Source organism: Variovorax sp. GW821-FHT09D04 (assembly GCF_059416405.1).
Genome location: NZ_JBWKPA010000004.1, coordinates 226,579 through 280,039, shown reverse-complemented (window position 1 = coordinate 280,039; position 53,461 = coordinate 226,579). Strand labels below are relative to the sequence as shown.

The 53,461-nt window shown below is 69.4% G+C and carries 56 protein-coding genes and 1 pseudogene (2 of these 57 running past the window's edge); 27 read left to right on the top strand and 30 right to left on the bottom strand.

Features of this window, described 5'->3' with window-relative positions; genetic code table 11:
- From AC07O4_RS15640 to AC07O4_RS15590, 11 genes are all read left to right on the top strand, one after another.
- Positions 1–643, top strand: the 3' portion of a protein-coding gene (locus AC07O4_RS15640; RefSeq protein ID WP_495305031.1) for a heavy metal translocating P-type ATPase. It extends 1,688 nt beyond the left edge of the window; only the last 643 of its 2,331 coding nucleotides appear in the window; its start codon lies beyond the left edge, outside the window; its stop codon occupies positions 641–643.
- Positions 643–780: a cbb3-type cytochrome oxidase assembly protein CcoS gene (ccoS, locus tag AC07O4_RS15635; RefSeq protein ID WP_095948759.1), complete on the top strand. Its 138-nt coding sequence runs from the start codon at positions 643–645 to the stop codon at positions 778–780. The genes AC07O4_RS15640 and ccoS overlap by 1 nt, the downstream gene beginning before the upstream one ends.
- 247 nt (positions 781–1,027) lie before the next feature.
- Positions 1,028–2,470 (top strand): cytochrome-c oxidase, cbb3-type subunit I, encoded by a 1,443-nt coding sequence (ccoN, locus tag AC07O4_RS15630; protein ID WP_095746592.1) that lies wholly within the window; start codon positions 1,028–1,030, stop codon positions 2,468–2,470.
- Positions 2,471–2,488: 18 nt separating this feature from the next.
- Positions 2,489–3,133 (top strand): cytochrome-c oxidase, cbb3-type subunit II, encoded by a 645-nt coding sequence (ccoO, locus tag AC07O4_RS15625; protein WP_062481700.1) that lies wholly within the window; start codon positions 2,489–2,491, stop codon positions 3,131–3,133.
- Positions 3,134–3,156: 23 nt separating this feature from the next.
- The gene (locus tag AC07O4_RS15620; RefSeq protein ID WP_062481697.1) at positions 3,157–3,297 is read left to right on the top strand and encodes a cbb3-type cytochrome oxidase subunit 3; all 141 of its coding nucleotides are present in this window, start codon (positions 3,157–3,159) and stop codon (positions 3,295–3,297) included.
- Between the two features lie 13 nt (positions 3,298–3,310).
- Positions 3,311–4,225 carry a cytochrome-c oxidase, cbb3-type subunit III gene (gene ccoP / locus AC07O4_RS15615; RefSeq protein WP_495305030.1) on the top strand — a complete coding sequence of 305 codons (915 nt, stop codon included), beginning with the start codon at positions 3,311–3,313 and terminating at the stop codon, positions 4,223–4,225.
- Complete coding sequence (ccoG, locus tag AC07O4_RS15610) at positions 4,222–5,649, top strand: cytochrome c oxidase accessory protein CcoG (protein WP_495305029.1); 1,428 nt, start codon at positions 4,222–4,224, stop codon at positions 5,647–5,649. The genes ccoP and ccoG overlap by 4 nt, the downstream gene beginning before the upstream one ends.
- A gap of 11 nt (positions 5,650–5,660) precedes the next feature.
- The gene (locus AC07O4_RS15605) at positions 5,661–5,951 is read left to right on the top strand and encodes a FixH family protein (protein ID WP_070062094.1); all 291 of its coding nucleotides are present in this window, start codon (positions 5,661–5,663) and stop codon (positions 5,949–5,951) included.
- Between the two features lie 5 nt (positions 5,952–5,956).
- Positions 5,957–6,190 carry a hypothetical protein gene (locus AC07O4_RS15600; protein ID WP_223301390.1) on the top strand — a complete coding sequence of 78 codons (234 nt, stop codon included), beginning with the start codon at positions 5,957–5,959 and terminating at the stop codon, positions 6,188–6,190.
- Positions 6,187–7,593, top strand: a complete 1,407-nt coding sequence (gene hemN, locus AC07O4_RS15595) for an oxygen-independent coproporphyrinogen III oxidase (protein ID WP_495305028.1) — start codon at positions 6,187–6,189, stop codon at positions 7,591–7,593. The genes AC07O4_RS15600 and hemN overlap by 4 nt, the downstream gene beginning before the upstream one ends.
- A 6-nt stretch (positions 7,594–7,599) precedes the next feature.
- A complete protein-coding gene (locus AC07O4_RS15590) occupies positions 7,600–8,301 on the top strand; it encodes a sulfite exporter TauE/SafE family protein (RefSeq protein WP_495305027.1) in 702 nt (233 codons plus the stop codon).
- 12 nt (positions 8,302–8,313) lie between these two features.
- On the opposite strand, the gene AC07O4_RS15585 is transcribed toward AC07O4_RS15590, so the two are convergent.
- Entirely contained in the window at positions 8,314–8,796 is a 483-nt protein-coding gene (locus AC07O4_RS15585; protein WP_495305026.1) for a Rossmann-fold NAD(P)-binding domain-containing protein, read from the bottom strand.
- Between the two features lie 226 nt (positions 8,797–9,022).
- Here AC07O4_RS15585 and AC07O4_RS15580 point away from each other — a divergent pair, with 226 nt between their 5' ends.
- Entirely contained in the window at positions 9,023–9,781 is a 759-nt protein-coding gene (locus AC07O4_RS15580) for a Crp/Fnr family transcriptional regulator (RefSeq protein WP_495305025.1), read from the top strand.
- 13 nt (positions 9,782–9,794) lie between these two features.
- Here AC07O4_RS15580 and AC07O4_RS15575 read toward each other — a convergent pair whose 3' ends face one another.
- Together AC07O4_RS15575 and AC07O4_RS15570 are read right to left on the bottom strand one after the other, a co-directional pair.
- Positions 9,795–11,906, bottom strand: coding sequence for a PAS domain S-box protein (locus AC07O4_RS15575; protein ID WP_095948752.1), 2,112 nt, complete (start codon positions 11,904–11,906; stop codon positions 9,795–9,797).
- Positions 11,899–12,624 (bottom strand): winged helix-turn-helix domain-containing protein, encoded by a 726-nt coding sequence (locus AC07O4_RS15570; RefSeq protein ID WP_487849096.1) that lies wholly within the window; start codon positions 12,622–12,624, stop codon positions 11,899–11,901. Before AC07O4_RS15570 ends, AC07O4_RS15575 begins: the two co-directional genes overlap by 8 nt.
- Before the next feature lie 181 nt (positions 12,625–12,805).
- Between AC07O4_RS15570 and AC07O4_RS15565 the strand changes: the two genes are divergently transcribed.
- Positions 12,806–13,990, top strand: a complete 1,185-nt coding sequence (locus tag AC07O4_RS15565; protein ID WP_495305024.1) for a DesA family fatty acid desaturase — start codon at positions 12,806–12,808, stop codon at positions 13,988–13,990.
- A gap of 21 nt (positions 13,991–14,011) precedes the next feature.
- On the opposite strand, the gene AC07O4_RS15560 is transcribed toward AC07O4_RS15565, so the two are convergent.
- Positions 14,012–14,536 carry an OsmC family protein gene (locus AC07O4_RS15560; protein ID WP_495305023.1) on the bottom strand — a complete coding sequence of 175 codons (525 nt, stop codon included), beginning with the start codon at positions 14,534–14,536 and terminating at the stop codon, positions 14,012–14,014.
- 119 nt (positions 14,537–14,655) lie between these two features.
- Positions 14,656–15,168 (bottom strand): universal stress protein, encoded by a 513-nt coding sequence (locus AC07O4_RS15555; RefSeq protein ID WP_492731211.1) that lies wholly within the window; start codon positions 15,166–15,168, stop codon positions 14,656–14,658.
- Between the two features lie 148 nt (positions 15,169–15,316).
- Here AC07O4_RS15555 and AC07O4_RS15550 point away from each other — a divergent pair, with 148 nt between their 5' ends.
- The 4 genes and pseudogenes from AC07O4_RS15550 (at position 15,317) to AC07O4_RS15535 (ending at position 17,530) form a co-directional block, all read left to right on the top strand.
- Complete coding sequence (locus tag AC07O4_RS15550; protein ID WP_159273080.1) at positions 15,317–15,904, top strand: hemerythrin domain-containing protein; 588 nt, start codon at positions 15,317–15,319, stop codon at positions 15,902–15,904.
- Between the two features lie 69 nt (positions 15,905–15,973).
- Positions 15,974–16,537: pseudogene (locus tag AC07O4_RS15545) on the top strand (HD domain-containing protein); the annotation flags it as partial.
- 24 nt (positions 16,538–16,561) lie between these two features.
- The gene (locus AC07O4_RS15540) at positions 16,562–17,059 is read left to right on the top strand and encodes a GNAT family N-acetyltransferase (protein ID WP_495305141.1); all 498 of its coding nucleotides are present in this window, start codon (positions 16,562–16,564) and stop codon (positions 17,057–17,059) included.
- 195 nt (positions 17,060–17,254) lie between these two features.
- Positions 17,255–17,530, top strand: coding sequence for a hypothetical protein (locus tag AC07O4_RS15535; RefSeq protein WP_495305022.1), 276 nt, complete (start codon positions 17,255–17,257; stop codon positions 17,528–17,530).
- A 38-nt stretch (positions 17,531–17,568) separates the two neighbouring features.
- Here the strand turns inward: AC07O4_RS15535 and AC07O4_RS15530 are convergent, their stop codons facing one another.
- From AC07O4_RS15530 to AC07O4_RS15515, 4 genes are all read right to left on the bottom strand, one after another.
- Positions 17,569–18,015 carry a universal stress protein gene (locus tag AC07O4_RS15530; protein WP_062479963.1) on the bottom strand — a complete coding sequence of 149 codons (447 nt, stop codon included), beginning with the start codon at positions 18,013–18,015 and terminating at the stop codon, positions 17,569–17,571.
- A 103-nt stretch (positions 18,016–18,118) separates the two neighbouring features.
- A complete protein-coding gene (locus tag AC07O4_RS15525; protein ID WP_062479961.1) occupies positions 18,119–18,664 on the bottom strand; it encodes an Rrf2 family transcriptional regulator in 546 nt (181 codons plus the stop codon).
- A 35-nt stretch (positions 18,665–18,699) separates the two neighbouring features.
- Positions 18,700–19,398 carry a Bax inhibitor-1 family protein gene (locus AC07O4_RS15520; protein ID WP_495305021.1) on the bottom strand — a complete coding sequence of 233 codons (699 nt, stop codon included), beginning with the start codon at positions 19,396–19,398 and terminating at the stop codon, positions 18,700–18,702.
- Between the two features lie 180 nt (positions 19,399–19,578).
- Entirely contained in the window at positions 19,579–19,914 is a 336-nt protein-coding gene (locus AC07O4_RS15515; protein ID WP_062479977.1) for a hypothetical protein, read from the bottom strand.
- A gap of 244 nt (positions 19,915–20,158) precedes the next feature.
- On the opposite strand from AC07O4_RS15515, the gene ycaC reads away from it, so the two are divergent.
- The 4 genes from ycaC (at position 20,159) to AC07O4_RS15495 (ending at position 23,487) form a co-directional block, all read left to right on the top strand.
- Positions 20,159–20,785, top strand: coding sequence for an isochorismate family cysteine hydrolase YcaC (gene ycaC / locus AC07O4_RS15510; protein ID WP_062479957.1), 627 nt, complete (start codon positions 20,159–20,161; stop codon positions 20,783–20,785).
- 7 nt (positions 20,786–20,792) lie between these two features.
- A complete protein-coding gene (locus tag AC07O4_RS15505) occupies positions 20,793–21,482 on the top strand; it encodes an isochorismatase family protein (protein WP_495305020.1) in 690 nt (229 codons plus the stop codon).
- Between the two features lie 93 nt (positions 21,483–21,575).
- On the top strand, positions 21,576–22,172 hold the full coding sequence (locus AC07O4_RS15500) for an NADPH-dependent FMN reductase (RefSeq protein WP_495305019.1): 597 nt from the start codon (positions 21,576–21,578) through the stop codon (positions 22,170–22,172).
- Between the two features lie 97 nt (positions 22,173–22,269).
- Positions 22,270–23,487, top strand: coding sequence for an acyl-CoA dehydrogenase family protein (locus AC07O4_RS15495; RefSeq protein ID WP_492744516.1), 1,218 nt, complete (start codon positions 22,270–22,272; stop codon positions 23,485–23,487).
- A 25-nt stretch (positions 23,488–23,512) separates the two neighbouring features.
- Here AC07O4_RS15495 and AC07O4_RS15490 read toward each other — a convergent pair whose 3' ends face one another.
- The 5 genes from AC07O4_RS15490 to AC07O4_RS15470 all read right to left on the bottom strand — a co-directional run bounded on the left by AC07O4_RS15490 (position 23,513) and on the right by AC07O4_RS15470 (position 30,635).
- The gene (locus AC07O4_RS15490; RefSeq protein WP_495305018.1) at positions 23,513–24,769 is read right to left on the bottom strand and encodes a Zn-dependent hydrolase; all 1,257 of its coding nucleotides are present in this window, start codon (positions 24,767–24,769) and stop codon (positions 23,513–23,515) included.
- A gap of 18 nt (positions 24,770–24,787) precedes the next feature.
- Positions 24,788–26,227, bottom strand: coding sequence for a dihydropyrimidinase (gene hydA / locus AC07O4_RS15485; protein WP_495305017.1), 1,440 nt, complete (start codon positions 26,225–26,227; stop codon positions 24,788–24,790).
- 26 nt (positions 26,228–26,253) lie between these two features.
- Positions 26,254–27,759 carry an NCS1 family nucleobase:cation symporter-1 gene (locus AC07O4_RS15480; RefSeq protein WP_495305016.1) on the bottom strand — a complete coding sequence of 502 codons (1,506 nt, stop codon included), beginning with the start codon at positions 27,757–27,759 and terminating at the stop codon, positions 26,254–26,256.
- A 124-nt stretch (positions 27,760–27,883) separates the two neighbouring features.
- A complete protein-coding gene (preA, locus tag AC07O4_RS15475; RefSeq protein WP_070062111.1) occupies positions 27,884–29,194 on the bottom strand; it encodes an NAD-dependent dihydropyrimidine dehydrogenase subunit PreA in 1,311 nt (436 codons plus the stop codon).
- Between the two features lie 70 nt (positions 29,195–29,264).
- Positions 29,265–30,635, bottom strand: a complete 1,371-nt coding sequence (locus AC07O4_RS15470; RefSeq protein WP_495305015.1) for an NAD(P)-dependent oxidoreductase — start codon at positions 30,633–30,635, stop codon at positions 29,265–29,267.
- A 253-nt stretch (positions 30,636–30,888) separates the two neighbouring features.
- Between AC07O4_RS15470 and AC07O4_RS15465 the strand changes: the two genes are divergently transcribed.
- Positions 30,889–32,340: an aminotransferase-like domain-containing protein gene (locus AC07O4_RS15465; protein WP_495305014.1), complete on the top strand. Its 1,452-nt coding sequence runs from the start codon at positions 30,889–30,891 to the stop codon at positions 32,338–32,340.
- Positions 32,337–33,074, top strand: coding sequence for a TetR family transcriptional regulator C-terminal domain-containing protein (locus AC07O4_RS15460; protein ID WP_487849085.1), 738 nt, complete (start codon positions 32,337–32,339; stop codon positions 33,072–33,074). The genes AC07O4_RS15465 and AC07O4_RS15460 overlap by 4 nt, the downstream gene beginning before the upstream one ends.
- Here AC07O4_RS15460 and AC07O4_RS15455 read toward each other — a convergent pair.
- Together AC07O4_RS15455 and AC07O4_RS15450 are read right to left on the bottom strand one after the other, a co-directional pair.
- Positions 33,071–34,396 (bottom strand): PhzF family phenazine biosynthesis isomerase, encoded by a 1,326-nt coding sequence (locus tag AC07O4_RS15455; RefSeq protein ID WP_495305013.1) that lies wholly within the window; start codon positions 34,394–34,396, stop codon positions 33,071–33,073. The two genes, AC07O4_RS15460 and AC07O4_RS15455, sit on opposite strands and share 4 nt — an antisense overlap.
- 2 nt (positions 34,397–34,398) lie before the next feature.
- On the bottom strand, positions 34,399–35,385 hold the full coding sequence (locus AC07O4_RS15450) for a Bug family tripartite tricarboxylate transporter substrate binding protein (protein ID WP_369629904.1): 987 nt from the start codon (positions 35,383–35,385) through the stop codon (positions 34,399–34,401).
- Between the two features lie 102 nt (positions 35,386–35,487).
- Here AC07O4_RS15450 and AC07O4_RS15445 point away from each other — a divergent pair, with 102 nt between their 5' ends.
- Positions 35,488–36,318: a helix-turn-helix domain-containing protein gene (locus tag AC07O4_RS15445; protein ID WP_495305012.1), complete on the top strand. Its 831-nt coding sequence runs from the start codon at positions 35,488–35,490 to the stop codon at positions 36,316–36,318.
- A gap of 9 nt (positions 36,319–36,327) precedes the next feature.
- Here the strand turns inward: AC07O4_RS15445 and AC07O4_RS15440 are convergent, their stop codons facing one another.
- Entirely contained in the window at positions 36,328–37,017 is a 690-nt protein-coding gene (locus AC07O4_RS15440) for a response regulator (protein ID WP_495305011.1), read from the bottom strand.
- The gene (locus AC07O4_RS15435) at positions 37,014–38,597 is read right to left on the bottom strand and encodes an ATP-binding protein (RefSeq protein ID WP_495305010.1); all 1,584 of its coding nucleotides are present in this window, start codon (positions 38,595–38,597) and stop codon (positions 37,014–37,016) included. Before AC07O4_RS15435 ends, AC07O4_RS15440 begins: the two co-directional genes overlap by 4 nt.
- Positions 38,598–38,754: 157 nt before the next feature.
- Between AC07O4_RS15435 and AC07O4_RS15430 the strand changes: the two genes are divergently transcribed.
- From AC07O4_RS15430 to AC07O4_RS15420, 3 genes are read left to right on the top strand one after another with little or no spacing between them, the layout of a single operon-like run.
- A complete protein-coding gene (locus AC07O4_RS15430) occupies positions 38,755–39,027 on the top strand; it encodes a hypothetical protein (protein WP_495305009.1) in 273 nt (90 codons plus the stop codon).
- On the top strand, positions 39,017–39,817 hold the full coding sequence (locus tag AC07O4_RS15425; RefSeq protein WP_495305008.1) for a dioxygenase family protein: 801 nt from the start codon (positions 39,017–39,019) through the stop codon (positions 39,815–39,817). The genes AC07O4_RS15430 and AC07O4_RS15425 overlap by 11 nt, the downstream gene beginning before the upstream one ends.
- Positions 39,818–39,829: 12 nt before the next feature.
- Positions 39,830–40,105 (top strand): hypothetical protein, encoded by a 276-nt coding sequence (locus tag AC07O4_RS15420; RefSeq protein WP_495305007.1) that lies wholly within the window; start codon positions 39,830–39,832, stop codon positions 40,103–40,105.
- Here AC07O4_RS15420 and AC07O4_RS15415 read toward each other — a convergent pair.
- The 12 genes from AC07O4_RS15415 to ileS form a co-directional block, all read right to left on the bottom strand.
- Positions 40,080–40,763, bottom strand: coding sequence for a response regulator (locus tag AC07O4_RS15415; protein ID WP_307694921.1), 684 nt, complete (start codon positions 40,761–40,763; stop codon positions 40,080–40,082). The two genes, AC07O4_RS15420 and AC07O4_RS15415, sit on opposite strands and share 26 nt — an antisense overlap.
- 17 nt (positions 40,764–40,780) lie before the next feature.
- Positions 40,781–43,186, bottom strand: coding sequence for an outer membrane protein assembly factor BamA (gene bamA / locus AC07O4_RS15410; protein WP_495305006.1), 2,406 nt, complete (start codon positions 43,184–43,186; stop codon positions 40,781–40,783).
- Positions 43,187–43,261: 75 nt separating this feature from the next.
- Positions 43,262–43,918: a nuclease-related domain-containing protein gene (locus AC07O4_RS15405; RefSeq protein ID WP_495305005.1), complete on the bottom strand. Its 657-nt coding sequence runs from the start codon at positions 43,916–43,918 to the stop codon at positions 43,262–43,264.
- Positions 43,919–44,263: 345 nt separating this feature from the next.
- The gene (locus AC07O4_RS15400) at positions 44,264–45,925 is read right to left on the bottom strand and encodes a Na/Pi cotransporter family protein (protein WP_062480901.1); all 1,662 of its coding nucleotides are present in this window, start codon (positions 45,923–45,925) and stop codon (positions 44,264–44,266) included.
- Positions 45,926–45,998: 73 nt separating this feature from the next.
- On the bottom strand, positions 45,999–46,859 hold the full coding sequence (locus AC07O4_RS15395) for a phosphodiesterase (RefSeq protein WP_495305004.1): 861 nt from the start codon (positions 46,857–46,859) through the stop codon (positions 45,999–46,001).
- Positions 46,856–47,929, bottom strand: coding sequence for an ABC transporter ATP-binding protein (locus AC07O4_RS15390; protein WP_139703304.1), 1,074 nt, complete (start codon positions 47,927–47,929; stop codon positions 46,856–46,858). The genes AC07O4_RS15395 and AC07O4_RS15390 overlap by 4 nt, the downstream gene beginning before the upstream one ends.
- The gene (locus AC07O4_RS15385; protein ID WP_495305140.1) at positions 47,919–48,719 is read right to left on the bottom strand and encodes an ABC transporter permease; all 801 of its coding nucleotides are present in this window, start codon (positions 48,717–48,719) and stop codon (positions 47,919–47,921) included. The genes AC07O4_RS15390 and AC07O4_RS15385 overlap by 11 nt, the downstream gene beginning before the upstream one ends.
- Entirely contained in the window at positions 48,719–49,555 is an 837-nt protein-coding gene (locus AC07O4_RS15380; protein ID WP_495305003.1) for an ABC transporter permease, read from the bottom strand. The genes AC07O4_RS15385 and AC07O4_RS15380 overlap by 1 nt, the downstream gene beginning before the upstream one ends.
- A 16-nt stretch (positions 49,556–49,571) precedes the next feature.
- Positions 49,572–50,585, bottom strand: coding sequence for an ABC transporter substrate-binding protein (locus tag AC07O4_RS15375; protein ID WP_062480910.1), 1,014 nt, complete (start codon positions 50,583–50,585; stop codon positions 49,572–49,574).
- Between the two features lie 28 nt (positions 50,586–50,613).
- On the bottom strand, positions 50,614–51,633 hold the full coding sequence (locus AC07O4_RS15370) for a LacI family DNA-binding transcriptional regulator (protein ID WP_495305002.1): 1,020 nt from the start codon (positions 51,631–51,633) through the stop codon (positions 50,614–50,616).
- Between the two features lie 164 nt (positions 51,634–51,797).
- Positions 51,798–52,313 (bottom strand): signal peptidase II, encoded by a 516-nt coding sequence (gene lspA, locus AC07O4_RS15365; RefSeq protein ID WP_062480914.1) that lies wholly within the window; start codon positions 52,311–52,313, stop codon positions 51,798–51,800.
- A protein-coding gene (gene ileS, locus AC07O4_RS15360; RefSeq protein WP_495305001.1) for an isoleucine--tRNA ligase crosses the window boundary here: on the bottom strand, positions 52,313–53,461 show its 3' portion. 1,701 nt of this gene lie beyond the right edge of the window; only the last 1,149 of its 2,850 coding nucleotides appear in the window; its start codon lies off the right edge, out of view; the stop codon is at positions 52,313–52,315. Before ileS ends, lspA begins: the two co-directional genes overlap by 1 nt.

Sequence of the window (53,461 nt, the reverse complement as noted above, 5' to 3'; positions counted from 1 at the left end):
CTCGGCGGTCTTCTGCGAAGTGCCGCCGCTGCAGGTCGATGCGGCGCAGATCCACCTGAGCGACGAAGACGGCTGGCTCGCCAGCTTCGTGCTCGCCGAGGAGCTGCGCCCCGACGCCACGCAGGCCGTGGCGGCGCTGCAGGCGCAGGGGCTGTCGGTGCGCCTGCTGTCGGGCGACCGCGAGAACGCGGCGCGTGCCATCGGCGCGCAGGCCGGCATCGCGGCGGTGCAGGGCGACTGCGCACCGGAAGACAAACTCGAGGTGCTGTGGCAATTGCAAGCAGCCGGGCGCGAGGTGGCGATGGTCGGCGACGGCCTGAACGACGGCCCCAGCCTGGCGCGCGCCAATGCCTCGTTCGCCTTCGGCCACGCCGTGCCGCTGTCGCGTGCACGCTCCGACTTCGTGGTGCTTGGCGATGCGCTGCAGGCCATTCCCGCGGCCGTGGCGCAGGCGCGCCGCACGCTGCGCGTGGTGCGCCAGAACCTGTTCTGGGCCGCGGCCTACAACGCCGTGTGCGTGCCGCTGGCCGTGGCCGGCTGGCTGCCGCCGTGGCTCGCGGGGCTGGGCATGGCGGCGAGCTCGCTGCTCGTGGTGCTCAACGCGGCGCGGCTCGCTGCACCAGGGAAAGCGGCGGTGGCCTGATGGACGTGCTGTTCCTGCTCGTGCCGCTGTCGGTGGTGCTTGTTCTGGCGATCCTCGGAGGCCTTTGGTGGGCCATCGAACGCGGCCAGTTCGAGGACATCGAGGTCGAAGGCGACCGCATCCTGAAGAATGACTAACCCCCAGGCTACGCGCACTTCGTGTCGCTTTGCCAACCCCCTTGCAGGGGGCACACCCTGCGGCCTGGCATAGCCAGTTCCGCGGGTGTTCTGGCACGGCCTGCTCCGCGGCCTTCGGCATCGTTCGAGCTCGTGTGCCGCCGTCGATACAAGCCGCAGTGGAGAACGGAGCGGGCTTGATCTGCATCAAGCCTGCCCGGGCGACGCGGGCAGACACTGCCCGCAAACCACATCTACGGGCACCACGATGCAGCAGACCACGCACCCTCCCGCGGCCATCTACGACGACACCGTCGTGCGGCAGTTCGCACTCATGTCGGTGGTCTGGGGGGTGGTCGGCATGCTGGTCGGCGTGATCATCGCCTCGCAGCTGACCTGGCCCGAACTCAACCTCGGCATTCCCTGGCTCAGCTACGGCCGCCTGCGTCCGCTGCACACCAACGCCGTGATCTTCGCCTTCGGCGGCTGCGCGCTCATGGCCACGAGCTTCCACGTGGTGCAGCGCACCTGCCAGGTGCGGCTGTTCGCGCCGGCGCTGGCCTCGTTCGTGTTCTGGGGCTGGCAGCTGGTGATCGTCGCCGCCGCCATCAGCCTGCCGCTGGGCTACACCAGCGGCAAGGAATACGCCGAGCTCGAGTGGCCCATCGACATCCTGATCGCCGTGGTCTGGGTCGCCTACGCCATCGTGTTCTTCGGCACCATCGGCCTGCGCAAGGTGCGCCACATCTACGTGGCCAACTGGTTCTACGGCGCCTTCATCATCGCGGTGGCGCTGCTGCACATCGTCAACAGCGCGGCCATTCCGGCCGGCTGGATGAAGAGCTACTCGGCCTACGCCGGCGTGCAGGACGCGATGGTGCAGTGGTGGTACGGCCACAACGCCGTGGGCTTCTTCCTCACGGCCGGCTTCCTGGGAATGATGTACTACTACATCCCCAAGCAGGCGGGGCGCCCGGTGTACTCGTACCGGCTGTCGATCGTGCACTTCTGGGCGCTGATCTTCACCTACATGTGGGCCGGCCCGCACCACCTGCACTACACCGCGCTGCCCGACTGGACCCAGTCGCTGGGCATGGTGTTCTCGCTCATCCTTCTCGCGCCCAGCTGGGGCGGCATGATCAACGGCGTGATGACGCTCTCGGGCGCCTGGCACAAGCTGCGCACCGACCCGATCCTGCGCTTCCTGATCGTCGCGCTGTCGTTCTACGGCATGTCGACCTTCGAGGGCCCGATGATGTCCATCAAGACCGTCAACGCCCTGAGCCACTACACCGACTGGACCGTCGGCCACGTGCACTCCGGCGCGCTGGGCTGGGTGGGCTTCATCACCATGGGGTCGCTGTACTACCTGATCCCGCGCATGTACGGCCGCCTCGCCATGTACAGCGTGCGCGCCATCGACGTGCACTTCTGGATGGCCACCATCGGCATCGTGCTGTACATCGCCGCGATGTGGATCGCCGGCGTGATGCAGGGCCTCATGTGGCGCGAGATCAACGCCGACGGCACGCTGACCTACACCTTCGTCGAAAGCGTGAAGGCCACCTTCCCCTACTACCTGGTGCGCGTGATCGGCGGCGTGCTCTACCTGGGCGGCATGCTGGTCATGGCCTGGAACGTCTGGATGACCGTGATCACCGGGCGCTCGGTGCGCGCCGAAATCCCGGCCGTTGCCGCCGCCCACGCCTGAAGCTCCCGAGGACGCACGATGAACGCACCTGACAACCAGAACTCCGCGCCCGCCGCCACCGGCTTCACGCACGAGAAGGTCGAGACCAACAACCTGCTGATGATCGTGCTGATCCTGCTGGTGGTGGCCATCGGCGGCCTCGTGGAGATCGTGCCGCTGTTCTTCCAGAAGTCGACCACCGAGGCCGTGGAGGGCGTGAAGCCGCTCACGCCGCTGCAGCTGGCCGGCCGCGACGTGTACCTGCGCGAGGGTTGCTACAACTGCCACTCGCAGATGATCCGCCCCTTCCGCTCGGAGACGCTGCGCTACGGCCACTACTCGGTGGCTGGCGAGTTCGTGTACGACCACCCCTTTCAATGGGGCAGCAAGCGCACCGGCCCCGACCTGCACCGCGTGGGCGGCAAGTACAGCGACGAGTGGCACCGCATCCACCTGAACAACCCGCGCGACCTCGTGCCCGAGTCGAACATGCCGGCCTACCCGTGGCTGGAGAAGGGGCTGGTCGACGCCGGCAGCATCGCCACCCGCATGCGCGCGCTGCGCACGGTGGGCGTGCCCTACACCGACGAAGAGATTGCCAAGGCCGCCGACGAGGTGGCCGGCAAGACCGACATGGACGCCACCGTGGCCTACCTGCAGTCGCTGGGCCTGGCGCTCAAGTAAGAAGAAAGAACAGGCAACGCCCCATGACCGACATCACCACCCTGCGCATCGCCGCCACCATCGCCTGCTTCGTCGTCTTCATCGGCATCGTGGCCTGGGCCTGCTCGCGCCGCAACACGCAGCGCTTCGCCGAAGCGGCCCGGTTGCCGTTCGAGCAGGACTGAAGGGACACACACGATGAGCGACTTCATCAATAACTTCTGGTCCAGCTACGTGGCCGTGGCCTCGCTGCTGAGCATCCTGGGCTGCGTGCTGCTCCTGTGGCTCACGGCGCGCAAGCGCGTGCCCTCCGACGCCGACAACACCACCGGCCACGTGTGGGACGAAGACCTGCGCGAAGCCAACAACCCGCTGCCGCTGTGGTGGGTGGGGCTGTTCGTGCTGACCATCGTCTTCTCGCTGGGTTACCTGGCCGTGTTCCCGGGCCTGGGCAGCTTTCGCGGCACGAACGACTGGAGCTCGCGCGCCGAGTACCAGCAGGATATGGCCAAGGCCACGCAGGCACTGGAACCGGTGTACGCGCGCTACGCGCCCATGCCCCTGGAGGAGGTCGCGCGCGACCCGCAGGCCCGCGCCATCGGCGAGCGCCTGTTCATGAACAACTGCGCGCAGTGCCACGGCTCCGACGCGCGCGGCAGCAAGGGCTTTCCCAACCTCACCGACGCCGACTGGCTGCACGGCGGCACGCCCGACAAGGTCGTCGAGTCGATCACCAAGGGCCGCATCGGCACCATGCCGCCGGCCGCCGCGATGGTCGGCACGCCCGACGACGTGAAGAACGTCGCCAACTACGTGCTGAGCCTGTCGGGCGAGCCGCACGATTCGCTGCGCGCGGGCCTGGGCAAGCCCAAGTTCGCCGCCTGCGCGGCCTGCCACGGCATCGGCGGCGTGGGCAACCCGGCGCTGGGCGCCCCGCGCCTGAACGACCGCATCTGGCTGCACGGCTACGGCGAGGCCGCCATCGTGCAGATCATCAACGAGGGCAAGCACAGCGCCATGCCCGCGCAGGAAGGCCGCCTGACCGAGGCGCAGATCAAGCTGCTCGCCTCCTACGTGTGGGGCATGTCCAACCCTGCGACCGGGACGCCATGACGCGAAAGACGGTCATCCCGATCGTCAGTGCGCCGCCCGCCGCCGCGCCGGAGGTCGGCCTGTACGAGGCGACGAAGAAGATCTACCCGCGCAGCGTGCAGGGCCTGTTCGCGCGCTGGCGCTGGGCCATGGTCTTTCTCACGCAGCTGGTGTTCTATGGCATGCCCTGGGTGGAATGGGGCGAGCGGCAGATGGTGCTGTTCGACCTGGCCGCGCGGCGCTTCTACATCTTCGGGCTGGTGCTGTACCCGCAGGACCTGATCTACCTGTCGGGCCTGCTGGTGATCAGCGCGCTCTCCCTCTTTCTCTTCACGGCCGTGGCCGGGCGCCTGTGGTGCGGTTATGCCTGCCCGCAGACCGTCTACACCGAGATGTTCCTGTGGGTGGAGCAGCGCATCGAAGGCAACCGCAGCGCGCGCATCCGGCTCGACGCCGGTTCGCTCTCGCTCGAGAAGCTGGTGAAGAAGGCCTTCAAGCATCTCGTCTGGATCGGCATCGCGCTGTGGACCGGCTTCACCTTCGTGGGCTACTTCACGCCCATCCGCGAGCTGGGCATGGCCTTCCTGCAGACGCAGATGGGTTCGTGGGAGGTGTTCTGGGTGTTCTTCTACGGCTTTGCCACCTACGGCAACGCCGGCTTCATGCGCGAGCAGGTGTGCAAGTACATGTGCCCCTATGCGCGCTTCCAGAGCGCGATGTTCGACCGCGACACGCTCATCGTCAGCTACGACCCGCGGCGCGGCGAGCCGCGCGCGCCGCGCCGCAAGAACGTCGACCCGCGCAGTGCCGCCTTGGGCGACTGCATCGACTGCAGCCTGTGCGTGCAGGTCTGCCCCACCGGCATCGACATCCGCCAGGGTCTGCAGTACGAGTGCATCGGCTGCGGCCTGTGCGTGGACGCCTGCGACAGCGTGATGGACAAGATGGGCTACGCGCCGCGCCTGATCCGCTACGACACGCAGAACGGCATGGAGGCCGGCTGGTCGCGCCGCCAGCTGTGGCGCCGCGTGCTGCGCCCGCGCGTGCTGGTCTACACCGCATTGCTCGCGCTGCTGGTGGCGGGCCTGCTCGCCAGCCTGGTCGCGCGCACGCCGCTGAAGGTCGACGTGGTGCGCGACCGCGCCTCGCTGGCGCGCATCGTCGAGGGCGGGCGGCTGGAGAACGTCTACCGGCTGCAGATCATGAATGCGACCGAGCGCACGCAGCACTACCGCATCGCCGCGCGCGGCATCGAGGGGTTGAGCGTGGCCTCGCCCGACGAGGCCATCGAGGTCGAGCCCGCGCAGGCGCGCTGGGTCGCGGTGCGGCTGCAGGTGCCTTATGGCGCCGCGCCGGCCGGTTCGCACACGGTGCACTTCGACATCCGGCAGGCGGATGGCGCGGCGCAGGTTTCCGAAAAAGCGGTCTTCCTGGTGCCGCGCTGAAAGGTCTTCCCATGAACGATGCCCTGCCGATGAACGCGCCCGCGACCTCCGGCCCCTGGTGGCGCTACCCGCTGGTCTGGCTGGTGATCGCGGGGCCCGCCGCCGTGGTGCTCGCGAGCATCGCGACCGTGTGGCTGGCGCTGCGCACGCCCGAGGTGCTGGTGTCGGAGGACTACTACCGCGAAGGCATCGAGATCAACCGCACGCTGGCCGACAAGAAGCGCATGCCGGCGCAGGCCGGGCGCAACCACGCGGCCACGCCCGAGGACGACGTGCCGGTGCCCAGGAGGGGCGCGCAGTGAGTGCCATGCGCCGGATCGCCGGCATCCTGTGGCCGTCGTTTCTCGTGGCCTGCGGCATGGAGGTGCTGGTGTTCGCGATGATCGATCCGATCCATTCGTACTGCGGCGCCGATGCGCTGCGCATGTCGCGCCAGGGCATCTACACCGTGTCCTTCTTCGTGTTCTGGCTGATGGCGGCGGCCTCGAGCGCGTGCACCACGCTGCTGGCGCTGCCGTCCGAGAAAGAGACTGCGTCATGAGCTTGCCCCTGGCCTGCGTTCCCGAGACCCCGTCCGTGCTGCCCGTCGAGCTGCTGCGCCGCTTCGACGTGCCCGGCCCGCGCTACACCTCGTACCCCACGGCCGACCGCTTCGTCGAGACCTTCGGTGCCGGCGACTACGCGCAGGCGCTGCAGCTGCGGCGCGATGCGGATGCGGCCGGCGAGCCGCTGTCGCTGTACGTGCACATCCCGTTCTGCGAATCGCTGTGCTACTACTGCGCCTGCAACAAGGTCGTGACGAAGCACCGCGAGCGCGGGCGACAGTACCTCGACTACCTCGCACGCGAAGTGGCGCTGCAGGTCGCGCAGCTCGGGCCCGGTGCGCCCGTCGGCCAGCTGCACCTGGGCGGCGGCACGCCGACCTTTCTCGACGATGAGGAACTGGGCGAACTGGTGGCCCTGCTGCGCCGCGCGTTCGCCTTCGTGCCGGGCGGCGAGCAGTCGATCGAGATCGATCCGCGCACCGTCGATGCCAAGCGCCTCGCGGCGCTGGCCGCGCTCGGCTTCAACCGCCTGAGCTTCGGCGTGCAGGACTTCGACCCCGCCGTGCAGCAGGCCGTGCACCGCATCCAGCCGGCGGCGCAGGTCTTCGCGCTGATGGATGCGGCGCGTGCATTGGGCTTCCGCTCGATCAACGTCGACCTGATCTACGGCCTGCCGCGTCAGAACGATGCCTCGTTCGAGCGCACGCTCGCGCAGATCCGCGACCTGCGGCCCGACCGCATCGCGCTGTATGCCTACGCGCACCTGCCGGAGCGCTTCAAGCCGCAGCGGCGCATCGCGGCCGACGAACTGCCCGACGCGCCCACGCGCGTGCGCATGCTCGGGCGCGCGATCGCGGCGCTCACCGAGGCCGGCTACGTGTACATCGGCATGGACCACTTCGCGCTGCCCGACGACCCGCTGGCCGTGGCCAAACGCGCGGGCCGGCTGCACCGCGACTTCCAGGGCTACAGCACGCAGCCCGACGGCGACCTCGTCGCGCTCGGCGTGTCGGCCATCGGCCGCGTGGGCGCGACCTACAGCCAGAACGCGAAGACGCTGGAGGACTATTACGCGCTGCTCGACCAGGGGCGCCTGCCCGTGGTCAAGGGGCTGGCGCTGTCGGACGACGACGTGCTGCGCCGCGAGGTCATCATGGCGCTGATGTGCCGGGGCCGCGTGGACTTCGACGCCGTCGAGGCGGCGCACGGCATCGCCTTTGCGGACTATTTCGCCCCTGAGCGTGCCGCGCTGGTGCCGATGGCCGAGCAGGGGCTGGTGCGCCTGTCGCCGCGTGCCATCGAGGTCACCGAGGCCGGCTGGTTCCTCGTGCGAGCGGTGGCGATGGTGTTCGATCGCTACTGCGCCGCGACGCGCACGCGCTTTTCGCGCGTGGTCTAGGAAGGTATGAGTTCCCCCGCACTCGCCGGCGCCGCATTGCTGATGGGGCTTGCGGGCGGGCCGCACTGCGTGGCGATGTGCGGCGCGGTGTCGTCCGCGGTGATCCGCATCGTGCCGGTGGGCGGGCCCTCGCAGGCCGTGCATCCCATTGCACCGGTCGCCTTTCATCTCGGCCGCATGGCGAGCTACGCAGCCGCCGGTGCCATCGCCGCCGCGAGCCTGCACGGTTTGGGCGCAGCCAGCGCACAGGTCGCGGCCTGGCGGCCGCTGTGGGTGATGCTGCATGTGTTCGTGCTCGCCTGGGGCGTGGTGCTCGCCGTCGCGGGCCACCAGCCGCTGTGGGCGCAGCGCGCCGGGCGCGCGCTCGAAGCGCGCCTGCGGCCCATGGCCGGCGGCTCGCTGCTGGGCGTGCTCGCCACCGGCACGCTGTGGGTCGCCATGCCCTGCGGCCTGCTCTATTCGGCGCTGATGCTGGCCGCGCTGGGCAACGGGCCGCTCCAAGGCGCATCGACGATGGCGCTGTTCGCGCTGGGCAGCAGCGTGTCGTTGCTCGCCGCGCCGTGGCTGTGGCAACGCCTGCGCGGGTGGGGCGACAGCGGTACGCGCCAGGCCTGGGGCGCGCGGCTGGCGGGGGTGTTGCTGGCGGCGGTGGCGCTGCAGGCGCTGTGGATGGACCTGAGCCACCGCATCGCCGACTGGTGCGGCTGACGCGCTATCTCGTCAGGCGATGCTCTCGATCAGCAACGCCTGCAGCACGAAGCGCCGGTTGTCCGCCGCCGCCGTGCGCTCGCCAAGCAGGCCTGCGAGCGCGGCCGTGGGGTGGCTGTCGGCCGCCGCGCCGTCGTGCACCGGAATGCCCGCGTGCTGGCCGATCTGGCGCACCAGCGCGGCATCGATGCCCTCGCAGGCGACAGCGTCATAGAGCCGGCCGAGCATGCGCGCCGTGTGCTGCAGCTCCTGCACCGGCGTGTCGGTCGACAGGCTGGAGCGCATGGTCGCGACCTGCGCGCCCAGTTCCTCGGCGGCATGGCGCAGCAGGGCGAGCGCGGCGCTGTCGCCGGTCTCGCTGAGCAGGCCGAGGTTCTTGCCGCGCAGCAGCCGTGGCGGCGCGGCGCCGTCGAGCGCGGCGCGCTGGAGCAGCCGGGCGCGGCCCAGCAGGCTGGCCTCTCTCTGGGGCGACAGCGCAGCGGTGGAAGGGTGCATGGCAAGGTTCGACATGTGTCTCGCGGAGGCTAGCCACCCAGGCCGCGCCGGCCTTGACGCACATCAAGGAGCGCGCCGCTGTTACACGCCGGACACAGAGCATTCACCCGACGTTACGCACCGATGCGGGCCGTTGTCACTGCGGGGCCTCGCGCTTCCTAGCATCGAGACATCGCCTGATCGCAGGCAACGCCACACAAGACAGACAGAACGCCGAGGAATCCCCATGCTCACGAGTGCCCGCCCCAACCCCATCCTCCCGCTTCGGCCCCTTCCGACGGTGCACAAGGAAGACGCGGGCCGCCGCACGGCCGAGCGCCTGCGCCTGCTGGCCGAGCAGCTGCAACCGCAGCGCCGCATGGTGCACACGGGCGACGTGATCTACCAGGCGGGCGAGCGCTTCGGCAACCTCTACATCCTGAACTCGGGCTTCTTCAAGATCGTCAACCTCTCGGCCGACGGCCGCGAGCAGGTGGTGGGCCTGAAGTTCCGCGGCGACTGGCTGGGCTTCGACGGCATCGCGGGCCAGCGCTACGTGTGCGACGCGGTGGCGATGGACACGGGCGAGGTCTGGGTCGTGCCCTACGAATCGCTGCTGGCCGCCTGCGCCACGCACCCCGCGCTGCTGCAGATGCTGCACGCCGCGATGAGCCGCGAGATCGCGCACGACCGCGATTCGCTGATGTCGGTGTGCACCTTGCCGGCCGACGCGCGCGTGGCCGACTTCCTGCGCTACTGGGCCGAGTCGCTGGCCGACCGCGGCATGCGCACCGACGAGATCACGCTGCGCATGACGCGCGCCGAGATCGGCAACTACCTGGGCATGACGCTCGAAAGCGTGAGCCGCGCACTCTCGCGGCTGGCGCGCGACAAGGTCATCGGCTTTGCCACCAAGGGCCGGCGCGAGGTGCAGATTCCCGACGTGGGCGCGCTCTCGGCCTTCGTGCAGCGCTGCCTGGCGCCGGCGCCCGCGATGCTTCAGTAAGAAGAGACTTCGTTCACTCGCGCGCAGCCAACAGCGCCCGCGCCATCGCGCGTGCCAGCTCGCTGCGCGAATACGGTTTGCGCAGCAGCTCCCAGCCCGGCGGCGCTTCGCGGTCGGCGTCGAGCAGCTCGGCCGAGAACCCCGACATCAGCAGCACCGCCAGCCGCGGTTGGCGTTGCACCGCCTCGGCGGCCAGCCGCGTGCCGCGCATGCCGGGGCCGAGCGCGATGTCGCTCAGCAGCAGGTCGAAGGGCGTGGCCTCTGCCGCCATGGCGGGCAACGCTTGTTCGGCATTGGCGGCGGTCGCGACCTCGCAGCCCAGCGTGGTCAGGAAGGTGTGGACCACCTGGCGCACCTCGGCGTCGTCTTCGACCAGCATCACGCGCAGGCCCGGGGCCAGCGTGGCTTCGGCTTCGATCTCCATGGCATCTTCATCGGCAGGTGCCGCAGCGCTCGCCGCGTCGGCTTCGACCTGCGGCAGGTAGAGCGTCACGGTGGTGCCGGCGTTGAGCTTGCTGTCGATGGCGATGGCGCCGCGCGACTGCTTCACGAAGCCGTACACCGTGCTCAGGCCCAGGCCGGTGCCGCGCCCGGCCTCCTTGGTGGTGAAGAAGGGCTCGAAGAGGTGTTCCATGACCGCGTCGGTCATGCCGGTGCCGCTGTCGGCGATGGAGAGCGCGACGAAGCGGCGGCCGGCGTCGGCGTCGCTCAGTTCCTGGCGCACGGTGGCGGGCAGGGCGTCGCAGGCCTCGGCGCGGAAGTGCAGGCGCCCGCCCTCGGGCATGGCGTCGCGCGCGTTGATGGCGATGTTCAGCAGCGCCGATTCGAGCTGGCCCGGGTCGGCGCGCACGGCGGGGCAAGGGTCGTCGGCGTCGATCTCGATCTGGATGCGCTGGTCGAGCGTGCGGCGCAGCATGTCGGTGAGCGAGTGCAGCATCTGCCGCACGTCGACCGCGTCGGGCTGCAGCATCTGGCGCCGCGAGAAGGCCAGCAGCTTGCCCGTGAGTTCGGCGCCGCGCCGGCTGGCGCGCGCGGCGGCGGCCACGAGCTGCTGCGCATAGCCGTCGGCCGCGAGCTGCGGGAGTTCTTCGAGCACCTGCAGGTTGCCCTGGATGATGGTCAGCAGGTTGTTGAAGTCGTGCGCGATGCCGCCGGTGAGCTGGCCCACGCTCTCCAGGCGCTGTGCGTGGTTCAGCGCCTCTTCGGTCTGCACGCGCTGCAGGCTGGTGGCAAGCAGGCTGGCCACCGATTCGAGAAAGCGGATCTCCTCGTCGCCGAAGCGCCGCGCGGCGGTGGCGCGCACCGACAGCATGCCGGTCACGCGGCCCCGGTCGGACAGCGGCACGGCCAGCGCGCTGACCAGCCCGGCCTCGAGGTAGGCGGGCGGCACGGTGAAGCGGCGCTCCTCGCGGTAGTCGGTCACGACGACGGGGCAGCCTTGCGAGAGCACGTAGCCGGGTTGCGTGTCGGGCCGGTTGGCGATGCGCAGGCCCACGCTCTCGTCGGCGACCAGGCCCACGCCGCTGGCCAGGCGGAACTCGCGCTGGCTGCCGTCGAGCAGCCACACCATCGCCACCTCGACCTGCAATGCGGTCGCGACGATATCGGGCACCTGCGCCAGCACCACCTGCAGGTCGCGCGTGTCGACGGCCAGGCGGCCCAGCTGCGCCAGGTGTTCGCTGTAGCGCGCACGCTGCAGCGCCTGCTTCACGCGCGGGTAGGCGCCGATGTCGCGGATCGCGGCCACCACGAAGGGCAGGCCCTGGTTCTGCAGCGGGCTCAGCGCGATCTCGACCATCACCTCGCTGCCGTCCTTGCGCTTGGCGACGAGCTCCATGTCGGTGCCCATCGGGCGCGGGCGCGGCGCGCGGCCGTAGGCTTCGCGGAACGCCGCGTGGCGCGGGCGGATGCTGTCGGGCACCAGCGCTTCCACGCTCAGGCCCACGAGCTCGTCGGCCGCGTAGCCGAGCATGGCGGCGGCCGAGGGGTTGGCCAGCACGATGCGGCCCGACTGGTCGACCACCAGCAGCGAATCGGGATACGCGGCGAACAGCGAGCGGAACACGCTGCCTTCCTCGACACCCGAGGGCAGGCCGGGAATCGAGGGGGCGTTGCCGTCAGCCATGGGTGACCGGCGGCACCAGGATGTAGCCCGCGCCGCGCACCGACTTGATGAGCTGCGGATCGTCGGCGTTGGCCTCGATCTTCTTGCGCAGCCGGCCGACCTGCACGTCGATCGTGCGGTCGAAGGGGGCGGCCTCGCGCCCGCGCGTCTGCTCGAGCAGGAAGTCGCGTGAGAGCACGCGGCCCGGGTGCCGCGCGAAGGCGCACAGCAGGTCGAACTCGCCGGTGGTCAGCGCCACGGCCTCGCCCTGCGCGTTGCTGAGGCTGCGCGCGGCGGTGTCCAGGCGCCAGCCCGCGAAGCGCAGGCGCTCGGGCGGCGTGGGCGCGGCGGCGGCCGCCGACGCGTCGGGCGTCAGGCGCCGCAGCACGGCCTTGACGCGCGCCGCCAGCTCGCGCAGGTCGAAGGGCTTGGTCACGTAGTCGTCGGCGCCCACTTCGAGGCCCACCACCTTGTCCACCGGGTCGCCGCGGCCGGTGACGATCACGAGGCCGCAGCGCCAGTTCTCGCGCATGTGGCGGGCGATGGAAAAGCCGTCTTCACCGGGCAGGCCGAGGTCCAGCAGCACGAGGTCGGCCGGATCGGCGGCCATGAGCGAGCGCAGCGCCGCGCCGTCGTGGAGTTGGGTGACGCGATAGCCGTGGCCCTGGAGGTAGTTGGCCAGCAGCAGCGTGATGTCGACCTCGTCGTCGAGCACCGCGATGTGGGGGGCAGAAGTCATGCGGGGGCTGGGAGAAAAAACGCCGGCGCCACGGGGAAGGGCGCAGGGAGCCGGGAAGCGTAGCACGCAAGGCGCGGCTGCGGCAGCCGCAGCGGCCGCTGTTGATCTGGCGCAAGGCATGCGGGCGGGGCGCTTCCGAGAATCGCGCCCGTTGTCCACAGTGTCCAGAAGGTACGAACGAATGGCATCTTTTCTTTTCTCGGGCGCGCTCGACCTCCCATGGTGGGGCGTGCTGCTGGCCGCGCTGGCGCTGACGCACGTCACCATCGTCTCGGTCACCATCTTCCTGCACCGCCACCAGGCGCACCGCGCGCTCGACCTGCATCCAATCGCGAGCCACTTCTTCCGCTTCTGGCTCTGGATGACGACAGGCATGGTCACCAAGCAGTGGGCCGCGGTGCACCGCAAGCACCACGCCAAATGCGACACGCCCGACGACCCGCACAGCCCGCAGGTGGTGGGCCTGAAGCGCGTGCTGTGGGGCGGCGTGCTGCTGTACGTGGCCGAGGCGCGCAACCTCGAGACGCTGAGCCGCTACGGCCACGGCACGCCCGACGACTGGCTCGAGCGCCGGCTGTACACGCGCTACCAGACGCTGGGCATCACCTGCATGGGCCTGATCGACATGGCGCTGTTCGGCGTGCTGCCGGGTGCGCTGGTGCTGCTCGTGCAGATCGCATGGATTCCGTTCTGGGCCGCCGGTGTGGTCAACGGCATCGGCCACTTCTGGGGCTACCGCAACTGGCCCGCGGCGGACGCGAGCACGAACATCTTTCCCATCGGCCTGCTGATCGGCGGCGAGGAGCTGCACAACAACCACCACGCGTTCCCGACCTCGGCGAAGCTCTCGAACAAGTGGTTCGAGTTCGACATCGGCTGGGCCTACATCCGCGCGCTGCAGGCGCTGGGGCTGGCGAAGGTGAAGCACCTGGCGCCGAAGCCGCGCCTCACCACGCCGCGCGCCACCGTCGACCTGCTCACGGTGCAGGCGGTGATCCGGCACCACTACGACGTGCTGTCGAACTACTCGCGCTCGCTGAAGCAGGCCTGCACCGAGGAGCTGGCGCGCGTGCATGCGCTCGCGCCGAACAAGGCCCGCGCACTGCGCGCCGCGCGGCCCTGGCTCGGCAAGGAAGAGAAGGCGCTCGACGCCACGCGCCATGCCCAACTCACGCAAGCGCTGGTGGCTTCGCAGGCGTTGGAAACGATGTACGCGATGCGGCGCGAGCTGACCGCGCTGTGGAGCCGCTCGGGCGCCACCGGCGAACAGCTCGTGAAGCGGCTGCAGGACTGGTGCGAGCGCGCCGAAGCCAGCGGCATCGCGCCGCTGGCGGCCTTTGCGGTGCGGCTGCGTTCCTACGCCTGAGGACGGTCTTCGCGGGTGCCGTCAGGCCGGCACGACCTGCACCGCCACATCGAGCGGCACGGCCCGGCGCAGCGCACTGCCCACCGGGGAGTGGGCCTTGGCCCAGTGCACGAGGTCGCGCAACGCCTGCTCCGGCACGCCGTCCGCGGCGATCCGCACCGCGACGTACATGCGGCTGGGGCCGGCGGGCACGGAGGCCGGCTCGCCGAGCAGGCCGCGGCTGTCCGACTGGCTGCCGACGACCACTTCGAGGGTCGTCAACGCGATGCCGAGCTGCGCGGCCCGCATGGCGATCACGGTCGTTTCGCAACTGGCCAGGGCGGCGCGCATGAACCAGCCGGGGGATGGCGCTTCAGCCTTGCCTCCGATGGCCTTCGGCATGTCGGTCGCGATGGATTCCCCCGTGGGCCCGGTCACGCGAAAGTGCAGGCCCGACACCAGCGTGGCCGTGGCCGGCTTGTCCTGTGTCAGGGCGTCCTGCGGATGCGTCGCGAAGTGGCTCGCGAGGGTGTCCATGGACTGCCGGATGTGCTGGGGTGAGCTCATGGCGCTGCTCCTTGAAACGGGGAACGGGCGGGCGGTTCTTGCGCGAAAGAAGCCGCGAGCGGAGCAGGCCATTCTGGGCGCGGTGCCGGGCCCCGTCAAACCGGCTGCGGGCGACCGGCCTACTGGTTCGCGACCTGCCCGTCCGGCAGGCTGAAGCGCTCGAACTCCACCTTGGCCGCGGCTTCGGGCGCGCGGATCAGCAGCACCGGCACGGGCGCCACCCGCAGGATGTGCTCCGCGCTGCTGCCCATGGCCCAGCGGCTCAGGCCGCGCCGCCCGTGCGTGCCGAGCACGATCAGGTCGGCCTTCGAGGCGATGGCTTCGGTCACCACCTGGTCGTGGACCGCGCCGGCCTTGAAGCCGTCGCGCAGCACGACCTCGGCCTCGACACCCGCGTCCTGCGCCTGGGCGCGGGCCTTCTCGAGCAGCGTCACGGCGTTGGCGCGCAGCGCCCCGAGCCAGTCGCCCGAATGGCCGGCGTAGACGTCCATGCCGAGCGCGAACGAGAGTTCATCGAGGATGTGGACGATGCGCAGGCGGCCACCGGTGAGCTTGGCCAGGCGGATGGCTTCGGCCAGGCCTTCGGCGGAGGTGGAACTGCCGTCGACGGGAACCAGGATGCGTTGGTACATGGTGTGGAACCTCCAGGGTGCGTTGATGAGAAAGAGGAGATGCCATGCCAGTCTGTGCCTGGCTGCGTGCACGGGCCTTGATCTGGAACAAGCCTGGGCCGCGTCGGACTTGCGACCCTTGGGGCCTTCGAAAGAAGGAGACCCCGCCATGACCCATGCCGCCGTCCGGATCATTCGCCAGGAGCACGCCGCGCTGGCGGCCATGCTGCGTTCCATCGTGATGCTGCTCGACCAGCACCGCCGCAAGGGCACGATGCCCGACTTCGCGACGCTGCGCGCGATGCTGTTCTACGTGGACGAGTTTCCCGAGAAGCGCCACCACCCGAAGGAGACCGAGTTGCTCTTTCCCCGGCTGCGCGCCTGCACGCCGATCTCGCGCGACCTGATGGACAAGCTGGACAACGACCATGCCTGGGGCGAGCGCAAGATCCGCCACGTCGAGCATGCGCTGCTCGCCTTCGAGATGCTCGGCGAGCCGCGCCGCCTGGCCTTCGAGCAGGCGATGAACGAGTACGTGAGCTTCTACCTGGAGCACATGGCGCACGAGGAACGCGAGATCCTGCCGCTGGCCGAGCGCGTGCTCAGTGCCGACGACTGGCGCGAGCTCGACGCGGCCTTCGGCGAGAACCGCGACCTGTTCTCCAACCACCCCGCGCCCGACGAGGTGTATGCGTCGCTCTTCACGCGCATCGTCAACGCGGTGCCTGCGCCGATCGGGCTGGGGCCGGCGCTGTAGGTAACGACGGCCCGCGTCCGGATCGCGTAGGCTCGGCCTGACACCCTTCAGGACGAACGAGACGGCGAGATGGACATCGATCAGATCAGGGGAAGGCTGGACTTCCTTCGCGAGGCCGAGCGCCTCAAGAGCGTGCTGCGCAGCGCGCACACGGCCTCGGGCCGCACCGAGAGCACGGCCGAGCACAGCTGGCGCCTGTGCCTCATGGCCATGGCCTTCGAGGACGAGCTGGCCGACCTGGACCTGCTCAAGGTGCTGAAGATGTGCGTGGTGCACGACTTGGGCGAGGCGATCCATGGCGACATTCCCGCCATCGTGCAAGGCGCGCACCCCGACAAGAGCGCGCAGGAGCGCGAAGACCTGCAGCTGCTCACGCGCACGCTCGACGCGCCGCTGCGCGCGGGCATCCTGGCGCTGTGGGACGAGTACGAAAAGGCCGAGACGCCCGAAGCGCAGGCGGTCAAGGCGCTCGACAAGCTCGAGACCCTGCTGCAGCACAACCAGGGCGCGAACCCGCCGGACTTCGACTACGAATTCAACCTCGGCTACGGCCAGAAGCACACCGGCAGCCGGCCGCTGTTCCGTGCCATGCGGGCGTTGGTGGATGCTGACACGCAGAAGAAGGTGGAGGCTGCGCGGCGGACGGAGGCGGGGCCGGTGGTTCGCCCCGAGCAACCGGGCGACGAGGCCGCCATCCGGCAACTGACGGTGGCGGCGTTTGCCGAGGCACCGCATGCCGACGGCACCGAACACCTCATCGTCGACGCCTTGCGCGCGGCCGGGCAGCTCACGCTGTCGCTCGTGGTCGAGGAAGGCGGCGAGATCGTCGGCCATGTCGCGCTGTCGCCCGTGGCGATCTCGGACGGCACGGCTGGCTGGCATGGCCTGGGCCCGATCTCGGTGGCGCCTGCGCGCCAGGGGCAGGGCATCGGCCGGCGGCTGATGGACGCGGCGCTGGCGGGCCTGCGCGACGCTGGCGCGCAAGGCTGCGTGCTGCTGGGCGACCCGGCCTTCTATGGCCGCTTCGGCTTCGTCGTGCGGCCCGGGCTGGTGCTGCCGGGCGTGCCGCCGGAATACTTTCAGGCCGTGTCGTTCCACGGCGCGTGGCCTGTCGGCGAGGTGCGGTACCACGCGGCGTTCGGCGTCGGTGCCTGACGCACGGACCGGGGGCGCAAGGCGTTCATAATCGCCCCCGTCATGCCTGCCCGCCACCTGCCTTCGGACACTGCCCATGCGCCGCGCGTGAAGCGCGCGCAGACCTCGGTGTCCGCGCGTTCCGCGACCCCCGAACCACCCCGCCGCCGCATCCATGACGGTGGTGCGTCCCGCAGCCTTGCGGGCTTCACCGCGATGGAGAGCAGCCCCCCGGCCCGCGCGCCGTCTGCGGCGCGACCGCGCAACTGGCGCACGACCCTGCTGGGTGTGGCGCTGGGGCTGCTGATCGCGATGGTGCTGCTGATGAAGTGGCTGCTCGACTACCAGGTCGGGGCCGCCGAAGCGCGCCACGCGCAGGAAGCCCAGGCGCGTACGCAGGCCGCGCGCTGCTTCGGCCGCGATGCCGGGCCGTCGTGCCCGCCGGCCGGTCGCACGGTCGTCGAGACCGTCGAGTCCGCAGCGACGAGATAACCCCGCGCACCGCGTGCGCGGGGCCTCGTTCGTTCAGTTCAGCGCAGCACCAGCACCGGAATGTGCGAGTGCGTCAGCACGTGCAGCGTCTCGCTGCCCAGCAGCAGCCGGGCGAGGCTGCGGCGCCCGTGCGAGGCCATCACGATCAGGTCGCAGTCCTGGTTCTTGGCGGCGTGGATGATGGCTTCGGCCACCTGGTTCGACTTCATGACCACCGCGTCGGCGCGGCGCACGCCCTTGGCCAGGGCGGTGTCGCGCACCGCATCGGCCACGCGCTGGGCCGCCTGCTCGACGTGTTTCTGGTTGGCCTCGAAATCCGTCTGGTTCAGCAGCATCGAGCCTTCGAAGTAGCCATAGGGCTGGATGTGCGCGACGTTGACGCTCACCAGCTCGGCGCCGGTCAGCAACGCGAGGTCGATGGCCGCGGCCACCGCCTTGTCCGACAGCGAAGAGCCGTCGGTTGCGACGAGAACACGCTTGTACATGGCAGGCTCCTTGGCCCCCGGCACCGCGGGTGCCCTCAGTGCCCAGTCTAGGTCGCGCGGCCCGGTCTTTCAAGGCGCGGCGCAGCGGCCGCGCCGATCGCCGTCAGCTGCTCGTGCTGTGGCGCCGGCCCAGTGCGAACACCGAGTTCGGCGCGTCGACCACGAAGGGCTTGCGCACCGGCGAGCCGACGACGGCCGTGGTGCGGCGCGCGGCCGCGCTGGTGGCGGGCTGCACGCCCTTGGCCTTCTGTTCGTCGACCAGGCTCTGCAGCGAGATCGAGCGCAGGAACTCGACGGCGCGCAGGTTCACGGAGGCCCAGAGGTCGTCGATCTCGCAGCGGCCGGGTTCGTCGGCCGAGCCGGCGGCGCGCGGGCGGATCTTGCTGGCGCCCAGGTCTTCGATGGTGAGCACGATGTCGGCCACCGTGATCTCCGCGGCCTTGCGGCTGAGCGAGTAGCCGCCGCCGGGGCCGCGGGTGGATTCGACCAGCCCGTTGCGGCGCAGCTTGGCGAACAGCAGTTCCAGGTACGACAGCGAGACCTGCTGGCGCAGGCTGATCGAGGCCAGCGTGACGGGGCCCGAGCGGCCGTGCAGGGCGATGTCGATCATCGCGGTGACCGCGAAGCGGCCCTTGGTGGTGAGGCGCATGGTGTTTCCTTCCTTGCTTGTCGTTCTGTGTGCGCTTACTCGTCGCGGCCGCCGGCGATGCCCAGCAGGGCCAGCAGCGACTGGAACACGTTGTAGAGGCTCAGGTACACGCCCAGCGTGGCCGAGATGTAGTTGGTTTCCAGGCCGTCCTTCACGCGCTTCAGGTCGTGCAGGATGAAGGCCGAGAAGATGCCGATGGCGGCGACCGACAGCGTCATCATCAGCGCGCTCGACTGGATGAAGACGTTGGCGATGCCCACCACCAGCAGGCCGATGGCGCCCACGAAGAGCCATTTGCCCATGGCCGAGATGTCGCGCTTGATGACCGTCGAGAGCATGGCCATGCCCAGGAAGATGCCGCCGGTGCCGGCGAAGGCGGTCATCACCAGGCTGGCGCCGTTGGACAGGCCGAGCACGCTGCCGACCAGGCGCGACAGCATCAGGCCCATGAAGAAGGTGAAGGCCAGCAGCACGGGCACGCCGGCGGCGGAGTTCTTGGTCTTCTCGATGGCGTACATGAAGCCGAAGGCGCCGCCGAGGAACACCATGATGCCGATGCCCGGCGACATGGCGCGCGTGAGGCCGGTGGCCACGCCGAGCCAGGCGCCCAGCACGGTGGGCACCATCGACAGCGCGAGCAGCCAGTAGGTGTTGCGCAGAATGCGGTTGCGTTCCTGGACCGAGGCCAACGGTGCGCCGAAGCTGGAGGGGTAGGCCGATTGGCTGGAGTTCATCGAAAAATCCTGAAAAAAGAGAGAGGGCCGGACGGGTCGCATGACACGTGCGGCGGGGCCGTCGAACGGCTGAAAAGAAGGGGCAGGGGCGTCGCGCTAAACAGGCGACGGGCCGGATCGGATGAGCGCAAACGCCCGGACTGCAACAGTCCTCAGGCGTTCGCTCGCCGCCGCGCGGCCTCAGGCGGCGAGGAGGGCGTGGGGCCGGGGTGGCCGCTTGGGCCGGTCGAGCAGCGGCGAGAGCACCGAGGTGGAGCCCAGCCGCGGCGGTTGCGCGGACAGCACCAGCAGGTTGCGTGCGTGGGGACGCGCATCGACCAGTTCGGCGTGCTCGGAGCCCGCTTCGTCCATGGCGGACGGGTCTTCGGACGATGTCTTGCCGATGTCCTTGTCGCCGCCATCGGCCAGCGAGGCGGCGAGCGTCGCGACGGTCTGGCGTTCGCCGGACGACGACGTCACATGGTGGCCGCCGACCAGCCCGTGCGCGAGCACGGCGAAGCCGTAGCAGGACAGCATGAAAGCGAGGACGGTAGCGGCAAACCAGCGGGACATGTAGGGGTATTTTACCCGCCGCGAGGGATCGGCTCCGGCGGGCACGAATTCATCCGACCTGCGCGCACGGGTGTTGCCATCGTCCATCGGGTGGAACGCTGCAGGCAAATTTCGCCGACTACCGGACTTTCGGGTGCGCTTTTACGCTGACGGACATGCATCGGGGGCCATTTTTCCCCGGCATTCAACCTCGCAAAGGAAGCCTCTCATGTCCAAGCCTTACACCCGTCTCGACAAGAACGATGTCGCCGTGCTGCTGGTCGACCACCAGACCGGCCTGCTCTCGCTGGTGCGCGACATCGACCCCGACAAGTTCAAGAACAACGTGCTGGCCCTGGCCGACATCGCCAGCTACTTCAAGCTGCCCACGGTGCTGACCACCAGCTTCGAGAACGGCCCCAACGGCCCGCTGGTGCCCGAGCTGAAGGCGCAATTTCCCGACGCGCCCTACATTCCCCGCCCCGGCCAGATCAACGCCTGGGACAACGAGGACTTCGTCAAGGCCGTGAAGGCCACGGGCAAGAAGCAGCTCCTGATCGCCGGCGTGGTCACCGAGGTCTGTGTGGCCTTCCCGGCGCTGTCGGCGCTGGCCGAAGGCTTCGACGTGTTCGTCGTCACCGATGCGTCGGGCACTTTCAACGACGTGACGCGCCAGGCCGCGTGGGACCGCATGTCGGCTGCCGGCGCGCAGCTGATGTCATGGTTCGGCGTGGCCTGCGAGCTGCACCGCGACTGGCGCAACGACATCGAGGGGCTGGGGACGCTGTTCTCCAACCACATCCCCGACTACCGCAACCTCATCACCAGCTACACCCAGCTGACCCAAGGAAAGTGAGCACGCCATGACCATTCCCAACACCGTCGCCAACTTCAACGGCGCCAAGCCCGTCATCGACCCCGACGACGCCGTGATGCTGCTCATCGACCACCAGAGCGGCCTGTTCCAGACCGTGAAGGACATGCCGATGACCGAGCTGCGTTCCAACGTCACCACGCTGGCCAAGGTCGCGACGCTGGCGAAGATCCCGGTCATCACCACCGCCTCGGTGCCGCAGGGTCCCAACGGGCCGCTGATTCCGGAAGTGCACAAGTACGCGCCGCATGCGCAGTACGTGGCGCGCAAGGGCGAGATCAACGCCTGGGACAACCCCGAGTTCGTGGCCGCCGTGAAGGCGACCGGGCGCGGCACGCTGATCATCGCCGGCACCATCACCAGCGTGTGCATGGCCTTCCCGAGCATCGCGGCGGTGCACGAGGGCTACCGCGTGTTCGCGGTGATCGACGCCTCGGGCACCTACTCGAAGATGGCGCAGGAGATCACGCTGGCGCGCGTCGTGCAGGCCGGCGTGGTGCCGATCGACACCGCGGGCGTGTGCTCCGAAGTGCAGAAGACCTGGCACCGCGACGATGCCGCGCAATGGGCCGAGGCCTACAGCGCCGTGTTCCCGCCCTACCAGCTGCTGATCGAGAGCTACATGAAGGCGCAGGAGGTCGTGACGAACAGCGAGCAGCTGGATTCGCAGCGCGCCTGATCTTCCGGGTGCGACACTGACGAACGCCGCGCCGCACGCGCAAAGTGCGGCGCGGCTTTCCTTCTTCTTTCAACGCACGGCAAGGAGCCCCGCATGGACAGTCCCCGCATCCTGATCATTCCCGGCAGCGCCCGCGACGGCTCGCTCAACCGCCGGCTGGCGGCCGTGGCCGCGGCCACCGCGCGCGCGGCGGGCCTGCAGGTGACGGAGATGGACCTGCGCGCGCTGGCGCTGCCCGTGTACGACGGCGACCTCGAGGCCGCCTCGGGCGTGCCGGCCGGCGCGCACGAACTGCGCAGCGCCATCGCGGCGAACGACGGCGTGCTGATCGTCACGCCCGAGTACAACGGCTTTCCCACGCCGCTGGTCATCAACGCCTTCAGCTGGCTCTCGCGCATTCCGCCTGGCGACGGCCACGCGGGCGGGCTGGCCGCCACGGCCAACAAGCCGGCCGCACTGCTGTCGGCCTCGCCCGGGCCGCTGGGCGCGCTGCGCTCGATGAACTTCCTGCGCCAGTACCTGCAGATGGCCTTCGCCATGCTGGTGGCGCCGCAGCAGTTCGCGCTCGGGCGCGCGAACGAGGCCTTCGAGGCCGACGGTACGCTGAAGGACGCGCGCGCCGCGCAGTCTGTGCAGAAGGTGGTGGCGGCGCTGGCCGCGCTCGCGACGGCATTGCCAACCCCGCGCTGATCCACACAGGGCGGCGTTCGTGCTGTCGCGCGAACGACCGTCCCGATCCGCATCGCGACGTATCTTCGACCGCACATTGGAAGAAGGACGAGACGACATGCAATTCGAATTCACGCCCCGGGTGCTCGCGCTGCGCGCCGAGCTGCTCAAGTTCATGGACGAGCACGTCTATCCGAACGAGAAGCGCCGCGAGGAAGAGCTGGCCGCCAACGCCCGCGCCGGCCGGCCCTACGCCGAGCTGCCGATGATGGCCGGCCTCAAGGCCAAGGCGCGTGAGCGCGGCCTGTGGAACCTGTTCCTGCCCGAGTCGGAACACGGCCCGGGCCTGAGCAACGTCGAGTACGCGCCGCTGTGCGAGATCATGGGCCGGCGCTACTGGTGCGCCGAGATCTTCAACTGCTCCGCACCCGACACCGGCAACATGGAAGTGCTGGCGCGCTACGGCACCAAGGCGCAGCAGGACCGCTGGCTCACGCCGCTGCTGGCCGGCGAGATCCGCTCGTCGTTCGCCATGACCGAGCCCGAGGTGGCCTCCAGCGACGCCACCAACATCCGTTGCAGCATCCGCCGCGAAGGCGACGAGTACGTCATCAACGGGCGCAAGTGGTACATCACCGGCGCCATGAACGAGCGCTGCGAGATCTTCGTGCTGATGGGCAAGACCGACCCCGACAACGCCGACCGCCACAAGCAGCAGTCGATGGTGCTCGTGCCCAAGAACACACCGGGCATCACCATCGTGCGCGACATGCAGCTGCTGGGCATGTACGACCCGCCCTTCGGCCACCCCGAGATCGTGTTCGACAACGTGCGCGTGCCGGTCGAGAACATCCTGCTGGGCGAGGGCCGCGGTTTCGAGATCGCGCAGGGCCGCCTCGGCCCCGGACGCATCCACCACTGCATGCGCGCCATCGGCATGGCCGAGGCCGCGCTGGAGATGATGTGCCAGCGCCTGGTATCGCGTGTCGCCTTCCACAAGCCGCTGTCGGAGCAGGGCGTCTGGCGCGAGCGCATTGCCGAGTCGCGCATGCTGATCGAGCAGTCGCGCTGGATGGTGCTGAATGCGGCCTACCGCATGGACACCGTGGGCAACAAGGTGGCGGCCAAGGAGATCGCGATGATCAAGGTGCTCACGCCCAACAACTGCGTGAAGGTGATCGACTGGGCCATGCAGGCCTTCGGCGCGATGGGCCTGAGCCAGGACACGCTGCTCACGCACTTCTACGCCTACGAGCGCCACCTGCGCGTGGCCGACGGCCCCGACGAGGTGCACCGCAACGCGATCGCCAAGCAGGAGCTGGCGGCGTACCAGTAACGGCAGCGCCGCCGCCGCGAAGGCGTCAGTCGACGCGCTTCGCGCGTTCGAGCATGGCGTGCAGCAAGACGTTGCAGCCGGCCGTCAGGTGGTCGGGCTGCGCGTCCTCGATCTCGTTGTGGCTGATGCCGTCCTTGCAGGGCACGAAGATCATGCCGGCCGGCGCCAGCCGCGCGGCATAGATCGCGTCGTGGCCCGCGCCCGAGACCACGTCCATGGTCGAGTAGCCGAGCCGTTCGGTCGCGCGGCGCACCGCGTCCACGCAATCGGGGTGAAACGGGCAGGGCGGAAAGTACGACACGCGCTCGATCGTCACGCCCAACCCGGTCTCGCGCCCCGTGCGTTCGACGAAGGCGAGGATCTCGCCGTGCATGCGGTCGAGCAGTTCCCCGCTCACGTTGCGCAGGTCGACCGAGAACTTCACCTCGCCCGGAATCACGTTGCGGCTGTTCGGGTGCACCTGCACCATGCCGACCGTGCCGCGCCCGTAGGGCGGGTAGCGCAGCCCGATGGCCACCACCTCCTGCATGATCCGCGTGGCCACCTGCAGCGCGTCGCGGCGCAGGTGCATCGGCGTGGGGCCCGCATGCGCCTCCATGCCGGTGACGACGCAGTCGTACCACGAGAGGCCGAGCACCGCCGGCACCACGCCGATGACCTTGTCCGCATCCTCCAGTACCGGCCCTTGCTCGATGTGCGCCTCGAAGTAGGCGCCGATGGGGTGGTCGCCCGGCGTCTGGTCGCCGATGTAGCCGATGCGTTCCAGCTCCTCTTGCACCGTCTTGCCTTCGGTGTCTTTCGCGGCGTAGGCGTGCTCGAGGCTGAAGGCGCCGCAGAACACACCAGAGCCCATCATCACCGGCACGAAGCGCGAGCCTTCCTCATTCGTCCAGAACGCGACCTCGATGGGCGCCTCGGTGCGAATGCCCTGGTCGTTCAGCGTGCGCACCACTTCCAGTGCCGACAGCACGCCGTAGTTGCCGTCGAACTTGCCGCCGGTGGGCTGCGTGTCGATGTGGCTTCCCGACACGATGGGCGGCAGCGCGGGGTTGCTGCCTTCGCGGCGCATGAAGACGTTGCCGATCTTGTCGACGGTGATGCTCAGCCCCGCTTCCTTGCCCCACGACACCACGAGGTCGCGGCCCTGTTTGTCGAGGTCGGTCAGCGCCAGCCGCTTGACGCCGCCCTTGGGGGTGGCGCCGATGCGTGCCAGTTCCATCAGCGAGTTCCACAGGCGCTCGCCGTTGATCGTCAGCACCTGCGTGTCCACTGCTGCATTCATGTATGACTCCTTGGGGGTTCAGCGCGCCACGGCCGTGGGCGCGTGCTGCTGCTTGAAGCGCTCGAGTGCGGTGAACATCGGCGCGAAGGGCGGGCGCTTGAGGTAGCGGCCGGTGCCCGGCTCGGCGCGCAGATCGCCGTCGCGCCAGACCCAGCGGCCGGCACTGACCGTGTGCCTGGGCACGCCCGTCACCTGGCGGCCTTCGAAGATGTTGAAGTCGCTCTTCGAATGCTGCGTCTTCACCGACAGCGTCTTGGTCGCCTTCGGGTCCCACACGACGATGTCGGCGTCGGCACCGGGCTGGATGACGCCCTTGCGCGGGTACAGGTTGAACAGCTGCGCCGCGTTGGTGGAGGTGACGCGCACGAACTCCGAGGGCGTGAGCCGGCCGGCGTTGACGCCCGCGTCCCACAGCACGGCCATGCGTTCTTCGACGCCGCCGCAGCCGTTGGGGATCTTCGTGAAGTCGTCGCGGCCGGCCGCCTTCTGCTCGGCGCAGAAGGTGCAGTGGTCGGTCGCCGTGGTGTGCAGGTTGCCGCCCTGCAGGCCGCGCCACAGCATGGCCTGGTTCTCGCGCGAGCGGAAGGGCGGGCTCATCACGTGGGCGGCGGCGCGCGCAAAGTCGGGGTCGCGGTAGGCGCTCTCGTCGACCACGAGGTGACCGGCCAGCACCTCGCCGTACACGCGCTGGCCGCGGGCGCGGGCGCGGGTGATGGCGTCGAGTGCTTCGCCGCATGACACGTGCACCACATAGATCGGCACGCCCAGCACCTCCGCGATGGCGATGGCGCGGTTGGCCGCCTCGGCCTCGACCATCGGCGGGCGCGACAGCGGATGGCCCTCGGGGCCGCGAATGCCCTGTGCCAGAAGTTGCTGCTGCAGCATCGCGACCAGCTCGCCGTTTTCCGCGTGCACCGTGGGCATGGCGCCGAGTTCCAGCGAGCGCTGGAAGCTCTTCACCAGAATTTCGTCGTCGGCCATGATCGCGTTCTTGTAGGCCATGAAGTGCTTGAAGCTGTTCACGCCGTGCTCGCGCACCAGCGTGCCCATGTCCTTGTGCACGCTGTCGTTCCACCAGGTCACGGCCACGTGAAAGCTGTAGTCGCCGGCGGATTTCTCGGCCCAGCCGCGCCACATGCGAAAGGCGTCCATCAGCGACTGCTGCGGGTCGGGAATCACGAAGTCGATGATGCTGGTGGTGCCACCGGCCAGGCCGGCCGCCGTGCCGCTGAAGAAGTCGTCGGCCGCCACGGTGCCCATGAAGGGCAGCTGCATGTGGGTGTGCGGGTCGATGCCGCCGGGCATCACGTAGGCGCCGCCGGCGTCGACGACTTCGGCGCCCGCCGGCACCTGCAGGTCGGTGCCGACCTGGAGGATCTTGTCCCCCTGGCAGAGCACGTCGGCACGGTGCTCGGCATCGGCGTTGACCACCGTGCCACCGCGAATGAGTACGGTCATGGCGTGGGTTCCTTTTCTGTTTTGTCTCAGCTGGGGTTCTTGAGGGGCGGGGTCATGCCCTGAAGCTGTGGCGCACGCGCCTTCATCAGCCCCATGTAGACCACGGCCGACAGCACCACGCCGACGAACCAGGCGTAGGTGTAGATCGTCTTGAAGAACTCGGGCATCGACGGAACGGCCGACGGAAAGGCGGCGTTGAGGAAGCCCGGGATGTTCGGCAGCACGCCGACGACGAAGGCGACGATGGCCGCCATGTTCCAGCCGTTGCCGTAGCTGTAGGCGCCGGTCTCGCGGTAGAGCGCCTCGACGTCCAGCTCCTTGCGGCGGATGAGGTAGTAGTCGGCAATCAGGATGCCGGCCACCGGCCCCAGCAGCGCCGAGTAGCCGATGAGCCAGGTGAAGATGTAGCCCTGCGTGGTCTCCAGCACCTTCCACGGCATCATCACGATGGCGATGCCGGCCGTGATGTAGCCGCCCGTGCGGTACGAGATCTTCTTCGGGTTGAGTGCAGAGAAGTCGTAGGCCGGGCCCACCAGGTTGGCCGCCAGGTTCACGCTCACCGTGTCGATCAGCAGGATGATGAGCGCGAGCAGCACCGCGGCGCCGGTCATGCGGCTGGCCAGGTCCACCGGGTCCCACAGCGCCTTGCCGTAGATGACCACGGTGGCCGAGGTGACCATCACGGCCATCATCGCGAGCAGGCCCATGGGCGCAGGCAGGCCGATGACCTGGCCCACCACCTGGTCGCGCTGCGAACGCGAGAAGCGCGTGAAGTCGGGAATGTTCAATGCCAGCGTGGCCCAGAAGCCCACCATGGCCGTGAGCGATGGCCAGAACACGGCCCAGAACATGCCGGCCTTCTTGCCGCCGGCCTCGAACTGCGAAGGCTGGTCGAAGATCGGGCCCAGGCCGCCCGCACGCTGCACGGCCCAGTAGAGCAGGGCGATGCACACGATGATCTTCAGCGGCGCGGTGTAGGTCTCGAGCCGGCGGATCGACTCGATGCCGTGCACCACGAAGTACAGCTGGATGGCCCAGAAGATCAGGAAGCACACGAGCTGCGCGCCGTTGATGCCGAGCATCGGCAGCTTGTCGCCGCCCAGCGGCTGGCCCATGAGCACGCCGACGAGCGTGTAGATCATCTGGCCGCCGAACCAGGTCTGGATGCCGTACCAGCCGCAGGCCACGATGGCGCGCAGCAAGGCGGGCAGCCGCGCCCCGCGCGTGCCGAACGAGGCGCGCGCCATCACCGCATACGGAATGCCGTACTTCGCGCCCGCGTGGCCGATGAGCAGCATCGGCACCAGCACGATGGCGTTGCCGAGGAACACGGTCAGCACCGCCTGCCCCCACGACATGCCGCCTTCGATCAGGCTGGCCGCCAGCATGTAGGCGGGGATGCACATCACCATGCCCACCCAGAGCGCGGCGAAGTGGTACCAGCGCCACGTTCGCTGCGCCAGCGTGGTGGGCGCCAGGTCCTCGTTCCAGAGGTTTGCGGCGGGTGCGCCGCCGTGCTGTGGGGTCGTCATGTGGGTTTTCTCCTGCACGTGTGTCGTGCTTCTGGCCGTGTGGTCGTTCCCCTCCCGCCGCCGCCCGGTCTGCGCCGGGCTTGTTCATTCACTTGCTCACTCACTCGCTTGTTCGATATCCCGTTCAGGCGGGGCTGCCGGTGCGCATCGGGTTGTTGGGGTGCGTGGTCCAGTTGGCGTAGTGGCCGACCACCGGGTGGCCGGTGCGCGCATCCGTCTCACCGGCCTTCAGCGTGCGCATCGACAGCGCGCCGGGCACCGGGCAGATCGACACGCACAGGTTGCAGCCAACGCACTCTTCTTCCTTCACCTCGAAGAAGCGCATGCCGTCTTTCGTCGCGCTGATGGCCTGGTGCGAGGTGTCTTCGCACACCACGTGACAGCGGCCGCACTGGATGCACAGGTCCTGGTGGATCACGGCCTTGTCGACGTGGTTCAGGTTGAGCTGCTGCCAGTCGGTGATGCTGCCGACCGCACGGCCGCGCAGTTGTTCCAGGTTGGCGTAGCCCTTCTGGTCCATGAAGTTGGAGAGGCCGTCGCACAGGTCCTGCACGATCTTGAAGCCGTAGACCATGGCGGCGGTGCACACCTGCACCGAGCCGCTGCCCAGCGCGATGAACTCGGCCGCATCGCGCCAGGTCGAGACGCCGCCGATGCCCGAGATGGGCAGGCCGGCGGTCTGCGGGTCGCGCGCGATCTCGGCCACCATGTGCAGCGCGATGGGCTTGGCGCCGGGGCCGCAGTAGCCGCCGTGCGAGCCCTTGCCGTCGGTGTGCGGAAACATCGCCATCGCGTCCAGATCGACGCCCATGATCGAGTTGATGGTGTTGATGAGGCTCACCGCGTCGGCGCCGCCTTTCTTCGCGGCGCGCGCGGCGGGCCGGATGTCGGCCACGTTGGGCGTGAGCTTCACGATCACCGGCAGCTTGGAATAGTGCTTGCACCACTCGGCCACCATCTGGATGTACTCGGGCACCTGGCCCACGGCCGCGCCCATGCCGCGTTCGCTCATGCCGTGCGGGCAGCCGAAGTTCAGCTCGATGCCGTCGCAGCCCGTGTCTTCGACCCTCGGCAGGATGTTCTTCCAGGCCTCTTCGGTGCACGGCACCATGATCGACGCCACCAGTGCGCGGTCGGGCCAGTTGCGCTTCACGCGCGTCATCTCTTCCAGGTTGGTGCGCAGCGGCCGGTCGGAGATCAGCTCGATGTTGTTGAAGCCCGTCACGCGGCGGTCGGCCGCGTACGACACGGCGTAGCGCGGGCCGTGCACGTTGACCACGTTCGGGTCTTCGCCCACGGTCTTCCACACCACGCCGCCCCAGCCAGCCTCGAAGGCGCGGACCACGTTGATCTCCTTGTCGGTCGGCGGCGCCGAGGCCAGCCAGAAAGGGTTGGGGCTGCGGATGCCCACGAAGTCGATGCTCAGGTCTGCCATGTGAATTGCTCCTGTCGCGGCAAGGCGCGCACGGATGGAATGAGAGGAAAGGAAGATCGGTGCGGTCGCTTCACGCGGCGCGCAGGTGACGGTCGATGGACAGCGCGGCCTGCTTGCCGTCTTCCACCGCCTCGACCGTGAGGTCGCGCCCGCCGAAGCGCGCGTCGCCGCCGGCCCAGACCTTCGGGAGCGAGCTGCGGCACTCGGCATCGGTGCTGATGCGCCCGCCCTGCAGCTGCACGCCGCTGTCTTCCAGCGCCGTCGCGACAAAGCTCTGGCCGATGGCGCACAGCACCATGTCGGCCTGCAGCGCGAGCGCTTCGCCGGTCTCGACCAGCTTGCCGTCGACCAGCGCGGTGCGCGCGAAGTCGATGCCGCGCAGCACACCGCCCTTGGCGCGCAGGGCCTTGGGCGCGGCCCAGTGGATGATGCGCACGCCGTTTTCCTTGGCCCAGCTCTGTTCGTCGACCGAGGCGCCCATGGTTTCGGCGCCGCGTCGGTAGACGATGCTCACGTCTTCCGCGCCGAGCTTGCGCGACTGCACGGCCGCATCCACGGCCGTCATGCCGCCGCCGATCACCACCACATGGCGGCCGATGGCCACGTCGGCCGGCGACGCGGCCTGGCGCAGCTCGGCGATGAAGTCCACCGCATCGCGCACGCCGGCCTGCTCGCCCAGGCCCAGCGTGTTCACGCCCGCCAGGCCCAGGCCCAGGAACACCGCGTCGTAGCCGGCGGCGAGCGCATCCAGGTGCAACTCGCGGCCCAGTGCCTGGTTGTTGCGCACCTCGATGCCGCCGACCGACAGCAGCCACTCGATCTCGCGTTGCGCGAAGTCGTTCACCGTCTTGTAGCTGGCCAGGCCATATTCGTTCAGGCCGCCGAGCTTGGGGCGCGCATCGAACAGCGTCACCTGGTGGCCCAGCACCGCGAGGCGGTGCGCGCAGGCCAGGCCGGCCGGGCCCGCGCCGACGACGGCAATGCGCTTGCCCGTGTCGGCCGCGCGCACGAACAGCGGCGCGCCGGGCGCGTCGAAGAAGGCGTCGGTCGCGTGGCGCTGCAGCAGGCCGATCTCGACCGGCTTGCTCTCGTTGCTGTTGCGCACGCAGGCCTGCTCGCACAGCACCTCGGTCGGGCACACGCGGGCGCACATGCCGCCCAGCGGGTTCTCTTCGAGGATGGTGCGCGCCGCGCCGCGCAGGTTGCCGTCGGCAATGCGGCGGATGAAGGTCGGGATGTCGATGCCGGTGGGGCAGGCCGTCTGGCAGGGCGCGTCGAAGCAGTAGTAGCAGCGCTCGGCCTCGATGTTGGCCTGCACCACGTTCAGCGGCGGGTGGGCGTCGCAGAAGTTCTTGGCGTACTGCGCGGGGTCGAGACGGCCGGCGCGCACATCGGAGGCAATGTGCGCGCTGGGCGCGACGGGATTCATCGTGCTGCTCATGGGCTTTCAAGCTCCAGGTCGTGGTGGGGTAACCGTGTGCGACATGAGAGATCGAGCCCTCATGAAGTTTGACCAAGTGGTCGAATGTCGCGATGATTCAGCAAACGAGGGGTGCCGCCCATACACAGTTGGCGCGGCGCACGAGAAAGTGTTTGCCGCTGCCGACCATGCTGTTTGGTGCACTCCCCAGCACAGTTGCCCAGGGCAAACCCTGTCCAGACAGGCCGCATGCGTTTCTCAAGGAGACCCGGTGATGCAGAGTTCAAGCAACGCGTCGGCGCTGCGCCAGCCGGCGCCCGCCGGTGCCGGTTGGATGCAGGGCCTGATGGGCGACATGGACGAAGCCGCGCCCGGCCTCGGGCTGGCGCAGCGCCTCGTGGTGGGCGTTGAGTTGCGCGTCATTGACGGGCGCCTGGCGCCAGGCACCAAGATGCCTTCGGTGCGCGCGCTGGCCGGCAAGCTGGGCATCAGCACCTTCACCGTCACCGAGTCGTACAGCGCCTTGCGCGCGCGCTCGGTGCTGGCCTCGCGGCCGGGCAGCGGTTACTACGTGCTGCACCGGCCTTCGCGCATTGCATCCGACGACGCCGATGCGGTGCCGCGCATGACCGACACCGCCATGGCCCACGACCGCCCGCCACCCCCCGAATACCGGGGCGACGACCTGGTGCGCGAAGCCATGCGCCGCGTGGCCCGCTCGGCCCCCGAATGGGACAGCGGCACGCGACATGGTTTCGGCCTGCCGCGCCTGCGCGAACTGATCGCCGCGCGCCATCGCGCCGAATTGCCCGCACTGGGCCCGCAGCAGGTCATGACGGCAGCGGGCAGCCTGGGCGCCACGATGTGTTTGCTGCAGGCCTGGACCAAACCCGGCGACGCGGTGCTGGTCGAGTCGCCCGCACCGCGCCAGCTGCGCAGCCTGATCCGCACGCTGGGCCGTCGCATACTCGAAGTGCCACGGCGCGGCGGTTGCCTCGACATCGCCGCGCTCGACGGTCATGCCATGCTGTTGCCGACGGCGAGCCGGCAGCGCCTGCTGTTCCTGTCGACCGCCGTCTCCAATCCAATGGGGATCTGCATGAGCCCGCAGGGCGCGCACCAGGCGCTGCAGGCGGCCGAGCGGCACGACCTGCGCGTGATCGAACTCGACACCTGGCGCGGGCTCTCGCCGTTGCAGGCGCCCAGCCTTGCCGCGATGGACGGGCTGCAGCGCGTGGCGCAGGTCGGTGGCGTGTCGACCACGCTCTCGGCCAAGCTGCGGCTTGCACATGTGCTGCTGCCGCAGCATTGGGTCGACGATGCGGCCTTGCGCTGCCTGCACACCACGCTCGGGCCGAGCGAGTTCGAGGAGCGCGTGGCCTGCGAGGTGCTGGCCGATGCCGGCTATCCGCGCTTCCTGCAGAAGCTCAATACCGCCCTGAAGATCGCCGGTGAGCGCACGCTGTCGCTGCTGACCGGCGCGGGCCTGCAGGCGCTGTGCGTGCCCGATGGCGGTCCCTTTCTCTGCGCAGGCTGGCCGCCCGGCTGTGAGCCTCGTCCATCGGGTGATGCGGTGCTGCAGGAGGCGCGCAAGCAGGGCCTGCCGCTCGCGGCCGCGACCGATTTCGGCGACATGCCGCAGCCCTTTGCCTGGTATCGCTTCAACGTGGCGCATTGCGGCGACGAGCGACTGGTGCGCTTCCTGGCGCGGATGAAGAACCCATGAGTGCTGCGCCACCCCTGCGAACTGCGGCGCGTCCTCCCGCCGTGAAGCGCCAGGCCCGCCGCCAGAACCTCGAGAGCGCCATCCTCGCAGTGGCGCAGGAACGCTTCGCGCTGCACGGCTACGGCGGCGTGTCGGTCGACGACATCGCGGCCGACGCGGGCATCTCCAAGCAGAGCCTGCTGTACTACTTCCCCTCGAAGAAGGCGCTGTACAGCCGCGTGTTCAACGACGTGCTCGACTCGTGGCTGTCGAACCTCAACAGCCTGGCCGACGCCGACCTCGACCCGCATGCCGCGCTGGAGCGCTACGTCACGCAGAAGCTGCAGTTCTCGTACGACCACCCTTCGGGCTCGCGGCTGTTCGCGCAGGAAATCATTTCGCAGGCGCCGCAATGCGCCGACGACATCGAGGCCAAGCTGGTACCAGCCTTCCGCGCCGAAGCGGCCGTGCTGAACCGCTGGATGGCGAACGGCGACGTGGCGCCGCTGCCCGTGCCGCACCTGCTGTTCACGCTGTGGGCGATGACGCAGACCTACGCCGACTTCGCCTGGCAGATGCGCATGCTGCTCGGCAAGCAGGCGCTGGAGCCGGCGGATTTCGACCTGGCCCGCGAGACCATTCTGCGGATGCTCGAAGGCGCGCTGGGGCTGAAGCGGCCCGCCACCTCGGCGGTGGTGACGAGCGGGCACGCTGCGCTGCCGTGCGCGGAAAAGGCCGGCAAGGGCAGGCCCTAGTCGCGCGTCTCGAGCACCATCGACACCTCGACCACGCCGCCGCGAGGCAGCGACGCGACGCCCACCGTGGTGCGAACCGGCAGGGCGGCATCGGGGAAGATCCGTTGCAGCGCCGCCGAGGCCGCGTCCATCACCTGGGCGTGGTCCTTGAAGTCGCCGCAAGCCTGGAGGTAGCCGTTCAGTGCCACGACGCGAACGACGCGCGAGAGGCTGCCGAGTTCGTCCTGTGCCGCGCGCAGCAGGGCGCCGACAGCCGCCACTGCGGCCCGCTGGCCGCGCGGCACATCGTCGGGGCCTTCGAGCCGGCCTGTGATCACCTGGCCGTTCTCGCGCGCCACCACGCCGCTCGTGTGCAGCAGACTGCCGGCCCTCGCGAATGTGGCGTAAGTACCCGATGGCTTGGCCCGCGCCACTTCAGGTGGGCACAGCTGGTCGAGCAAGAAATCTTCGGGTTGCGCATCGCAGGCCTCGCCGCCGACCCAGCACCCTTCCTGCGCGTTCGCATCCCATGGCAATCCCACGTGGATCGCGGAGGGCGAACCCATTGCTTCTCCCTGCCGCACGGTCACCGACAGCGCCTCGTGGCCGACCAGCCCCAGGTGGCGCAGGCCCCAGGCCAGCGCGGCGGCGGCGATGCCCGTGGCGGCGTCTTCCGGGTAGCCGGAAGATTTGGGAAATTGCCGTGCGCTGACCGTGTCGGTCTCGTCCCGTGACATGGCATAGGGATACAGCCCGGTGGACCCGAGACGTTCGCACAGCGATTCGACGCGTGCGAAGTCGACGCGCAAGGCGTGCAGCTGCGCGGTGTCGGCCAGGCGAACCAGCGTCTTGACCCGGCTGGTGGCGGCGTTGAGCACCGGCCCCACGATCTGCCCGACCTCGATGCCCAGGCACTGCGCGATGTCTTCGACCAGCCGCTGTTGCGTCACCTCTTCCACCGTGGCACGCGGCTGGCTGATCTGCACCGTGCCATCGACGCGCCGGCCCGTGACGGTGCCGCTGAGCGTTTCGATCGCGACGGGCGCACCGTCCCATTCGCCGCGCCGGTGCAGCAGCCACAGCGCGCCGACCGTGGCGTGGCCGCACATTTCCATCTCGTGCTTGGGCACGAAGTAACGCATGCGCAACCGGTGCGCCGGTGTGGTCGGCTTCAGCACGAAGACGGACTCATGGCCGCTGAGTCGGGTGTGCTCCTGCATCTGTGCGGTGGAGAGCGCGTCGGCATCGAGCCAGACGGGCGCGGGGTTGCCGCCGACGGATGGATCGGGGCCGACGAACACGCGGATGTTCCGGCAACCGGGCGCAGAAAAAATCGCAGCCATCGTCAATCAGCCCTCGCGTTGACCGAGCGCGCAATGCCGCCCCAGAGCTTGATGTCGCCGCGGATGTGCTCCTCGAACACCTCGGGCCGCACGTTCCACGGCGTCACGCCCTTGGCCAGCATGTCGGCGCGCAGTGCCGGGTCTTTCATCGCGGTGTCGAGCGCGGCGCGCAGGCGCTGCACCACCGGCTGCGGCGTGGCGGCCGGTGCCATCAGGCCATACCAGAGCTGCGGCTTGAAGTCCTTGATGCCGGCCGCCTCGAAGGTCGGCAGGTCGGCAAAACCCGCCGACGGTTCACTGATGGCCAGCGCCCGCATGCGGCCGCCGCGCACCTGCGCCAGCAACGCGGGCGGGTTGTCGAACAGCGCCTGGATCTGGCCTGCCATCAGGTCGGCCTGCGCGGGCGCGGCACCGCGGTAGGGCACGTGCGTCATCTCGATGCCGGTGCGCTGCTTGAACAGTTCGCCCGCCAGGTGGCTCAGGCTGCCGTTGCCGATGCTGCCGTAGTTGAGCGCCTGCGGGTTGGCCTTGGCGTAGCCGACGAAGTCCTTCACCGTGCGCGCCGCCAGCGCGGGCGTGACCACCAGCACGAAAGGCGTGGTGCCGATGGTGCCGATCGGCACCAGGTCCTTGAGCGGATCGTACGGGAGCTTGGGGTACACCGCATCGGCCGAGGCGATGGTGGTCGTGGTGCTGGCCACCAGCGTGTAGCCGTCGGGGTTCGCCTTCGCGCCGAAGCCCGTGCCGACGGTGCCGCCCGCGCCCGAGCGGTTGTCGATGATGACCGACACACCGAGCGCGGCCTGCAGCCGCAGCTGCACCGAACGGAAGATCACGTCCGTTCCGCCGCCGGCGGGGAAGGGTACGATGATGGTGATCGGCTTCACCGGGTAGGCCGGATCGGAGGCCGGCCACGAGGCGGTCGGCCCGTACAGGGCACCGGCGGCGGCCAGGCCCAGGAGCGCGCGGCGCAGAGGTTGAGTAGTCATGGGGTCTTCTTGCAGGAGTGGTCCTTCCGATTCTGTGGAGCGCGCGCCAACGCGTGCGCCCGATTGCGACATGCGCGGCTTCGAATGCGACAAGGAACGGCCATGCCACTGACTTCCAGCCACCCGCCGCCCCGCCAATCGCTGTTCGTCGAACGGCTGTCTCACCAGGCGACGATGGTCGCCAACACCCGCGACCACTACGCCACCGACGCGCACGTGCACGATTGCGACATGCTGTTCGTGCCCATCGCAGGCCGCTTCAGCGTGGGCGATGCGCAGGGCGAGGCGCAGCGCTTCGGGCCCGGCCACTTCGTCTGGTTCGCGGCGGGCAGCGCGCATTCGACGACCACGCTCACCGCCGGCCAGAGCCATGTCGCGGTCTACGTCGATCCGGCGCTGTGGGCCACGGCCTTGCAGGCGCAGGGCGTCGTGCGGCCCCCGCAAGGCATGCGCGCGGGCAGCACCGCGCTGGGCGCCCTGTCGCAGCGGATGTTCGAATCGACCCGCGCGGGCGACAGCGAGAACTACGTGCTGTGCGGCGCGCTCGTGATGGAGGCCGCGCGCCTGAGCGCCAACCCGTTGTCGGAGGGCGACGCCTCGCCGGCGCTGTGGGTGGCCGAGCTGCTGGCCGAAACGATGCTGCGCGATCTGGCGCAACCCCTGTCGCTCGACGCCTTTGCCCAGCAGCACCGGCTGTCGCGCCGGCAGGTGGAGCGGATCTTTCGCGCGAAGCACGGCATCTCGCCGCTGGAGTTCCTGCAGCGCCAGCGCATCGAACGGGCCGTGTACCTGTTGCAGACCACGCGGGACTCGGTGCTGTCCATCGCGCTGCAGGTCGGCTGGGAGTCGGCGTCCTATCTTTCGCGGATGCTGGAAAAGACCTGGGCGAAGACGGCGACGCAAATTCGCGCGGCAGCCCCTCGACAAAACTAGCCTGGTCGCTCAGGCCGGCGGCGGCGCTTCCCACGCGAAGCCCACGCCATACACCGACCGAATCCAGTCGTGCGCGGGCGTCACCGCGCCGAGCTTGCGGCGCAGGTTCTTCACGTGGCTGTCGATGGCGCGCTCGGTCACGTCCACCGTGTCGTCGTAGGCCAGCTCCAGCAGCCGGGCGCGCGAGAAGATGCGGCCCGGGTGCCGCGACAGCACCTGCAGCAGCCCGAACTCGCGCCGCGTGAGGTTCAGCGGCGTGCCGTCGAGCGAGGCGCGCCAGTGCACGTCGTCGAGCACGAGGCCCGGCGCATCGCCCGGCGTCGCCACGGCCGGTGCCGGCGCGGTGCGGCGCAGCACGGCGCGCACGCGCGCCACCAGCTCGCGCGGCGAGAAGGGCTTGCACACGTAGTCGTCGGCGCCCAGCTCCAGGCCGAGCAGGCGATCGACCTCCTCGATGCGCGCGGTGAGCATGATGATCGGATGGGCCGTGTGCTCGCGCGCGCGGCGCAGCACCTCGATGCCATCGAGGCGCGGCAGCATGATGTCGAGCAGCGTGAGGTCGGGCGGTGCGGTGACGATGCGTTCGAGTGCGCTCTGCCCGTCGGCGAAATGTTCGGTGTCGTAGCCGGCGTGGCGCAGGTAGTCCTGCACCACGGAGGCGATGTCGAGTTCGTCCTCGACGATCACGATGCGTGTCATGCGGAAGCTGCCAGCGGCAGGGTGAGGGTCATGCGCAGCCCGCCCAGCGGCGAGGGCGCCGCCTCGATGCTGCCGCCGTGCGCCTCGAGGGTCGCGCGGCAGATCGACAGGCCCAGGCCCGAGCCGCCCAGCGCGCGGCTGCGCGAGGTCTCGCCGCGGAACAGGCGGTCGAAGAGGCGCGGAATCTCTTCTTCGGGCACGCCCGGTGCGCTGTCGTCGAACACCAGCGTGAGGCAATTGCCGGTCCATGCGCCTTCGACGCTCACGCCGATGCGCAGCTGGCCGCCGGCGTCGGTATAGGCCAGCGTGTTCTCCAGCAGGTTCATGAAGACCTGGTGCAGCCGGTGCGCGTCGCCGTCGATCACCGGCTGGGCCGAGGCGGCGATGCGGTCGAGGGCGTCGCGGTCGAGCGCGATGCCGCGCTGCGCGAAGCGGTCGCGCGTGTGGTCGAGCGCCTCCTTCAGCAGCGACAGCGGATACACCGGCGCCTTCAGCAGGTCGCTCTGGGGCTCGCGCATGCTGCTGCGCAGGTCGTCGACCAGCTGGCCGAGGCGGATCACCTGCCGGTGCATGCGCAGCGCGGTGCGTTCGTCGAAGCTGCGCACGCCGTCCTGCAGCGCCTCGATCTCCGCGCGCATGGCCGCCAGCGGCGTGCGCAGCTCGTGCGCCGCATCGGCCAGCCAGGCGCGGCGCGAGGCCTCGGCCGTGTCCAGGCGCTGCGCCATGTCGTTGAAGGTCTTGCCCAGCAGTGCGAGCTCGTCCGAGCCGTGGACCGCCACGCGCGTCGAGAGCCGCCCGCGCGCCACATCCTGCGCGGCCTGCGTGAGCGCGTCGATGGGCTGGAACCAGCGGCGCGCCAATAGCCACGACAGCACCAGCGCAAAGGCCAGGCCGCACAGCCCGGTGAGCGCGATCACGCCGGACTGCCGGGCGAGAAAGGCGCGGTCGGCCTCGCTCTCCAGGCCCTGCATCGGCGCGAGCGCGAGGTAGCCGACGACGGTGCGCCCGTGGCGGATCGGCCGGCGCGCGGCGTTCTCCGGGTCGATGGTCGCGCCGACCACGAGCGCGCCGTGCGCGTCGAGCACGGCGAGGCGGCGAAAGATCGAGTCGGGCGGGCCGGCCAGGCCGGGGAAGAAGCCCGGGGGCGGCATCAGGAAGCGGCGGGGCAGCAGGTCGAGCTGCGGCGGCGTGGGTGGGGCGGTGGGCGAGAGCCCGCTGGACGGTTCTGCCTGCGGCGCGCCGTCTCCCGGCGTGCCGGGCGCGCGGCGCTCGTACCAGGGCGGCAGCCGCCGGTCGTCGGGCGTGGCGGCGCCGTCGATCACCATCGCCGACTGGCCCAGCTGCAGGCGGTGCCAGGCGTCGTCGTTGTCGCGCAGTTTCTTCCAGTCGCCGTTGGCGGTGTAGTGCTTCAGCAGGAGCTGCGAGAGCCAGTCCATGCGGCGGATCTCGATCTCGGCCACGTAGGCGCCCAGGCCCCGTTGCAGCGCGACGATCGAGAAGCCCACGAAGCTCAGCAGCAGCACGATCAGCAGGGCGGCCAGGGCCAGGAAGATCTTGCGGGAGAGGGTCAGGCGCGGCATGGGCTCGGCGGCGGAGGCATGGCCGCATTCTGCGGCATGCGTTTCGGGGGCGGGGATGGCATGGGCAAGCCGCCGATCATGGCGCCCGATTGGGGAGAAATCTGGGAGACGCGTCCTTCCGTGCCTCTCCCACATTTCTCCCGATTCGGATCGCACGATGCCCGCCATGACACCGGACGCGCACCGCTCTTCCCCCACCTTCGCCCTTCACGCACTGGCCGCCGCCGCGCTCGCCTGGGCCCCGCCGGGGCACGCCGCGCCGCCGTCCACGCCCCCGGGCGACGCCGACACCGACCTGCTGCTGTTCCTGCTGGCGGCGCTGTTTTGGGGCGTCGCGCATGTGTGGACGCTGCTCGTGGTCTGGGCCGAGGCGCGGGCCTCCGGCGTGCAAGCGCCTGCCAGAAAGCAGGAGGCTGCTCATGGCCGGTGAAGCGATCGGGCGCCGGGGCCTGCTGGCTGCGATGGGCGCGGCCGGGCTGGCCGCGTCCGCCCCCGAGGCCGCCGCAGCGCAGAAGCTCCCGCTGACCGCCCAGACCACCGAGGGCCCGTACTACCTGGACCTCGCGAACTTCCGCACCGACCTGACCGACGGCCGCGAGGGCGTGCCGCTCGATGTGCGCCTGCGCGTGCTCGATGCCGCCGGTCGGCCGCTGCGCGGCCTGCGCACCGACCTGTGGCACTGCGACGCGCAGGGCAACTACTCCGGCTTCGGTGGGCAGGGCGACGACCGCACGCGCGGCTTCGAAGGCCAGGCCTTCCTGCGCGGCAGCCAGCGCACCGACCGCGACGGCCAGGCCGTGTTCGCCACGCTCTACCCGGGCTGGTACGCGGGGCGCACCACGCACATCCACGTCAAGGTGCACCACCGCGAGCGCGCCGTGCTCACGACGCAGTTCTTCCTGCCTGATGCGCTCAGCGAGTTCCTCTACACGCAGGTCTCCAGCTACCAGCGCGCGCGGCTGCGCGACACGCTCAACAGCGCCGACGGCATCGCGCTGCGGGCCGGCGACACGGTGCTGGGCGCGGTGCGCGAGGAGGGCCGGCGCTATGTCGCGCTGCTCACGCTGGTGGTCGACCCCGCCGCGGGCCCGGTGACCGAGCGCCCGCCGCAGCCCGGCATCGGCCCCATGCCGGCGGGCGGCGTGCGGCCGATGCGGCCGCGCACGCCCGAGGGCCTTGCCCGCATCCGCGCGCTGGTGCCGCCGCGCACGGAAGGCTGAGCGGTGCTGCGCATGTCGCTCCCGTTCGTTGCGCCCGCCGATGGGCGCGCCACGTTGCGCGCGCTGGCCCACACCTGCGCGGGCGGCCTGGCCTTGTGCAGCCTGGCGCTGGGCATCGGCGTCGCGGCACGCGGCGCCTGCGTGGAGGCGCGGCAGGCCGTCGTGCGCAATGCCAGCCTGTCGACGCTGGCGCCGATCATGCAAAGGCGCAGTGAAAGCCGTACATCGCGCGGCCCCGGCCCGTGCAAGGTCAGGCCCGCCCTCAGCCCGGCCGCTGCGCGAAGCTGAACCCCACGCCGTAGACCGAACGGATCCAGCCGTGCGAGGGCGACACGGCCGCGAGCTTGCGCCGCAGGTTCTTGATGTGCCCGTCGACCGCGCGCTCGTTCACGTCGAGCGCCTCGGGGAAAGCCGCTTCGAGCAGCCTGGCGCGCGTGAACACGCGCCCCGGTTCGCGCGACAGCGCACGCAGCAACAGCAGCTCGCGCCGCGTGAGCGCCAAGGCCCGGCCCTCCAGCCAGGCATGGCCCATCGCGCTGTCGAAGGCCACGGCCGGCGAGGCCATGCCTACGTCCGGGTCGGGCGGCGCGCGCCGGCGCAGCACCGTGTGCACGCGCGCCACCACCTCGCGCGGCGAGAAGGGCTTGCAGACATAGTCGTCGGCGCCCAGGTCGAAGCCGCGCAGCCGGTCGGCCTCGTGCGCGCGCGCCGTCAGCACGATGATCGGATGGTCGCTGCGTGCGCGCACCTGCGCGATCACCTGCAGCCCGTCGATGCGCGGCAGCACCACGTCGAGCAGCGTGAGCGCGGGCGGCGCATGCAGGATGCGCTCGAGCGCGGCGGCGCCATCGCCCAGCTGCTCCACCTCGTGGCCCGCGCGCTGCAGCGGGCCCAGCAGCAGCGACGCAATGTCGCGTCCGTCTTCCACCAGCAGGATGCGGCTCATGGGGCGTGCGGGCCGGTTCAGAAGGACGTGCCGATCTGGAACTGGAAGCGCTGCGTGCGGTCGGCCGCGATGCCGTTGGCCGTGTCCTCCTTCTGGTAGACGATCGGCACCGCATACGCCAGGCGCAGCGGCCCCAGCGGCGAGATCCAGCTGATGCCCAGGCCGGCCGAGGCGCGCAGGCGGTTCTGCGCCTTCCACTGCGCGTCGGTCATGCTGGCCGTGCGTTCGGCGAACACGTTGCCCGCATCGAAGAAGGTGTAAAGCCGCAGCGACTTGTCGTTGCCCGCGCCGGGGAAGGGCGTGGTCAGCTCCATGTTGAAGATCGCCTTGCGCGTGCCGCCCAGCGAGCCGCCGGTGACCGCGTCGGTCGGGCCCAGCGAGTTCTGCTCGAAGCCGCGGATCGAGCCCAGCCCGCCCGCATAGAAGTTCTTGAAGATCGGGAAGCTGCTGCCGCCCAGCGCTTTCGCATAGCCGAGCTGGCCGTTGAAGGCCAGCGTGTACTGTTTGGACAGCGGCACGTACTGCTGGTACTGGTAGTTGGTCTTCAGGTAGCGCAACTCGCTGCCCACGCCCAGCTCGAGGTTGGCGCTCTGCAGGCGCCCGCGCGTGGGCACCAGGGCGCTGTCGCGGTCGTCGCGCGACCAGCCCACGGTGGCCGGGATGCCCACCACGTTCCTGCCCGCGCACACCACGCTCGGCGCGGTGCCCGTGCACTGGAAGTAGTCGAGGTAGGCCTGCGGCGTGGCCGTGTAGACGTACGAGCCGTTGACCAGCGTGTACGAACCGTTGGTGCCCGGCGTGAACGAGTAACGCTCCACGCCGATGCCCAGGTACACCGTGTCCAGCTCGTTCACCGGCAGCCCGAAGCGCACCGAGCCGCCGTCGCTCGCGAGCTTGTAGTTGCCGTCGGCCTCGTAGTAGGGCCGCGTGGTGGTGTGGAACAGGTTGAAGGTGCGCGAGATGCCGTCCTTCGTGAAGTACGGGTCGGTGGCCGTGAGCGACACCGAGCGGTTGTACGAGCTGGTGTTGACCTGCAGCCCCAGGTAGTTGCCCGAGCCGAACACGTTCTCCTGCGTGATGCCGAAGCTCAGCGAGATCTTGTCGGTCGACGAGTAGCCCGCGCCCAGCTGCAGCGAGCCGGTGGGCTTCTCGGCCACGGTGACGTTCAGGTCGACCTGGTCGTTGCTGCCCGGCACTTCGGCGGTCTCGACATTCACGTCGGTGAAGAAGCCCAGCCGGTCCACGCGGTCGCGCGAGAGCCTGATCTTCGTGCCGTCGTACCAGGCGCCTTCGTACTGGCGGAACTCGCGGCGGATCACCTCGTCGCGCGTGCGCGCATTGCCACCGATGTTCAGCCGCCGCACATAGGCGCGCCGCCCGGGCTCGGCGTTCAGCACCATCACGACGCGGCGCCGGGCGCGGTCGATCTCGGGCTCGCTTTTCACGCGCGCGAAGGCGTAGCCGAAGGTGCCGAAGTGGTCGGCAAAGGCCTTGGTGGTGGCCGCCACGTCTTCGCCGTTGTAGGGCGCGCCGGGGCGCACGGTGACGAGCGACTTGAACTCGTCCTCGCGCCCCAGGTAGTTGCCCGCCAGCTTCACGCCGGCCACGGCGAACTTCTCGCCCTCGCTGATGTTCACCGTGAGTTCGAGCGTCTGCCGGTCCGGCGAGATCGCGACCTGCGTCGACTCGATGCGGAACTCGAGGTACCCGCGCGTCAGATAGAACGCGCGCAGCGTTTCCAGGTCGGCGTCGAACTTGGCGCGCGCGTACTGGTTCGACTTCGTGTACCAGGCCAGCCAGCCGCCGCTGTCCTGGTCGAACAGGTCGAGCAGCGTGCGTTCGTCGAAAGCCTGTTGCCCCACCACGCGCACCCGCGTGATGCGCGCCGGCTCGCCCTCGGTCACGCTGAACGTGAGGTTGACGCGGTTGCGCTCCAGCGGCGTCACGGTGGTGACCACCTGTGCGTTGTAGAGGCTGCGACCGATGTACTGGCGCTTGAGCTCCTGCTCCGCGCGGTCGGCCAGCGCCTTGTCGTACGTCCGGCCTTCGGCCAGCCCGATGTCGCGCAGCGCCTTCTGCAGCGCCGCCTTGTCGAACTCCTTGGTGCCCGCGAAGTCGACATCGGCCACGGTGGGGCGCTCTTCGACGATGACCACGAGCACGTGGCCATTGACGTCGATGCGCACGTCCTTGAAGAGCCCGAGGTCGAACAGCGCGCGAATGGCCGCGCTGCCGCGGTCGTTGCTGTAGGTGTCGCCGGCCTTCAGGCCGAGGGTCGCGAAGACCGTGCCCGCTTCGACGCGCTGCAGGCCTTCGAGGCGGATGTCCTGCACGGTGAACGGGTCGGCGGCCTGTGCCGGGCAGGCCGCCATCGCGAGGCACAGCGCGGCAAGGGCCGCGAGGGACTTGGGAGAAATCATCATCACCGCATGGTCTTCACCAATGTCGGAGGAATGTGGGACGCCCTCCCGCACGCAGGGGCGGTTGGTGAGCAGTCGTTACTGCAACCCCATCGCGTTCACCGCCGGCCACGCCACCGCAGGCCGTTCCATCCGTTCGCGGCAGTTCTGCGCATGCGTCTCCAGCGACAGGTCGCCCTGGATCTCCAGCAACCGCTGCACCGTGCGATCGACCGCCTGCGCGTCCAGCAGCGGGTACGTGCGCGCCGTGCGCCCGTTGTTGCGCACCAGGCGTGCGATGTACGGCAGGTCCTGCTGCGTGATCACGGCCGCCGGCATCACGCCCTCCAGCTCCACGCCTTCGCACGGCAGCAGCACGAAGTACTGCAGCCGCAGGTCGTCCGGCAGCAGGCTGCGCAACTGCGTCGTCTTGCGCCCGCCCTGCCAGGCGGGGTCCTTCACCTCACGCGCCCGCGTGCAGCCATGCAGCCGCAAGAACCAGCGCGGCGGCGCCTCGTCGGATTTCTTGCGATAGACGAACGCGTTGCGCCAGGCCTTGATCTCGAACAGGTAGATGCCCGTCTCGCACACGATCACCGCATCGATGCGCGCCGTGGGCACCGCGCAACCGGAGGGCATCGGAATGATGAGGTTGCGAAGAATGCGCAGATGCGAAAACGCCGGACTGAACGCGGTGGCAAGTTGCTGCACCCCGAGCGACGCGGCGACCGCGCTTTGCGGCAGAACAATGGTCATGTCGAACTCCTTCGGAGCCCCGAGCATTGCCGGCCTTTTAGGAGACTTCTGGTAAACGAGGCAGAGCCTTGCGGTGTTCCCAGGCCGAGCGAAGCAAAGGCCTGTGAGGTTCCCCACCCCTTCTGTATGCGCCGAGGAGCGCAGCGTTTCGCGGATCAGGGCTCGCCCTTGTTTGAGCGAAGCGAGTTTGGGCGAGACCCCGCGAAACGTGAGCACCGCAGGTTGCCCGCAGCGAAGCGGAGGGACGCAGACAGCAGGGTCGCCTTTCTTTGCTTACTTTCTTTGGCGAAGCAAAGAAAGTGAGTCGCCCGCCGGGGCGAGACCCGGCCTCGGGAAGCAAAACGACTAGCCCTCGATCTTCCCCAACCGAGACTCCCGAAGCCGGCTAGGCGCCAAAGCCCCGGCAGACTCAAGAATCGGATAAGCAATCGAACAGATATGCGAATTGATCCGCTTCAAATCGCTGATCAGATCGATGTGCAGCGAACTCGTCTCGATGCTCAAAGTAGTCCGATCCGACAGCCGATCCAGATGGGTTGTTGCATAGGCCCGCTCCAGATCCCGAAACCGCGCCTTCTCTTCCAGCAGCTTCTGCGCGTCACGAACATTGCCGTTCAGGAACACGCTCATGCTCAACCGCAGATTGGCAACCAGCCGCTGGTGCAACTCGACGATCTCCGCCATCCCCGCTTCCGAAAAGTTGCGCTGCGGCTTGATCTTCTTGTCCTCAATATCAATGATCACCCGCTCGATGATGTCCCCGATCTGCTCCATGTTGATCGTGAAGCTGATGATGTCCGTCCACCGCCGGCTTTCCTCTTCGCCCAGCGCCTCGCGCGAGATGCGCGTCATGTAGTACTTGATCGCCGAGTACAGCTCGTCCACCGTGTCGTCCAGCTGCCGCAGCTCCTGCGCCAGCCGCAGGTCGTTGTTGCGGATCACGTCGAGCGTGCCGATGAGCATCGTCTCCACGATGTCCGCCTGGTGCAGCGCCTCACGCGCCGCGTTCGAAATGGCGAGCGAAGGCGTCGACAGCGCAGAAGGATCGAGGTGGTGCGGCCGGCTCGTGCCCACCGGCTGCGGCGGCACGGGCAGCATGCGCGTCACCAGCTTGGCGACCCACTGCGTGAGACCGATGAAGCCGACGCTGATCACGATGTTGAACGCCAGGTGGAACAGCACCACGCCGTGCGTCTGGTTCGGCAGCTGCGGCTGCACGTAGCGCACCCACAGCCCCACGAACGGTGTGACCAGCGCCACGCCCAGCGCCTTGAACAGCAGGTTGCCCACCGTCACCTGCCGCACCGACACGGCCGAGCGCGCCGTGGTCAGCACCGCCAGCAGACCGCTGCCCAGGTTGGCGCCGAGCACCAGGCCCAGCGCCACGTCGAGCGGCACCACGTTCGAGCTCGCCATGGCCGCCACCAGCAGCACCACCGCCAGGCTCGAGTACGCCACGATGGCCAGCGCGGCACCGAGCGTGATCTCCAGCAGCACATCGCTGGTGATGGACGCCAGCAGCGCCCGCACGGCCGGCGACGAGAACAGCGGCTCGGTGGCCGCCACCACCAGCTGCAGCGCCAGCAGCATCAGCCCCAGCCCGATCAGCACCCGCCCCACGCGGCCCGCCACGGTGGCCGAGCGCGTGATGAACAGCACCACCCCCACGAAGATGAACATCGGCGAGAGCCACGAGAGGTCGGCCGAGAACAGCACCGAGATCAGCGCCGTGCCCACGTCGGCGCCCCGCATCACCGCCAGCGCCGCCGGCAGCGTGACCAGGCCCTGCCCCACGAACGAGGAGGTCATGAGCGAGGTGGCCGTGCTCGACTGCACGAGCGCCGTCACGCCGATGCCCGAGAGCGCGGCCGTGAAGCGGTTGCGCATGCTCTGCACGAGGATCTTGCGCAGGTTGGCGCCGAAGACGCGCAGCACGCCGGTGCGCACGAGGTGCGTGCCCCACACCAGCAGGGCGACGGCTGCAAGCAGATTCAGAAGGTGCTTCATGGAGGGCGGGGTCTGACCTTTCTCTTGTTTTCGTTTTGATTCGTTTCAGCCCCATTTTCCACAAGTAGACGCTTCAGTCGATCAGGGCTCCGTTGTCGTGGAAAGGATAAGGCCCTTCGAAGCTGCCGGAGGCCGCCAGGTGCGTGACAAGCCGGCGCCCGGCCGCGGACCAGGCGTGCACGCGGAAGGCGGGCGGCTCCAGCGTCCAGGCCGAGGCGGCGTCGGGCGCCAGGTCGAGGCAGACCTGGTGCGCCTGCGCCGGCGAGGTCGAGGCGATGGTGCCGCCAAAGCGCACGTCGATGGCGCGGTGCAGGTGGCCGCAGATCACGCGCTCGACGTTCGTGTAGCGGCGCAGCAGGGCTTCGAGCGCGTCGGCGCCTTCGAGCAGGCCGATCTCGTCCATGTGGCCGATCAGCGTCTCGAAGGGCGGGTGGTGCATGGCGACCACCACGGGCTCGTGGCGGCAGGCGTCGAGCTGGGCTTCGAGCCAGGCCAGGCGCCGCTCGCACAGCGTGCCGTGGCTGGCGCCGGGCACGCAGGTGTCGAGCGTGAGCAGCCGCAGGTCGCCCACGCGCACCGAGTACTGGACGAAGCCGTGCGTGTCGGCGCCCGTGCCCAGGTAGGCGTGGCCCGGGAAGCTGCGGCGCAGCTGGTCGCGGTCGTCGTGGTTGCCGGGCAGCAGGTAGACGGGCATCGTCAGCGGCGCGAGCAGGGCGGCCAGGTGCTCGTACTCGGCGGCGCGGCCGAAGTCGGTCAGGTCGCCGGTGATCACCACCGCATCGGGCGGCTGGCGCAGCGCGAGCACCGACTGCACGGCACGCGCGAGGTACGGCGCGGTGTCGATGCGGCCATAGGCCAGCCGGCCGGGCTCGCGGATGTGCAGGTCGGTCAGCTGGACCAGGAAGGTGTTGGGGGTCGTGGTCGTCGTGGTCATGCGCGGGTTTCCTGCGAGGTCATCAGGCGGTCGGCCGGGATGCGCAGGCCCACCGCGTCGCCCGGTCCGAAGGGGTTGTCGCGCCCCACGTCGGCCACCAGCACGGGCTGGTCCTGCAGGCGCAGGTGCAGCTGCACGCGGTCGCCGAGGAAGGTGCGGCGTTCGACCGTGGCGCGGCCCCAGCCGGGCGCCTCGCCGGGCGGGGGCGCGCCGACCTCGATGTCTTCGGGCCGCACCAGCAGCGTCGCATGCTGCTGCCAGGGCGCGGGGCAGGGCAGCGACGACCCTCCGAGTCGGACAACGCCCTGCGCGATGGCGTCGGGCGCGCGCTCCAGCCGGTTGACCCGGCCCAGGAACTCGGCCACGAAGGGGTGCGCGGGCGCGCGGTACAGGTCTTCGCCGCGCCCGACCTGCACGATGCGCCCGGCGCGCATCACCGCGAGCCGGTCGGCGATGGCCAGCGCCTCCTGCTGGTCGTGCGTGACGTGGATGGCCGTGATGTGCAGGCGGCGCAGCAGCTCGGCGAGTTCGTCGCGCAGCGATTCCTTGAGCTTGGCGTCGAGCGCGGCCAGCGGCTCGTCGAGCAGCAGCACGCGCGGGCGCACGGCCACGGCGCGCGCCAGGGCCACGCGCTGGCGCTGGCCGCCCGAGAGTTCGGCGGGGCGCTTGTTCTCCAGGCCGCCCAGTCGCACGAGGTCGACCAGTTCGCCCACGGCGCGTTTCTCTTCCTCGGGCGACACGCCGCGGATGCGCAGGCCGTAGCCGATGTTGGCTGCCACCGTCATCTGCGGAAAGAGCGCGTAGCTCTGGAACACCATGCCCACGCCGCGGTGCTCGACCGGGCGCTGCGTGACGTCCTGGTCGCCGAAGACGATGCGGCTGCCGTCGTCGGGCGCTTCCAGCCCGGCGATGAGCCGCAGCAGCGTGGTCTTGCCGCAGCCCGAGGGGCCGAGCAGCGCGAGCACCTCGCCGGCCTCGACCTTGAGATTGGTGGGCTGCAGGCCGCGCGTGCCGTCGGCATACGTCTTTGCGCAGTTCGAGATGTCGACGGGGATGCGTTCAAGTTCCATGGCGTTTCTGCATCAGGTTGGCAAGGTACTGCAGGCCCCACAGCACGGGAAGGATCACTGCGAAAAAGACCAGCGTGTAGGCCGACCCGATCTCGATGCGCATCGAGGCGTAGCTGTCGGCCAGGCCCACGGGCAGCGTGCGCGTGAGCGGCGTGTGCAGCATCCAGGTGAGGTTGAATTCGCCCACCGACAGCGTGAACACCATCAGGCTGCCGGCCACGATGGCCGGGAACACGGCGGGCACGAGGATGCCCATGAAGCGCTGGCGGAAGTTCGCGCCCAGCGAGCGCGCGGCCTCTTCGAGCGCGAGCAGGTCGTCGCGCTGGAAGGCCGAGCTCACGGTGCGCACCATGAAGGGCAGCGTGAAGACGATGTGGCCCACGAGGATGAAGGCGAAGCTCTGGCGGAAGGCCGTGAGCTGGCCGTAGGCGAGGATGAGCGCGAGCGCCGTCGCCAGGCCCGGCACCGCGACCGGCAAGGTCAGCAGCTCTTCGAAGATGCGCGCCGCACGCGAGCGGCTGCGTGCCAGCGTGTAGGCGCAGGGCACGCCGATCAGCACGGTGCACACGACGCAGGCCACGGCCAGCGCGAGCGACCAGCCGACGGTGCCGCCGTAGTTCTCCCACACCTCGCCGAGCCAGCGCAGCGTGAGGCCGCTCTTGAGCCCCACGCTGTAGTTGTTGACGAGGCCGGCCATCACCGACAGCAGCATCGGCGCGATCATGAAGAGGCTCACGATCACCGTGATGGCGAGCAGGAACGGGGCGCGGGGTTGCGAAGGGGTCTTCATCATCGGGCGACCGGGTTGGCGCCGAAGCGGCGCGCCACGAAGAGCACCAGCCAGGTCACGATGCCCAGCGAGATCGACAGCGACGCGGCGAGCGCGAAGTTGGCGTAGTTGGTGAACTCGTTGTAGATGGTGATGGGGATCACCTCGAACTTGCTGGCCAGCGTGAAGGCCGTGCCGAAGGCGCCCATCGAGGTGGCGAACAGGATGGCGCCGCAGGCCAGCGTGGTGGGCGCGAGCTCGGGCATCCACACGTCGCGCGCCACGCGCAGCTTCGAGGCGCCGAGCGAACGCGCCGCTTCCTCGAGCTGCGTGTTCATCGACTCGGCCGCCGCGGCGTAGGTGGCAATGGCGCGCGGCAGCGAGAAATACAGGTACGCCAGGAAGAGGCCGAGCAGGCCGTAGGCGAAGGTGATGCGCTCGCCGACCAGCGCGTCGCTGAGGTCGGCCACCACGCCCTGGCGCCCGCCGAGCAGGATCACGAAGAAGCCGATGATCACGCCCGGGAACGACAGCGGCAGCGTGAGCAGCGACAGCAGCATGCGCTTGCCCGGGAAGGCATGGCGCGCGAGGTAGATGCCCACCGCCGCGCCCAGCACCAGCGTGGCCAGCGTCACCGCCACCGACAGCGCGACGGTGTTGGCCATGCTGTGCAGGTAGCGCGCATCGGTCAGCACCGCGAAGTAGGTGGCGGCGCCCTTGTCGGCCGGCAGCGCGAGCAGGCGCACCACCGGCAGCAGCCAGAAGGCCGCGAAGAAGACGGCCGCCGGCGCGATGCAGGCCAGCAATCGCCAGCGCGGGTTCCAGGCGTTGGAGGAGGTGGTGGTGCTGCGTGTCATCGCGCGCGGCGCCGGATCAGCGCACTTCCTTCAGGTACTGGTCGGAGAAGCCACGCTGCGCGTCGGCCATGCGGGCGTAGTCGACGGTCTTGGCACGGGCGTAGTCGCTCGCGGGCAGGAACTGCGCCTCGATCTCCTTGGGCATGGCGCTGGCGCGCACCGGGCGCAGGTAGGCCTTGGCCCAGATCGCCTGGCCTTCGTCGGACAGCGTGAAGTCGAGCACCTTCTTGGCATCGGCCGCGTGCGGCGCTTTGGCGACCAGGCTCATCACGTAGGGCACGGCCAGCGTGCCTTCGCTGGGAATGACGAAAGCGACGTTGGCCTTGTCCTTGTACTTGGCGCGGTAGGCGTTGAAGTCGTAGTCGAGCAGGATCGCGATCTCGCCCGACAGCACGCGCGCGTACGAAGTCTGCTTGGGCACGATGGGCTCGTTCTTCTGCAGCGCCTTGAAGTAGTCGATGGCCGGCTTGAAGTTGTCGAGCGTGCCGCCGCGCGCCTGGTTCACGGCCACGGCGCCCACGTAGCCCACGAAGGCCGAAGCGGGGTCAAGGTAGCCGATGAGGCCCTTGTACTCGGGCTTGAGCAGGTCGGCCCACGACTTGGGCACCGGCTTGCCCTTGAGCGCGTCGACGTTGACCATGAAGCCGAGCGTGCCCGAGTGGATGGTGAACCAGTTGCCGGCCGGGTCCTTCAGGCCGTCGGGAATGTCTTTCCAGGCGGCCGGCTTGTAGGGCTCGACCACGCCGTCTTTCGCGGCCTGCACCGCGAAGGTCACGCCGAGGTAGGTGACGTCGGCCACGGGGCTGGCCTTTTCGGCGACCAGCTGCGCGAGCGACTGGCCCGAGTTCTTGTTGTCGGCCGGCACGGTGATGCCGGTCTTGGCCTTGATGGCCTTGAGCTGGGTGCCCCAGTCGGCCCATTCGGTCGGGCAGTTGTAGCAGATGGCGGTCTGGGCCATGGCGCCGCCGGCGGCGACGAGGGCGGCGGCCAGCACGCCGAGGCGGGCGAGGCGGTGAAAGCGCAGGGACATGGAAAAACTCCTGGGAGGGGTGGTGAGGTCAGGACAGTGCGGCGTCGTTGTCTTCGCGCGCATTCGCGCACGACTCGCCGTCTCGGAAGGCATGAGGCAGCAGCAGGCTCGCGTCGGCCTGCAGCGCGCGGCCACCCGCGATCGCCTGCGCCAACAGCTCGACGCTGTGGCGGCCGATGTCGCTGTTGGGCTGTGCGATGGTGGTGAGCGCGGGCGTGAGGTCTTCGCCCAGCGCGATGCCGTCGAAGCCGACCACGCTGAGGTCGTCGGGCACCGCGAGGCCGCTCAAATGCGCGGCGCGGATGCTGCGGATGGCGAGCAGGTCGTTCGAGCAGACCAGCGCCGTGGGGCGGCTGCGCGGGCGCAGCTCCGCGCACAGCGCATCGACGGCGGTCTCGACGAAGGACACTTCGACGAGCGGCGGCGCGGCAAGGCCTGCTTCGGCCATGCCGCGCTGGTAGCCGCGGTAGCGCTGCTGCGCGCGGTCCGACGCGGCCAGCGTGCCGCTGACCATCGCGATGCGCCGGTGGCCCAGCAGCACGAGCCGCGTGACTGCATCGGCCACCGCGCCTTCGCTGTCGACCGACACGCAGGGATGGTCGGCGTGCCGGTTGTAGGCCAGCACGTAGGGCACGGCGGCGGCCTGCAGGCGCTGCAGCGCGGCCGAGGTGGACGGGTTCGACACCACGAGGATCAGCCCGTCGACGTTGCCCGCCAACAGCAGCTGGACGGCGCGCTCTTCCTCGTCGAGCCGGTAGCCGGTGGTGACCGGCAGGATCGCGTAGCCGCCCGCGACGGCCGCGCGCGCGATGCCCTGCAGGCATTCGGCAAAGGTCGGGTTCAGCAGCGTGGGCAGCACCACGCCGAGGGTGCGGCTGCGCTGGGTGCGCAAGGTGCGGGCGCTGGCGTTGGGCAGGTAGTTGAGTTCGCGCGCCACGCGCTCGACCAGTTCGCGCGTGGCCGGCGTCACCTTGTCGGGGAAATTGAAGGCGCGCGAGACCGTGGCCACGGAAACCCCGGCCTGGGCGGCTACTGCTTGGATGCTCATCGTGCGGGGTCCGTGGTGGGGTTCATGTAATCGATTACATTGGACCGGCGCAGTATGACTTCGCGATGACAGGGCAGGGAAGTGGGGAGAACCCCGGGGCCGCTGGCGCAGCGTGCGGCCCAAAGAAAAAGGGGCCCGTGGGCCCCTTTGGTTGAGAACTTGGCTTACTTGCCCCGGCGCACCCGCCGGATCTCGTCGACGATCAGGCAGATCGCCCCGAGCGTGATGGCGCTGTCCGCCGCGTTGAACGCCGGGAAGTACCAGTTGCCCCAGTGGAAGCTCAGGAAGTCGACCACGTAGCCGTGCATCATGCGGTCGACCACGTTGCCGATGGCGCCGCCCAGGATGCAGGCCATCGCGAACGAGAAGAGCTTCTGGCCGGCGTGCGACCGCAGCATCCAGACGATGAAGATCGCCGCCGCCACGCCGATGGCCGTGAAGAACCAGCGCTGCCAGCCCGAGTGGTCGGCCAGGAACGAGAAGGCGGCGCCCGTGTTGTGCGCGCGCACGACGTTGAAGAAGCTCGTCACGTAGGTCGCGTCGCCGAGCTTGTAGTAGCCCAGGATCAGCGTCTTCGTGAACTGGTCGATGATCACGATGATCGTCGCCAGCCCGAGCCACGGCCAGATGCTGGCCCCGCGCGAACGCGAGGCCGACGAGGCGGAACGTGCGGTCGCCATCAGGCCACGCTGCGCGATTCGCCCGCGCCGAACAGGTTGCTCGTGCAGCGGCCGCAGATGGTCGGGTGCGCCGGGTCGTGGCCCACGTCCTCGCGGTAGTGCCAGCAGCGTTCGCATTTCTGCGCGGTGCTGGGCGTGACCACGGTCGACAGCGTGTCGCTCGCCGCCAGCGCCACGGCCGAGGCGATGAACACGAACTTCAGGTCGTCGCCCAGCGAGCCCAGCAGCGCGAGGTCGTCGGCCGGTGCGTTCAGCTGCAGGTTGGCCTGCAGCGACGAGCCGACCTTGCCTTCGGCGCGCACCGCCTCGATGTCCTTGTTGACGCCGTCGCGGATCTCGCGGATGCGGCCCCACTTGGCGAGCAGCGCCTCGTCGGGTGCGGCGAACTGGCTGTAGGTCTGCGTGAAGATCGACTCGCCCGGCTTGCCGGTGCCCACGATCTTCCAGGCCTCTTCGGCCGTGAAGCTCAGGAACGGCGCCATCCAGCGCAGCATCGCCTGCGAGATGTGCCACAGCGCGGTCTGCGCGCTGCGGCGCGCGAGTGAACCCGGCGCCGTCGTGTAGAGGCGGTCCTTCAGGATGTCGAGGTAGAAGCCGCCCAGGTCTTCCGAGCAGTAGATCTGCAGCTTGGCCACCACCGGATGGAACTCGTACACCTGGTAGTGCGCGAGGATCTCGGCCTGGAACTGCGCCGCGCGCGACATCGCGTAGCGGTCGATCTCGAACAGCTGGTCGAGCGGCACCGCGTCTTTCGCGATGTCGAAATCGCTGGTGTTCGCGAGCAGGAAGCGCAGCGTGTTGCGGATGCGGCGGTAGGCGTCGACGACGCGCGCGAGGATCTTGTCGTCGCCCGCGATGTCGCCCGAGTAGTCGCTCGCCGCCACCCACAGGCGGATGATTTCCGAGCCCAGCTTGTTGCTGATTTCCTGCGGGTCGATGCCGTTCTTGAGCGACTTGCTCATCTTGATGCCCTTGGCATCCACCGTGAAGCCGTGCGTGAGCAGGCCCTTGTACGGTGCGCGGTCTTCCAGCATGCAGGCGATCAGCAGCGACGAGTGGAACCACCCGCGGTGCTGGTCGTGGCCTTCGAGGTACAGGTCGGCTTCGGGGCCGGTCTCGTGGTGCACGTTGGGGTGCGTGCCGCGCAG

Excerpts from the sequence above, each read along its gene's own strand:
- ccoS (WP_095948759.1), top strand. The coding sequence starts at position 643 with ATGGACGTGCTGTTCCTGCTCGTGCCGCTGTCGGTGGTGCTTGTTCTG.
- ccoN (WP_095746592.1), top strand. The coding sequence starts at position 1,028 with ATGCAGCAGACCACGCACCCTCCCGCGGCCATCTACGACGACACCGTC.
- ccoO (WP_062481700.1), top strand. The coding sequence starts at position 2,489 with ATGAACGCACCTGACAACCAGAACTCCGCGCCCGCCGCCACCGGCTTC.
- AC07O4_RS15620 (WP_062481697.1), top strand. The coding sequence starts at position 3,157 with ATGACCGACATCACCACCCTGCGCATCGCCGCCACCATCGCCTGCTTC.
- ccoP (WP_495305030.1), top strand. The coding sequence starts at position 3,311 with ATGAGCGACTTCATCAATAACTTCTGGTCCAGCTACGTGGCCGTGGCC.
- ccoG (WP_495305029.1), top strand. The coding sequence starts at position 4,222 with ATGACGCGAAAGACGGTCATCCCGATCGTCAGTGCGCCGCCCGCCGCC.
- AC07O4_RS15605 (WP_070062094.1), top strand. The coding sequence starts at position 5,661 with ATGAACGATGCCCTGCCGATGAACGCGCCCGCGACCTCCGGCCCCTGG.
- AC07O4_RS15600 (WP_223301390.1), top strand. The coding sequence starts at position 5,957 with ATGCGCCGGATCGCCGGCATCCTGTGGCCGTCGTTTCTCGTGGCCTGC.
- hemN (WP_495305028.1), top strand. The coding sequence starts at position 6,187 with ATGAGCTTGCCCCTGGCCTGCGTTCCCGAGACCCCGTCCGTGCTGCCC.
- AC07O4_RS15590 (WP_495305027.1), top strand. The coding sequence starts at position 7,600 with ATGAGTTCCCCCGCACTCGCCGGCGCCGCATTGCTGATGGGGCTTGCG.
- AC07O4_RS15585 (WP_495305026.1), bottom strand. The coding sequence starts at position 8,796 with ATGCACCCTTCCACCGCTGCGCTGTCGCCCCAGAGAGAGGCCAGCCTG.
- AC07O4_RS15580 (WP_495305025.1), top strand. The coding sequence starts at position 9,023 with ATGCTCACGAGTGCCCGCCCCAACCCCATCCTCCCGCTTCGGCCCCTT.
- AC07O4_RS15575 (WP_095948752.1), bottom strand. The coding sequence starts at position 11,906 with ATGGCTGACGGCAACGCCCCCTCGATTCCCGGCCTGCCCTCGGGTGTC.
- AC07O4_RS15570 (WP_487849096.1), bottom strand. The coding sequence starts at position 12,624 with ATGACTTCTGCCCCCCACATCGCGGTGCTCGACGACGAGGTCGACATC.
- AC07O4_RS15565 (WP_495305024.1), top strand. The coding sequence starts at position 12,806 with ATGGCATCTTTTCTTTTCTCGGGCGCGCTCGACCTCCCATGGTGGGGC.
- AC07O4_RS15560 (WP_495305023.1), bottom strand. The coding sequence starts at position 14,536 with ATGAGCTCACCCCAGCACATCCGGCAGTCCATGGACACCCTCGCGAGC.
- AC07O4_RS15555 (WP_492731211.1), bottom strand. The coding sequence starts at position 15,168 with ATGTACCAACGCATCCTGGTTCCCGTCGACGGCAGTTCCACCTCCGCC.
- AC07O4_RS15550 (WP_159273080.1), top strand. The coding sequence starts at position 15,317 with ATGACCCATGCCGCCGTCCGGATCATTCGCCAGGAGCACGCCGCGCTG.
- AC07O4_RS15535 (WP_495305022.1), top strand. The coding sequence starts at position 17,255 with ATGGAGAGCAGCCCCCCGGCCCGCGCGCCGTCTGCGGCGCGACCGCGC.
- AC07O4_RS15530 (WP_062479963.1), bottom strand. The coding sequence starts at position 18,015 with ATGTACAAGCGTGTTCTCGTCGCAACCGACGGCTCTTCGCTGTCGGAC.
- AC07O4_RS15525 (WP_062479961.1), bottom strand. The coding sequence starts at position 18,664 with ATGCGCCTCACCACCAAGGGCCGCTTCGCGGTCACCGCGATGATCGAC.
- AC07O4_RS15520 (WP_495305021.1), bottom strand. The coding sequence starts at position 19,398 with ATGAACTCCAGCCAATCGGCCTACCCCTCCAGCTTCGGCGCACCGTTG.
- AC07O4_RS15515 (WP_062479977.1), bottom strand. The coding sequence starts at position 19,914 with ATGCTGTCCTGCTACGGCTTCGCCGTGCTCGCGCACGGGCTGGTCGGC.
- ycaC (WP_062479957.1), top strand. The coding sequence starts at position 20,159 with ATGTCCAAGCCTTACACCCGTCTCGACAAGAACGATGTCGCCGTGCTG.
- AC07O4_RS15505 (WP_495305020.1), top strand. The coding sequence starts at position 20,793 with ATGACCATTCCCAACACCGTCGCCAACTTCAACGGCGCCAAGCCCGTC.
- AC07O4_RS15500 (WP_495305019.1), top strand. The coding sequence starts at position 21,576 with ATGGACAGTCCCCGCATCCTGATCATTCCCGGCAGCGCCCGCGACGGC.
- AC07O4_RS15495 (WP_492744516.1), top strand. The coding sequence starts at position 22,270 with ATGCAATTCGAATTCACGCCCCGGGTGCTCGCGCTGCGCGCCGAGCTG.
- AC07O4_RS15490 (WP_495305018.1), bottom strand. The coding sequence starts at position 24,769 with ATGAATGCAGCAGTGGACACGCAGGTGCTGACGATCAACGGCGAGCGC.
- hydA (WP_495305017.1), bottom strand. The coding sequence starts at position 26,227 with ATGACCGTACTCATTCGCGGTGGCACGGTGGTCAACGCCGATGCCGAG.
- AC07O4_RS15480 (WP_495305016.1), bottom strand. The coding sequence starts at position 27,759 with ATGACGACCCCACAGCACGGCGGCGCACCCGCCGCAAACCTCTGGAAC.
- preA (WP_070062111.1), bottom strand. The coding sequence starts at position 29,194 with ATGGCAGACCTGAGCATCGACTTCGTGGGCATCCGCAGCCCCAACCCT.
- AC07O4_RS15470 (WP_495305015.1), bottom strand. The coding sequence starts at position 30,635 with ATGAGCAGCACGATGAATCCCGTCGCGCCCAGCGCGCACATTGCCTCC.
- AC07O4_RS15465 (WP_495305014.1), top strand. The coding sequence starts at position 30,889 with ATGCAGAGTTCAAGCAACGCGTCGGCGCTGCGCCAGCCGGCGCCCGCC.
- AC07O4_RS15460 (WP_487849085.1), top strand. The coding sequence starts at position 32,337 with ATGAGTGCTGCGCCACCCCTGCGAACTGCGGCGCGTCCTCCCGCCGTG.
- AC07O4_RS15455 (WP_495305013.1), bottom strand. The coding sequence starts at position 34,396 with ATGGCTGCGATTTTTTCTGCGCCCGGTTGCCGGAACATCCGCGTGTTC.
- AC07O4_RS15450 (WP_369629904.1), bottom strand. The coding sequence starts at position 35,385 with ATGACTACTCAACCTCTGCGCCGCGCGCTCCTGGGCCTGGCCGCCGCC.
- AC07O4_RS15445 (WP_495305012.1), top strand. The coding sequence starts at position 35,488 with ATGCCACTGACTTCCAGCCACCCGCCGCCCCGCCAATCGCTGTTCGTC.
- AC07O4_RS15440 (WP_495305011.1), bottom strand. The coding sequence starts at position 37,017 with ATGACACGCATCGTGATCGTCGAGGACGAACTCGACATCGCCTCCGTG.
- AC07O4_RS15435 (WP_495305010.1), bottom strand. The coding sequence starts at position 38,597 with ATGCCGCGCCTGACCCTCTCCCGCAAGATCTTCCTGGCCCTGGCCGCC.
- AC07O4_RS15430 (WP_495305009.1), top strand. The coding sequence starts at position 38,755 with ATGCCCGCCATGACACCGGACGCGCACCGCTCTTCCCCCACCTTCGCC.
- AC07O4_RS15425 (WP_495305008.1), top strand. The coding sequence starts at position 39,017 with ATGGCCGGTGAAGCGATCGGGCGCCGGGGCCTGCTGGCTGCGATGGGC.
- AC07O4_RS15420 (WP_495305007.1), top strand. The coding sequence starts at position 39,830 with ATGTCGCTCCCGTTCGTTGCGCCCGCCGATGGGCGCGCCACGTTGCGC.
- AC07O4_RS15415 (WP_307694921.1), bottom strand. The coding sequence starts at position 40,763 with ATGAGCCGCATCCTGCTGGTGGAAGACGGACGCGACATTGCGTCGCTG.
- bamA (WP_495305006.1), bottom strand. The coding sequence starts at position 43,186 with ATGATGATTTCTCCCAAGTCCCTCGCGGCCCTTGCCGCGCTGTGCCTC.
- AC07O4_RS15405 (WP_495305005.1), bottom strand. The coding sequence starts at position 43,918 with ATGACCATTGTTCTGCCGCAAAGCGCGGTCGCCGCGTCGCTCGGGGTG.
- AC07O4_RS15400 (WP_062480901.1), bottom strand. The coding sequence starts at position 45,925 with ATGAAGCACCTTCTGAATCTGCTTGCAGCCGTCGCCCTGCTGGTGTGG.
- AC07O4_RS15395 (WP_495305004.1), bottom strand. The coding sequence starts at position 46,859 with ATGACCACGACGACCACGACCCCCAACACCTTCCTGGTCCAGCTGACC.
- AC07O4_RS15390 (WP_139703304.1), bottom strand. The coding sequence starts at position 47,929 with ATGGAACTTGAACGCATCCCCGTCGACATCTCGAACTGCGCAAAGACG.
- AC07O4_RS15385 (WP_495305140.1), bottom strand. The coding sequence starts at position 48,719 with ATGAAGACCCCTTCGCAACCCCGCGCCCCGTTCCTGCTCGCCATCACG.
- AC07O4_RS15380 (WP_495305003.1), bottom strand. The coding sequence starts at position 49,555 with ATGACACGCAGCACCACCACCTCCTCCAACGCCTGGAACCCGCGCTGG.
- AC07O4_RS15375 (WP_062480910.1), bottom strand. The coding sequence starts at position 50,585 with ATGTCCCTGCGCTTTCACCGCCTCGCCCGCCTCGGCGTGCTGGCCGCC.
- AC07O4_RS15370 (WP_495305002.1), bottom strand. The coding sequence starts at position 51,633 with ATGAGCATCCAAGCAGTAGCCGCCCAGGCCGGGGTTTCCGTGGCCACG.
- lspA (WP_062480914.1), bottom strand. The coding sequence starts at position 52,313 with ATGGCGACCGCACGTTCCGCCTCGTCGGCCTCGCGTTCGCGCGGGGCC.